61 protein-coding genes, 2 tRNA genes and 1 pseudogene (2 of these 64 cut by a window edge) are annotated in these 57,671 nt (G+C 30.4%); 34 read left to right on the top strand and 30 right to left on the bottom strand.

Annotated features, from left to right (window positions below):
* The 4 genes in view from gor to gltX are tightly spaced (at most 21 nt apart) and all read left to right on the top strand, a layout consistent with a single transcriptional unit that may run on beyond the window.
* On the top strand, window positions 1-562 hold the final stretch of the coding sequence (gene gor / locus AB6T46_RS04340; RefSeq protein ID WP_370932047.1) for a glutathione-disulfide reductase. Its footprint begins 833 nt before the window's first position; the window shows 562 of its 1,395 coding nt (coding positions 834-1,395); the start codon falls outside the window, past its left edge; the stop codon is at window positions 560-562.
* A gap of 15 nt (window positions 563-577) precedes the next feature.
* Window positions 578-1,789, top strand: coding sequence for a 3-deoxy-7-phosphoheptulonate synthase (locus AB6T46_RS04335; RefSeq protein ID WP_370930933.1), 1,212 nt, complete (start codon window positions 578-580; stop codon window positions 1,787-1,789).
* An 11-nt stretch (window positions 1,790-1,800) separates the two neighbouring features.
* Window positions 1,801-3,441: an NAD+ synthase gene (locus AB6T46_RS04330; protein ID WP_370930932.1), complete on the top strand. Its 1,641-nt coding sequence runs from the start codon at window positions 1,801-1,803 to the stop codon at window positions 3,439-3,441.
* Window positions 3,442-3,462: 21 nt separating this feature from the next.
* Window positions 3,463-4,848 (top strand): glutamate--tRNA ligase, encoded by a 1,386-nt coding sequence (gene gltX, locus AB6T46_RS04325; RefSeq protein ID WP_370930931.1) that lies wholly within the window; start codon window positions 3,463-3,465, stop codon window positions 4,846-4,848.
* Between the two features lie 244 nt (window positions 4,849-5,092).
* Here the strand turns inward: gltX and AB6T46_RS04320 are convergent, their stop codons facing one another.
* Complete coding sequence (locus AB6T46_RS04320) at window positions 5,093-6,439, bottom strand: DEAD/DEAH box helicase (protein WP_370930930.1); 1,347 nt, start codon at window positions 6,437-6,439, stop codon at window positions 5,093-5,095.
* 188 nt (window positions 6,440-6,627) lie between these two features.
* Between AB6T46_RS04320 and dusA the strand changes: the two genes are divergently transcribed.
* The gene (dusA, locus tag AB6T46_RS04315; protein ID WP_370930929.1) at window positions 6,628-7,668 is read left to right on the top strand and encodes a tRNA dihydrouridine(20/20a) synthase DusA; all 1,041 of its coding nucleotides are present in this window, start codon (window positions 6,628-6,630) and stop codon (window positions 7,666-7,668) included.
* Between the two features lie 15 nt (window positions 7,669-7,683).
* Window positions 7,684-8,682, top strand: coding sequence for a nicotinate-nucleotide--dimethylbenzimidazole phosphoribosyltransferase (locus AB6T46_RS04310; protein WP_370930928.1), 999 nt, complete (start codon window positions 7,684-7,686; stop codon window positions 8,680-8,682).
* A gap of 85 nt (window positions 8,683-8,767) precedes the next feature.
* Here the strand turns inward: AB6T46_RS04310 and AB6T46_RS04305 are convergent, their stop codons facing one another.
* The 4 genes from AB6T46_RS04305 to topA form a co-directional block, all read right to left on the bottom strand.
* On the bottom strand, window positions 8,768-9,379 hold the full coding sequence (locus tag AB6T46_RS04305; protein WP_370930927.1) for a thermonuclease family protein: 612 nt from the start codon (window positions 9,377-9,379) through the stop codon (window positions 8,768-8,770).
* A 33-nt stretch (window positions 9,380-9,412) separates the two neighbouring features.
* Window positions 9,413-9,580, bottom strand: a complete 168-nt coding sequence (rpmG, locus tag AB6T46_RS04300) for a 50S ribosomal protein L33 (RefSeq protein WP_370930926.1) — start codon at window positions 9,578-9,580, stop codon at window positions 9,413-9,415.
* A 103-nt stretch (window positions 9,581-9,683) separates the two neighbouring features.
* Entirely contained in the window at window positions 9,684-11,933 is a 2,250-nt protein-coding gene (gene rnr, locus AB6T46_RS04295; RefSeq protein ID WP_370930925.1) for a ribonuclease R, read from the bottom strand.
* Between the two features lie 18 nt (window positions 11,934-11,951).
* Window positions 11,952-14,531 (bottom strand): type I DNA topoisomerase, encoded by a 2,580-nt coding sequence (gene topA / locus AB6T46_RS04290; RefSeq protein WP_370930924.1) that lies wholly within the window; start codon window positions 14,529-14,531, stop codon window positions 11,952-11,954.
* A gap of 133 nt (window positions 14,532-14,664) precedes the next feature.
* On the opposite strand from topA, the gene AB6T46_RS04285 reads away from it, so the two are divergent.
* The gene (locus tag AB6T46_RS04285; protein WP_370930923.1) at window positions 14,665-14,823 is read left to right on the top strand and encodes a hypothetical protein; all 159 of its coding nucleotides are present in this window, start codon (window positions 14,665-14,667) and stop codon (window positions 14,821-14,823) included.
* A gap of 6 nt (window positions 14,824-14,829) precedes the next feature.
* Here the strand turns inward: AB6T46_RS04285 and dprA are convergent, their stop codons facing one another.
* The 4 genes from dprA to AB6T46_RS04265 are packed head-to-tail and all read right to left on the bottom strand — an operon-like array spanning window position 14,830 to window position 18,859.
* Window positions 14,830-16,014, bottom strand: a complete 1,185-nt coding sequence (gene dprA / locus AB6T46_RS04280) for a DNA-processing protein DprA (RefSeq protein WP_370930922.1) — start codon at window positions 16,012-16,014, stop codon at window positions 14,830-14,832.
* Window positions 16,011-16,616, bottom strand: coding sequence for a glycerol-3-phosphate 1-O-acyltransferase PlsY (plsY, locus tag AB6T46_RS04275; RefSeq protein WP_370930921.1), 606 nt, complete (start codon window positions 16,614-16,616; stop codon window positions 16,011-16,013). The genes dprA and plsY overlap by 4 nt, the downstream gene beginning before the upstream one ends.
* Window positions 16,609-17,901 carry a dihydroorotase family protein gene (locus tag AB6T46_RS04270; RefSeq protein ID WP_370930920.1) on the bottom strand — a complete coding sequence of 431 codons (1,293 nt, stop codon included), beginning with the start codon at window positions 17,899-17,901 and terminating at the stop codon, window positions 16,609-16,611. Before AB6T46_RS04270 ends, plsY begins: the two co-directional genes overlap by 8 nt.
* 1 nt (window position 17,902) lies before the next feature.
* On the bottom strand, window positions 17,903-18,859 hold the full coding sequence (locus tag AB6T46_RS04265; RefSeq protein WP_370930919.1) for an aspartate carbamoyltransferase catalytic subunit: 957 nt from the start codon (window positions 18,857-18,859) through the stop codon (window positions 17,903-17,905).
* Window positions 18,860-19,018: 159 nt separating this feature from the next.
* Here AB6T46_RS04265 and AB6T46_RS04260 point away from each other — a divergent pair, with 159 nt between their 5' ends.
* Window positions 19,019-20,653 carry a hypothetical protein gene (locus AB6T46_RS04260; RefSeq protein ID WP_370930918.1) on the top strand — a complete coding sequence of 545 codons (1,635 nt, stop codon included), beginning with the start codon at window positions 19,019-19,021 and terminating at the stop codon, window positions 20,651-20,653.
* On the opposite strand, the gene ruvX is transcribed toward AB6T46_RS04260, so the two are convergent.
* A complete protein-coding gene (ruvX, locus tag AB6T46_RS04255) occupies window positions 20,631-21,116 on the bottom strand; it encodes a Holliday junction resolvase RuvX (protein WP_370930917.1) in 486 nt (161 codons plus the stop codon). The genes AB6T46_RS04260 and ruvX overlap by 23 nt on opposite strands.
* 116 nt (window positions 21,117-21,232) lie before the next feature.
* Between ruvX and gatC the strand changes: the two genes are divergently transcribed.
* From gatC to AB6T46_RS04230, 5 genes are all read left to right on the top strand, one after another.
* Window positions 21,233-21,520: an Asp-tRNA(Asn)/Glu-tRNA(Gln) amidotransferase subunit GatC gene (gene gatC / locus AB6T46_RS04250; protein WP_370930916.1), complete on the top strand. Its 288-nt coding sequence runs from the start codon at window positions 21,233-21,235 to the stop codon at window positions 21,518-21,520.
* A gap of 32 nt (window positions 21,521-21,552) precedes the next feature.
* Window positions 21,553-23,031: an Asp-tRNA(Asn)/Glu-tRNA(Gln) amidotransferase subunit GatA gene (gene gatA, locus AB6T46_RS04245; protein ID WP_370930915.1), complete on the top strand. Its 1,479-nt coding sequence runs from the start codon at window positions 21,553-21,555 to the stop codon at window positions 23,029-23,031.
* A gap of 83 nt (window positions 23,032-23,114) precedes the next feature.
* The gene (locus AB6T46_RS04240; protein ID WP_370930914.1) at window positions 23,115-23,417 is read left to right on the top strand and encodes a hypothetical protein; all 303 of its coding nucleotides are present in this window, start codon (window positions 23,115-23,117) and stop codon (window positions 23,415-23,417) included.
* Window positions 23,418-23,453: 36 nt separating this feature from the next.
* Complete coding sequence (locus AB6T46_RS04235; RefSeq protein WP_370930913.1) at window positions 23,454-24,245, top strand: alpha/beta fold hydrolase; 792 nt, start codon at window positions 23,454-23,456, stop codon at window positions 24,243-24,245.
* Window positions 24,235-24,444, top strand: coding sequence for a DUF3126 family protein (locus AB6T46_RS04230; RefSeq protein WP_370930912.1), 210 nt, complete (start codon window positions 24,235-24,237; stop codon window positions 24,442-24,444). The genes AB6T46_RS04235 and AB6T46_RS04230 overlap by 11 nt, the downstream gene beginning before the upstream one ends.
* 369 nt (window positions 24,445-24,813) lie before the next feature.
* Here AB6T46_RS04230 and radC read toward each other — a convergent pair whose 3' ends face one another.
* A complete protein-coding gene (gene radC / locus AB6T46_RS04225; RefSeq protein ID WP_370930911.1) occupies window positions 24,814-25,521 on the bottom strand; it encodes a DNA repair protein RadC in 708 nt (235 codons plus the stop codon).
* Window positions 25,522-25,529: 8 nt separating this feature from the next.
* Window positions 25,530-26,348: a type I methionyl aminopeptidase gene (map, locus tag AB6T46_RS04220; protein ID WP_370930910.1), complete on the bottom strand. Its 819-nt coding sequence runs from the start codon at window positions 26,346-26,348 to the stop codon at window positions 25,530-25,532.
* A gap of 156 nt (window positions 26,349-26,504) precedes the next feature.
* On the opposite strand from map, the gene AB6T46_RS04215 reads away from it, so the two are divergent.
* From AB6T46_RS04215 to ttcA, 4 genes are all read left to right on the top strand, one after another.
* Window positions 26,505-27,284: an RNA methyltransferase gene (locus tag AB6T46_RS04215; protein WP_370930909.1), complete on the top strand. Its 780-nt coding sequence runs from the start codon at window positions 26,505-26,507 to the stop codon at window positions 27,282-27,284.
* A 20-nt stretch (window positions 27,285-27,304) separates the two neighbouring features.
* Complete coding sequence (murI, locus tag AB6T46_RS04210) at window positions 27,305-28,096, top strand: glutamate racemase (RefSeq protein WP_370930908.1); 792 nt, start codon at window positions 27,305-27,307, stop codon at window positions 28,094-28,096.
* A 169-nt stretch (window positions 28,097-28,265) separates the two neighbouring features.
* Window positions 28,266-28,883, top strand: coding sequence for a 30S ribosomal protein S4 (rpsD, locus tag AB6T46_RS04205; RefSeq protein ID WP_370930907.1), 618 nt, complete (start codon window positions 28,266-28,268; stop codon window positions 28,881-28,883).
* A gap of 104 nt (window positions 28,884-28,987) precedes the next feature.
* Window positions 28,988-29,827 (top strand): tRNA 2-thiocytidine(32) synthetase TtcA, encoded by an 840-nt coding sequence (gene ttcA, locus AB6T46_RS04200; RefSeq protein WP_370930906.1) that lies wholly within the window; start codon window positions 28,988-28,990, stop codon window positions 29,825-29,827.
* Between the two features lie 775 nt (window positions 29,828-30,602).
* Here ttcA and AB6T46_RS04195 read toward each other — a convergent pair.
* The 10 genes from AB6T46_RS04195 to rpe all read right to left on the bottom strand — a co-directional run bounded on the left by AB6T46_RS04195 (window position 30,603) and on the right by rpe (window position 38,995).
* Complete coding sequence (locus AB6T46_RS04195) at window positions 30,603-31,856, bottom strand: multidrug effflux MFS transporter (RefSeq protein WP_370930905.1); 1,254 nt, start codon at window positions 31,854-31,856, stop codon at window positions 30,603-30,605.
* 79 nt (window positions 31,857-31,935) lie between these two features.
* Window positions 31,936-32,256, bottom strand: coding sequence for a Grx4 family monothiol glutaredoxin (gene grxD, locus AB6T46_RS04190; protein WP_370930904.1), 321 nt, complete (start codon window positions 32,254-32,256; stop codon window positions 31,936-31,938).
* 13 nt (window positions 32,257-32,269) lie between these two features.
* The gene (locus AB6T46_RS04185) at window positions 32,270-32,503 is read right to left on the bottom strand and encodes a BolA/IbaG family iron-sulfur metabolism protein (RefSeq protein WP_370930903.1); all 234 of its coding nucleotides are present in this window, start codon (window positions 32,501-32,503) and stop codon (window positions 32,270-32,272) included.
* Window positions 32,504-32,514: 11 nt separating this feature from the next.
* Window positions 32,515-34,719 carry a phosphoribosylformylglycinamidine synthase subunit PurL gene (gene purL / locus AB6T46_RS04180; protein ID WP_370930902.1) on the bottom strand — a complete coding sequence of 735 codons (2,205 nt, stop codon included), beginning with the start codon at window positions 34,717-34,719 and terminating at the stop codon, window positions 32,515-32,517.
* Between the two features lie 5 nt (window positions 34,720-34,724).
* On the bottom strand, window positions 34,725-35,387 hold the full coding sequence (gene purQ, locus AB6T46_RS04175; RefSeq protein ID WP_370930901.1) for a phosphoribosylformylglycinamidine synthase subunit PurQ: 663 nt from the start codon (window positions 35,385-35,387) through the stop codon (window positions 34,725-34,727).
* 17 nt (window positions 35,388-35,404) lie between these two features.
* Window positions 35,405-35,644, bottom strand: coding sequence for a phosphoribosylformylglycinamidine synthase subunit PurS (gene purS, locus AB6T46_RS04170; protein ID WP_370930900.1), 240 nt, complete (start codon window positions 35,642-35,644; stop codon window positions 35,405-35,407).
* On the bottom strand, window positions 35,641-36,414 hold the full coding sequence (gene purC, locus AB6T46_RS04165; protein ID WP_370930899.1) for a phosphoribosylaminoimidazolesuccinocarboxamide synthase: 774 nt from the start codon (window positions 36,412-36,414) through the stop codon (window positions 35,641-35,643). Before purC ends, purS begins: the two co-directional genes overlap by 4 nt.
* 30 nt (window positions 36,415-36,444) lie before the next feature.
* Window positions 36,445-36,966: an RBBP9/YdeN family alpha/beta hydrolase gene (locus AB6T46_RS04160; RefSeq protein ID WP_370930898.1), complete on the bottom strand. Its 522-nt coding sequence runs from the start codon at window positions 36,964-36,966 to the stop codon at window positions 36,445-36,447.
* Between the two features lie 43 nt (window positions 36,967-37,009).
* Window positions 37,010-38,311, bottom strand: coding sequence for an adenylosuccinate lyase (purB, locus tag AB6T46_RS04155; protein WP_370930897.1), 1,302 nt, complete (start codon window positions 38,309-38,311; stop codon window positions 37,010-37,012).
* Between the two features lie 9 nt (window positions 38,312-38,320).
* A complete protein-coding gene (rpe, locus tag AB6T46_RS04150) occupies window positions 38,321-38,995 on the bottom strand; it encodes a ribulose-phosphate 3-epimerase (protein ID WP_370930896.1) in 675 nt (224 codons plus the stop codon).
* Window positions 38,996-39,166: 171 nt separating this feature from the next.
* Here rpe and dksA point away from each other — a divergent pair, with 171 nt between their 5' ends.
* The 3 genes from dksA to AB6T46_RS04135 all read left to right on the top strand — a co-directional run bounded on the left by dksA (window position 39,167) and on the right by AB6T46_RS04135 (window position 41,686).
* The gene (gene dksA, locus AB6T46_RS04145; protein WP_370930895.1) at window positions 39,167-39,583 is read left to right on the top strand and encodes an RNA polymerase-binding protein DksA; all 417 of its coding nucleotides are present in this window, start codon (window positions 39,167-39,169) and stop codon (window positions 39,581-39,583) included.
* 10 nt (window positions 39,584-39,593) lie between these two features.
* Window positions 39,594-41,552 carry an ATP-binding protein gene (locus AB6T46_RS04140; RefSeq protein ID WP_370930894.1) on the top strand — a complete coding sequence of 653 codons (1,959 nt, stop codon included), beginning with the start codon at window positions 39,594-39,596 and terminating at the stop codon, window positions 41,550-41,552.
* A gap of 57 nt (window positions 41,553-41,609) precedes the next feature.
* A tRNA-Arg gene (locus AB6T46_RS04135) sits at window positions 41,610-41,686 on the top strand.
* 181 nt (window positions 41,687-41,867) lie between these two features.
* Here AB6T46_RS04135 and AB6T46_RS04130 read toward each other — a convergent pair.
* From AB6T46_RS04130 to AB6T46_RS04120, 3 genes are all read right to left on the bottom strand, one after another.
* Window positions 41,868-42,014, bottom strand: a complete 147-nt coding sequence (locus AB6T46_RS04130; RefSeq protein ID WP_370930893.1) for a hypothetical protein — start codon at window positions 42,012-42,014, stop codon at window positions 41,868-41,870.
* 102 nt (window positions 42,015-42,116) lie between these two features.
* Entirely contained in the window at window positions 42,117-42,239 is a 123-nt protein-coding gene (locus tag AB6T46_RS04125) for a hypothetical protein (RefSeq protein ID WP_370930892.1), read from the bottom strand.
* Window positions 42,227-42,406, bottom strand: coding sequence for a hypothetical protein (locus AB6T46_RS04120; protein WP_370930891.1), 180 nt, complete (start codon window positions 42,404-42,406; stop codon window positions 42,227-42,229). Before AB6T46_RS04120 ends, AB6T46_RS04125 begins: the two co-directional genes overlap by 13 nt.
* 175 nt (window positions 42,407-42,581) lie before the next feature.
* Here AB6T46_RS04120 and AB6T46_RS04115 point away from each other — a divergent pair, with 175 nt between their 5' ends.
* The 3 genes from AB6T46_RS04115 to AB6T46_RS04105 all read left to right on the top strand — a co-directional run bounded on the left by AB6T46_RS04115 (window position 42,582) and on the right by AB6T46_RS04105 (window position 45,600).
* The gene (locus AB6T46_RS04115) at window positions 42,582-43,445 is read left to right on the top strand and encodes an outer membrane protein (RefSeq protein WP_370930890.1); all 864 of its coding nucleotides are present in this window, start codon (window positions 42,582-42,584) and stop codon (window positions 43,443-43,445) included.
* Between the two features lie 236 nt (window positions 43,446-43,681).
* A complete protein-coding gene (locus AB6T46_RS04110) occupies window positions 43,682-43,852 on the top strand; it encodes a type II toxin-antitoxin system RelE/ParE family toxin (protein ID WP_370930889.1) in 171 nt (56 codons plus the stop codon).
* Between the two features lie 1,526 nt (window positions 43,853-45,378).
* The gene (locus tag AB6T46_RS04105) at window positions 45,379-45,600 is read left to right on the top strand and encodes a hypothetical protein (RefSeq protein WP_370930888.1); all 222 of its coding nucleotides are present in this window, start codon (window positions 45,379-45,381) and stop codon (window positions 45,598-45,600) included.
* A 486-nt stretch (window positions 45,601-46,086) separates the two neighbouring features.
* Here the strand turns inward: AB6T46_RS04105 and AB6T46_RS04100 are convergent, their stop codons facing one another.
* The 3 genes from AB6T46_RS04100 to AB6T46_RS04090 all read right to left on the bottom strand — a co-directional run bounded on the left by AB6T46_RS04100 (window position 46,087) and on the right by AB6T46_RS04090 (window position 48,030).
* Window positions 46,087-46,653 carry a LysE family translocator gene (locus AB6T46_RS04100; RefSeq protein WP_370930887.1) on the bottom strand — a complete coding sequence of 189 codons (567 nt, stop codon included), beginning with the start codon at window positions 46,651-46,653 and terminating at the stop codon, window positions 46,087-46,089.
* Between the two features lie 62 nt (window positions 46,654-46,715).
* Complete coding sequence (locus tag AB6T46_RS04095) at window positions 46,716-47,324, bottom strand: fumarylacetoacetate hydrolase family protein (protein ID WP_370930886.1); 609 nt, start codon at window positions 47,322-47,324, stop codon at window positions 46,716-46,718.
* Window positions 47,317-48,030: a 2OG-Fe dioxygenase family protein gene (locus AB6T46_RS04090; RefSeq protein WP_370930885.1), complete on the bottom strand. Its 714-nt coding sequence runs from the start codon at window positions 48,028-48,030 to the stop codon at window positions 47,317-47,319. The genes AB6T46_RS04095 and AB6T46_RS04090 overlap by 8 nt, the downstream gene beginning before the upstream one ends.
* Before the next feature lie 672 nt (window positions 48,031-48,702).
* On the opposite strand from AB6T46_RS04090, the gene AB6T46_RS04085 reads away from it, so the two are divergent.
* The 9 genes and pseudogenes from AB6T46_RS04085 (at window position 48,703) to AB6T46_RS04045 (ending at window position 55,321) form a co-directional block, all read left to right on the top strand.
* On the top strand, window positions 48,703-49,134 hold the full coding sequence (locus tag AB6T46_RS04085; RefSeq protein ID WP_370930884.1) for a hypothetical protein: 432 nt from the start codon (window positions 48,703-48,705) through the stop codon (window positions 49,132-49,134).
* A complete protein-coding gene (locus tag AB6T46_RS04080) occupies window positions 49,127-49,936 on the top strand; it encodes a sulfite exporter TauE/SafE family protein (protein WP_370930883.1) in 810 nt (269 codons plus the stop codon). The genes AB6T46_RS04085 and AB6T46_RS04080 overlap by 8 nt, the downstream gene beginning before the upstream one ends.
* Before the next feature lie 9 nt (window positions 49,937-49,945).
* Window positions 49,946-50,512, top strand: coding sequence for an N-acetyltransferase family protein (locus tag AB6T46_RS04075; RefSeq protein WP_370930882.1), 567 nt, complete (start codon window positions 49,946-49,948; stop codon window positions 50,510-50,512).
* A gap of 157 nt (window positions 50,513-50,669) precedes the next feature.
* Complete coding sequence (locus tag AB6T46_RS04070; protein WP_370930881.1) at window positions 50,670-50,798, top strand: hypothetical protein; 129 nt, start codon at window positions 50,670-50,672, stop codon at window positions 50,796-50,798.
* Between the two features lie 290 nt (window positions 50,799-51,088).
* On the top strand, window positions 51,089-52,258 hold the full coding sequence (locus AB6T46_RS04065; RefSeq protein WP_370930880.1) for a hypothetical protein: 1,170 nt from the start codon (window positions 51,089-51,091) through the stop codon (window positions 52,256-52,258).
* Window positions 52,259-52,886: 628 nt separating this feature from the next.
* Window positions 52,887-53,139: pseudogene (locus tag AB6T46_RS04060) on the top strand (Rha family transcriptional regulator); the annotation flags it as partial.
* Window positions 53,116-53,556, top strand: coding sequence for a hypothetical protein (locus AB6T46_RS04055; RefSeq protein ID WP_370932068.1), 441 nt, complete (start codon window positions 53,116-53,118; stop codon window positions 53,554-53,556). The pseudogene AB6T46_RS04060 and the gene AB6T46_RS04055, both read left to right, overlap by 24 nt.
* 11 nt (window positions 53,557-53,567) lie before the next feature.
* Window positions 53,568-54,476: a hypothetical protein gene (locus AB6T46_RS04050; RefSeq protein ID WP_370930879.1), complete on the top strand. Its 909-nt coding sequence runs from the start codon at window positions 53,568-53,570 to the stop codon at window positions 54,474-54,476.
* Between the two features lie 5 nt (window positions 54,477-54,481).
* On the top strand, window positions 54,482-55,321 hold the full coding sequence (locus AB6T46_RS04045; protein ID WP_370930878.1) for an ATP-binding cassette domain-containing protein: 840 nt from the start codon (window positions 54,482-54,484) through the stop codon (window positions 55,319-55,321).
* A gap of 199 nt (window positions 55,322-55,520) precedes the next feature.
* On the opposite strand, the gene AB6T46_RS04040 is transcribed toward AB6T46_RS04045, so the two are convergent.
* Together AB6T46_RS04040 and folE are read right to left on the bottom strand one after the other, a co-directional pair.
* Window positions 55,521-55,607, bottom strand: a tRNA-Leu gene (locus AB6T46_RS04040).
* Between the two features lie 50 nt (window positions 55,608-55,657).
* Window positions 55,658-56,281, bottom strand: a complete 624-nt coding sequence (gene folE, locus AB6T46_RS04035; RefSeq protein ID WP_370930877.1) for a GTP cyclohydrolase I FolE — start codon at window positions 56,279-56,281, stop codon at window positions 55,658-55,660.
* A gap of 107 nt (window positions 56,282-56,388) precedes the next feature.
* Between folE and yidD the strand changes: the two genes are divergently transcribed.
* Window positions 56,389-56,718: a membrane protein insertion efficiency factor YidD gene (yidD, locus tag AB6T46_RS04030; protein WP_370930876.1), complete on the top strand. Its 330-nt coding sequence runs from the start codon at window positions 56,389-56,391 to the stop codon at window positions 56,716-56,718.
* Window positions 56,719-56,797: 79 nt separating this feature from the next.
* Window positions 56,798-57,671 carry the beginning of a threonine--tRNA ligase gene (gene thrS / locus AB6T46_RS04025; RefSeq protein WP_370930875.1) on the top strand. It continues 1,088 nt past the right edge of the window, so the window shows 874 of its 1,962 coding nt (coding positions 1-874); it begins with the start codon at window positions 56,798-56,800; its stop codon lies off the right edge, out of view.

The following is a 57,671-nucleotide window of genomic DNA, read 5'->3' as shown; positions in this document are numbered from 1 at the left end:
TGTTATATTGAATCAGTCAGGTTTAATATGTGTAGATAATTACTTGAAAACTACGGCAGATAATATTTGGGCGTTAGGTGATGTAGCTAATCATTACCAACTTACTCCTGTTGCGATACATGAAGCTATGTGTTTTATTCAAACTGTCTTCCATAATAAACCTACTAGCCCGGATTATGAATATATTGCAACGGCGGTTTTTTCTCAGCCAGAAATTGCAAAAGTAGGACTAAGTGAAGCAGAGGCAGCCACTTCTTTATTATCAGTAGAAATTTATAAGACTTCATTTCGTCCTATGGTACATAGTTTGTCAGGTAGAAATGCAAAATGTTTTATGAAATTAGTAGTAGATTCTAATAGTCGTTTAATAGTAGGAGCACATATGCTAGGAGAAAATGCAGGCGAAATAATTCAATTATTATCGGTTGCATTAAAAGGCAAATTAACTAAAGAGCAATTTGATGCTACTATGGCAGTACATCCAACTATAAGTGAAGAATTTGTAACTATGTATCAGCCAAATTATTGTTATGTAGAGGGGCAAAAAATCGGCGGTTGTTAGCGAACAGGTCATAATATGACGCAAATAACAGATAATAAAAAATTAGATATAACTTCTTGGCGGTATAAGAAATCTCAACAAATTCCAATTTATAATAATCAAAAAAAATTAGAATTAGTGGAGGAGACTTTAAAAAAATATCGCCCTTTAGTAGTTGTAAATGAAATTGAACAATTGCTTGAAGATATAACTCAGGTGCAAAGGGGGCAGGGTTATATTTTGCAAGCTGGAGAATGTGCTGAACGATTTGCAGACAATAATTATGCTTTTGTGAAAAATTTTTATTATTTTTTTAAGCAATTGATAAAAATTTTATCTAGGGACGGTAATGAGAATTTTGTACATATAGGTAGAATAGCAGGACAATTTGCTAAGCCAAGAACTAATCTATATGAAAATAAAGATAATAAAAGAATCCTAGCTTATAGAGGAGATATTATTAACGATATAGCCGAGGATATTATTAAACGGCAACCCGACCCTAGTAGGCAAATTAAGGCCTATTATCAGGCAGAATATATTTTAAAATTATTGAATTATTTCGTTAATAAGGAAAAGAATAAACAAAATTTTTACGTTAGTCATGAAGCTTTATTATTGAATTATGAAGAGGCATTAACTAGAGTCGATGTTAATGGTAACTATTATAATAGCTCTGCTCATATGGTCTGGATAGGGAATCGCACGCGTCAACTTGATCATGCGCATGTAGAATTTTGTAAAAATATCGTTAATCCTATAGGTATTAAATGTGATGATAAAATTACCGCAGAAGAATTATTAAAGTTATTGGATATTTTGAATCCTAATAATAAAGATGGTAAAATAATTCTTATTACTAGGTTTGGCTATGATAAAATTGAAACAGTTTTACCAAATTTAATTAAGGCTGTACAATCATTTGGAAATAATGTCACTTGGATTTGCGATCCTATGCATGGTAATAATGTAGTATATAACAATTATAAAACGCGTAAATTTGAACATATATTATCAGAAACAGCATCTTTTTTTGAGATTCATAAGAGAATGGCTAGTCATCCTGGAGGTATACATTTAGAAATAACTGAAAAAATGGTGAGTGAATGTTTAGGTGGTTATAAGCATCAGATTACTGAAGATCAGCTATCAGAACGTTATTTAACCAATTGCGATCCTCGATTAAATCGACAACAATCATTAGAGTTAGCTACTTTTGTAGCTGATAAAATAGCTAATAATAAATAAGGAAAAATATTTTGAAAATTTTCTTAGCGCAATTAAATCCAACAGTAGGTGATATAGCTAATAATTTAAAGTTAGCTTTAAATTATTATAGTAAGGCGAAAGCAGTTAAGGCTGATATTATCGTTTTTAGTGAATTATTTATTTGTGGATATAGTCCACAGGATTTAGTAAAATTACAATCTTTTTTGCAGGAATGTGAATTAGCTATCATGGAATTAACGCAAGCTACTAAAGATAGTGATACAGCTATTTTAGTTGGTTCTCCTATAGTTGATAGTAATAATATTTATAATGCGGCTTTATTATTAGATAAAGGTGAGATTATTGCAAAAAGTTATAAATATCATCTTCCTAATTATAAAGAATTTTCTGAGAAAAGAATTTTTTCCACGGCTGAATTACCCAGGGTTATTAATTTTAGAGATAAAAAAATAGCTATGCCTATATGCGAAGATATTTGGCAAAATTCTGATTTAATATCTCATTTAAAAATGCAAGGTGTAGAATTATTATTAGTTATGAATGCTTCGCCTTATACTGTTAATAAGATGAAATTACGTCATAATTTAGTTAGAAATATTACTACAAAAATTTCTGTACCATTAGTGTATGTTAATCAAATTGGTGCGCAAGATGGATTAATTTTTGATGGAGGATCTTTCGTATATAATGCAACAGGAGATTGTATCCTCCAATTAGCACAATTTAAGGAAGATACTGCTTGTTATGATTTGGATATTAATAATAAGATAAATTATGAAAATTTAATATTAAATCAGGAAGAAGCAAATTATCAAGCTTGTGTTTTAGGGCTAAGAGATTATATCCTTAAAAATAATTTTAAGAAAGTAATTGTAGGTTTATCTGGCGGTATAGATTCTGCTTTATCTACGGTAATGGCTGTAGATGCTATTGGGGCTGAAAATGTTTCTTGTTATATGTTACCATATAAATATACTTCTGATGACTCATTAATAGATGCAGAAATATCTGCTAAATTGTTGGGCGTAGATTATCATGTTATTCCAATTAATCAAGCTGTAGAAGCTAGTTTAACTAGTTTGTCATCTTTATTTGCTGGTTATCAATCAGATACTACAGAGGAAAATATTCAAAGTAGAATAAGAGGCGTCTTTTTGATGGCTTTAGCTAATAAATTTAATAGTTTATTAATAACGACAGGAAATAAATCAGAATTAGCCGTAGGTTATGCTACCCTTTATGGAGATATGAATGGAGCATATAATCCTATCAAAGATCTATATAAAACTGAAGTTTATAAATTAGCTAGGTGGAGAAATGCTAATTATATAGATGGTTTATTAGGTATTAAAGGTAAGGTAATAGCTGAAAATATTCTAACTAAAGAACCATCTGCAGAATTACGAGATAATCAAAAAGATACTGATAGTTTACCACCTTATGATATATTAGATAAAATTTTATATAAGTTAATAGAGGAAGAAAAAAGTTTAAAACAAATAATATCAGATGGTTATAATGAAACTATTGTTGCTAAGATAGAAAATTTATTATACTTATCAGAATATAAAAGAAGTCAGGCCGCAATAGGTACTAAATTAACAGAACGCTCTTTAGGTATTGATAGACAATATCCTATAACAAATTCTTATCGAGATAAATTTAGGTAACAAATAAAGTAGAGTAAAATAATGATTAAAGTTCGTTTTGCACCCTCACCAACTGGGTATATTCATATTGGTAACGCACGTGCAGCCTTGTTTAATTGGCTATATGTTTTAAAAAATAATGGTAATTTTATTCTGCGTTTTGATGATACTGATAGTAGCCGTTCAAAAGAAGAATATATAACTGCTATAAAGGAAGATCTTGACTGGTTGCAGATAGAAGTTTCAAATTTTTATTTTCAATCTAAACGTACAAAATTATATGATGATGCGGTTGAACAGTTAAAACAAAAGGGTTTATTGTATCCTTGTTATGAAACATCTGAAGAACTAGAACGAAAACGAAAATTACGTTTAGCGCGTAAGTTACCACCTATATATGGTAGAGATGCGTTGAAGTTAACTGAACAAGAAAAAAGAGATTATGAGAGTGAAGGTCGTAAACCGCATTGGCGTTTTTTACTACCAAATTTTGATAAAAGTCCTTTTGATGTACGTAGAACATTAATAGAGTGGGATGATGTAGTTAGAGGAAAACAGATAGTAGATATGGGCTCTATATCTGATCCAGTTTTAGTAAGAGCCGATGGAAGTTATTTATATACTTTACCATCAGTTGTTGATGATATTGATATGGAGATAACTCATATTATCAGAGGAGATGATCATATAACTAACACTGGTGCACAAATTCCTATTTTTAATGCTTTAGGCGCTAAAGCACCTGCATTTGGTCACTTTAACTTACTAACTACGGATAGTGGTGCTGGTTTATCTAAAAGAAAAGGAGATCTAGCTATTCGTAATTTAAGAAATGCAGGATTTGAACCGATGGCTGTAGCATCTTTAGCTGTATTAATTGGAAGTTCTAAAAATGTAGTCGCTTATGATGATATGAAGTCATTAAGTGAAGTTATATCATCACAAGATACTTCACGTTCTACTGCTCAATTTAGTGAAAATGATTTACCTAATTTAAATCGTCAATTAGTTCATCGTTATGAGTTTGAGCAAGTAAAAGATAGACTAGCTGCCTTGAATATTGAAGGTGAAAAGGCTAAATTATTTTGGGATAATTTTAAATCTAATTTAACATTTGTTAACGAGGCTAAAATTTGGTGGGAGATGTTACAAGCTAACTTTGATATAAATGTGGCATTAAGTGATGATGATAAAAATTATATAAAAATAGCTTTAGAATATTTACCTACAGGTCAATGGGATAATCAAACGTGGTTTAATTGGTGTGATAAACTTAAGCAAGTAACCGGTCGTAAGGGTAAAAATTTATTTATGCCTTTGCGGTTAACTTTAACCGGTCAGGAGCATGGTCCAGATTTAGCTAGTATTCTGCAGTTGATAGGTTATCAGGAAGCAAAAAATAGATTGAATAATATAATTAATAAGTAATTTATTTTGGTTATTAGCTAAGTTTATTCATATTTAAATTGTTGTAACTTAGCTAATATTTATAATTAATAGCTATTAGGAGTTAAGAATAGCTTGAATAATATAATCAATAAGTAATTTATTCTGCTCATTAGCTAAGTTTATTTATATTTAAACTGTTATAACTTAGCTAAGGTTTATAATTAATAACTTTTTACAAAGTCAACGAACTAATGAATAATTGATTTTATTGCTTTATTATTATTTATTCAATCAGCATAAAAGCTGGTATATTATCACCAAAACCTAATATTATATTTTCAGATTTATTTTTTTCAATTTTATTCTGGTTATTAGTTGTTTTTTTAGTGTCAGAAGGATTAATCGCTGCTACTTTCTTGCGCTTTTTTTTATTTGTTTTTTCAATAGCTTCAGTCGTTTCTGTTGGTTTTATTGTTTGTGTCTTAATATCTGAGATATCATTGTTTAATTGTAACCAATTTATTTTTTCTTCGATAATTGTTTCTATATTTTTTAGATATTTTTCATCAGACTTAGTAACTATAGTAAAAGCTTTTCCAGCTCTTCCAGCTCTACCTGTTCTGCCAATACGATGAACATAATCTTCGGCTTGTAAAGGTACATCAAAATTAAATACGTGACTTACTTCAGGTACGTCTAAACCTCTTGCAGCGATATCTGATGCAATTAAATATTTTAGGCGACCCTCGCGGAAATTTTTCAAAATGGTTGAGCGATCAGATTGTTCCATATCACCATGTAATGTTCCAGCATCGTAACCGTGTTTACTCATGGAACGAAATAAGGTTATTACATCCTTTTTTCGGTTGCAAAAGATTACAGCATTTTGTATTTGCTCTTTTTCTAATTCTAAAATATTACGTAAGATCTTCCTCTTATGCCAATCTTTTTCTTCGGATTGGACTAACCATTGTTCAATTGTTTTTGCGGTAGAGGATATAGGAGCTACTTCTATAATTTTAGGATCTAATAAAAATTTATTGGTTAATTTTTGTATCTCATCAGGCATTGTTGCTGAAAATAGCAGGGTTTGTCTTCTAGGTGGAATAATATCTGATAATTCTTCAATATCAGGCATAAATCCCATATCTAGCATTCGATCCGCTTCATCAATTACCCACAATTCTAATCCTGTTAATAATAATTTACCTTTTTTAAAATGGTCTAATAATCTTCCAGGGGTAGCAATAATAATATCTACACCTTTATCTAGAATTTTTTCTTGTTGACCAAAGGAAACGCCGCCAATTAATAGAGAAATCTTTGGTGCAGGCGAGACAATAAATTGTTGAAAACTTTCAGCGACTTGTGTTGCTAACTCTCTGGTAGGTTCTAAGATTAAAAATCTTGGTAATCTTGCCCTTGATTTTTTTTGTTCTAAAAAATTTAAAATTGGCAATACAAAAGAAGCTGTTTTACCTGTACCCGTTTGAGCTATACCTAAGATATCCATACGTTGTAAAATATACGGTATAGATTCCTCTTGAATAGGTGTAGGAACCTCGTAGGAAGCGTTTGTTATGGCTGTTAAAATTTTAGGTGATAATTTAAGATCAGCAAAGCTTTTCAAAAAAAATAATCCTTTTATTAATAAATGTTTTTCAGTTTGTACTTTACTATTAACTATATGTCAACAATTATATAAAATTTGTACTATCCATTGTAATAAAGTAAAATAACATTTTTAATTTATATTAGTTTTTGCTATGGTCGTAAACTAACAATATCTTTAACCCTTTAAGTTAACGGATTATTAATATGATCTATTTAAACAATTTAGTTAATAATTTTAACTATAATTTATCTAAGCAAAATCCTTATTTACCAAAAGTTGCGGTAGCACCAATGTTAGATTGGACAGACCGTCATTGTAGATTTTTTCACCGTCAACTAACCTCTTATACTCTATTATTTACCGAAATGATAGTAGCTGATGCTATAATTCATGGTCCTAGAGATAGATTATTAGCTTTTTCTAGTATTGAAAAGCCTTTAGCGGTCCAATTAGGCGGATCTGATATAACTAAATTAACTGAAGCAGCAAAAATTGTTGCTGATTATGGATATAATGAAATAAATATTAATTTAGGTTGTCCATCAGAAAAAGTGCAAGCAGGACAATTTGGAGCTTCTTTAATGCAACAACCAATTCATGTTGGTAATTTGGTAGCGGCGTTAAAAAAAGCTGTTAATATACCTATAACGGTTAAATGTAGAATAGGTATTGATCAACATCCTATCCCTGATCTATTAAATACCATTGGTGATATTATGGTGGATAATGGTGTAGATGCTTTATGGATCCATGCAAGAAAAGCATGGTTAAATGGATTATCCCCTAAAGAAAATAGAGAGGTACCTTCATTAGAGTATGATGTAGTTTATAATTTTAAATTACGTCATCCAAATTTATTTGTTGGAATTAATGGCGGGATAGAGACAGTAGAACAAATAACAGAACATCTTAACAATGTTGATGCGGTCATGATAGGACGTAAAGCCTATAAATATCCACGTTTATTAACAAAAATGGATAATTCAATCTATAATAGAAACAGTAAAACTGTTAATTATGCTGAAGTTATAGATATAATGGTAGATTATGCAGATAGACATATTAAAAATGGCGGTAAATTATCACATATCTCAATGCATATGTTAGACCTTTTTAATGGATATGAAGGAGCTAAAAATTGGCGACGTATCTTATCAAACGATGCAAGAAAAGAAGGAGTGCAAGCAGATCTTATTAAAATGGCTTTTGAACAAATAGATTTTAGTAAAAATAATATAGAATAATATAGGATAATATTGATGAAACCTTTAAATTCTTTCAGAGAATTATTAAACCAATTAACTGAAGCAGAGACAAAATTTATTAATAAAGCAACTGCTAGAGTACAAGATCTAGAAGCAAATTCATCAGGTAAATGGGGCAAATTAGGAGAAATAGCTATATTTTTATCTGGTTGGAAAGCTAAAGAAAGACCCTTAATCACTAAACCTTTGTTAGCTATTTTTGCTGGTAAACATGCAGTTATTGAGAATAATTTAGCTGGAAAAAATAATAATTTTACAGAGAGTTTAGTTAAATTATATATTAAAGGTTCAACAGCGACTAACCAAATATGTGTATCTCATAATTTAAGTTTAAAGATATTTGATTTAGCTTTAAAATATCCAGCAGATGATTTTTTAATGCAAGAATCTATGACAGAAAAAAATTGTGCCGCTACTATGGCCTTTGGAATGGAGGTTACAGCAGATAATGTTGACCTATTATGTTTATCTAGCCTAGGATGGGAGAATAATTTTATCGCTTCAACTATAGCTTTTGCTTTATATGGTGGAAAGGCAGAAGATTGGCTAGTTATGACACAGCAAGACACAAAAGAAATTTTATCATATAAAGCAGAATTAATTGAACAGGCAGTTAATTTACATAAACAATATCTTACTGATTCTTTTGAAATTTTAAAATATTTTGGTGGTAGAGAATTTGCTGCAATGACAGGAGCAATATTAGCGGCCAGGATGAATAAAATACCCGTAATTTTAGATAATTTTACAGCGGTAGTAGCCGCGGCTATATTACATAGCTACGATAGTAAAGCTTTAGATCATTGTTTAATAGCTTCTTTACCTAATGAGAAAATAGCCAATAAATTAGCAGAGAAATTAAATAAAAAACCTTTATTGAATTTAAATATAACTAGTGAAGAAGGTATGTCCGCAGCATTAGCCGCTAATATAGTAAAAGATGCAGCTTTGATTTTTCATAATAGTGAATATGATCAGCTAGACAATAGTTAGCTAATCGTATTTTATGTTATCAGTTATATTTTGTTAGATAGTAATATTATTTATGTTATCAGATATTTTTAATAGACATTAATTATTATTGATGTCTATTTTTCATGCGCCATTTTTTAGGTTCAATAAAATATCCATATTTCCAAAGACCTAGTTGTTTTTCTCTAGCTAATTTCTCACTATTTTCGTAGGCGCCATAACTAACAGCCCAACCTAATTCAACCATTCTTTTATTAATGTTCGTACTATCAACGTAACATACAGCTAATAGCCTATTATATTTATCATAAATATTATTTTTATTGTCTTTTTTAGCAAAGCATCTTACTGGTTTTTTATTAATTAGGTTTTTAAGGGTATTGATAGCTATAATTCCACAAGCGGCTGGTTTAGTTAATTTTTTGGATTTATAGCATTTTTGTAATGCTTCAGGTGCATCTATGCCCCATAATCTTATTTCTTGTCCAGCTATATTTAGCCCATCGCCGTCAGTTATTTTTGCATAACCTTGAATAGTTGCGAATCTAGCAGGTAAGTAAGGGTGTAACCGATCTTCAAACCAACTTATGCTAATGCTGAGTAATAAAATTGCTAAAATTAATATACGATATTTGAAAAAATGTAAGAATCTATATTTATTAGCTTTAAATCTATATGGTAACATAAAAACATCATACAAGATAATAAAATAGGGCATATAATACGCCCTATAAAGTTACCGAAGAATTATTTATTTAATTTTTGTTTCTTTAAATTCTACATGTTTGCGTACGATTGGATCATACTTACGTTTTGTCATTTTATCTGTCATTACGCGACTATTTTTTGTGGTAACATAAAAGTACCCAGTGTCTGCTGTAGATAAAAGCTTAATTTTAATGGTATTTGCCTTAGCCATGATATTTTATCCAATTAAAGAATATGTTAATATAGAGTTTTTATCTCGAAAATAATGGTTAAAATGACGAAATTTATAAAAAATGTCAAGTGTAAAATATATTTTAATATCTTTTTTTATAGTTTTTGTGTTTAATCTTAGGATATCTAAGCTGAATAGCAAAATCAAATTTCCTTGGTTTGGTAATTAAATGTAATAATAATGAACCAGATATTTTTTGTATTTCTTTTAATACAACTTCTACACTGTCACCTAACTGATATCCTTGTCGCTTTTTTTCTCCAATTAAGCAATGATGTTGCTCATCATAAAAATAATAATCATTTTTAAGACTCGATAGAGGAATAAATCCATCTGCTCCTAACTCATCTAAAGTTACAAATATTCCAGAAGAAGTAATACCACTGATATAGGCATGAAAATGACAATTAGCTTTATCAGATAAATAACAGGCCACTAATCTATCAATTGTTTCTCTTTCAGCTAATATAGCACGTCTTTCCTTATATGAAAGACTATCAGATATTTCCGTTAATGATTTTTCTTGTAGCTCTTCTAATGGATATTTACCTAATTCTAGTGTTTTAATAATAGCACGATGGATAATAAGATCACTATAGCGTCGGATAGGGGATGTAAAATGAGTATAATTAGCTAAATTAAGACCAAAATGACCAATATTCTTAGTTGAATATTTAGCCTGACTTTGTGACCGTAAAATTACCTGATTCATTAAATGTTTTTGTTCAGTAGCTAATGGAGATTTTAATAATTTATTAAATTGTTGAGTATCAATATTTTCTTCATTATCGAATTTTAGATTAAAGTTTTTTAAAAATATTTTTAAATTTTCAGTTTTAGTATCGCTTGGTTTATCGTGTATACGATATAAAAGTTTTTGTTCTTTGGTCTGTAATAATTCTGCGGCAGAAATATTAGCTTGTATCATAAATTCTTCTATTAATTTATGTGCTTCTAATCTATCTGGAATAAAAACTTTGGTTATATGACCAAATTCATCTAATATAATTTTACGTTCTGGTAAATCTAAATCTAAGGGTGCTCTTTTGTCTCTAGCTTTACTAATTAATTTATATGACTTCCATAAATTATTTAAAGCAATTGCTAAGTTATTATCTTTTTCTAGAGATGGATTATCAAAAAATCTTTGAGCTTCTTGATAAGTAAGTTTAGCATGAGAACGCATAAAAATTCGTTGAAATTTATATGATATTTTATTGCCATTACGATTGAATTTCATCGTAACACATAAAGCTGGTCTATCTTCATTTTCTTTTAATGAACATAGATTGTTAGATAATTTTTCTGGTAACATAGGAACTACATTATCAGGAAAATAAACTGAATTACCACGTTCGAATGCTTCTTTATCAATCTCTGAGTTAGGTTTTATGAATGCTGATACATCCGCTATAGCTACTGATATATTATAACCACCAATATTATCTTTATCAGTGTCAGGATAAACTAATACAGCGTCATCATGGTCTTTAGCATCGCTAGGGTCAATAGTAACAAAAAATTTATCACGCCAATCTAAATAATCTTTATTAGGAAATTTAGGTAAGGTTAATTTACTGGTTTCCTCTAATGCACGGTCAGAGAATATATAAGGTAATTCATGACTATGAATTGCCATATAACTTATTTGTTTTTCATTATTAGCATCCCCCAAAATTTTCTCTAACTTAGCTAAAGGAAAACCATATTTTTTTTGTCCTTGTAACGTTATTTCTATTAAGCAACCATTGAAAATACTTGATTTTTGTTGCTCTGTTAAGAGAAGAATCGAGGTAGGGTTTTTTCTATCAATTGGATAAACATACCAGTCTTTACCATTCCAATCTGTAACTCCTAAAAATTTATTATTAGTTTTTGGTAATAATTTTTTTATACGAGCATAAAATTGTTTATTTTCATTATCATCATAAGAAGCATATATTTCTGCTATTATTTGATCTCCAACCCCCGCGACGATTTTTTTCGTTGCAGTAAAGTTATTAATAATTATATTATCAATAACTTTACTACCTTTTCTCATTTCAGCAATTAATTCTCCATCTTTATTACGACTAATGATGTTAACTACAGCTGTAGATATTTCATGTGTATAAAGCATATAAGCTTTAGCATTTTTCTTTAATTTTTTTTCTTGTACCAATCTAATTAATTGCTTTTTAAATAATTTTAATTGTTCCGCATTTATATTAAAAGCTTTACAAATATCTTTTAATTTATTTTTTTGCGGATATTGACGTAAATATTGCAAAATTTCTTTGCTCTTTGGTAATGAGGACATCAGACTAAGTGGTTTTAATTTTTTTTTAGTCATTTTAATTATCCTAATTCTTTATTTCTTGGTTTTTCTAGTAGTTTTAGCTTTTGCTGTGGTTTTCTTAACTGGTTTCTTTTTGTCGTTACCAAGCTTAGCTTGTTTGTTTTTAATTAATTCTATAGCTTCTTCAAAAGATATATCTGCTATCTCAATAGTTTTAGGAATTGTTACATTTAACTTACCCCATTTTATATAAGGTCCAAAACGACCAGAAAGAACATTAATTTCACCACCATCGGGATGCGAGCCTAGTTGTTTTAATGGTTCAGATTTAGCTCTCGAGGTTGTTTTATTAGCTTCTGGAGGTTGTGCCATTAAAGATAATATTTGCTCAAGGTCACTTTTAAATATATCTTCTATATCATTTAATTTAGTATATTTACCGTCATGTAAAATATATGGTCCAAAACGTCCGAAATTAGCAATAATTTCTTTACCAGTTTCTGGATGAATACCAATAGTTTTTGGTAATGATAATAAATTTAAGGCGCGTTCTAATGACAACTCTTGATTTTGCCAGATTAGCGGGATTGAAGTTTTTTTAGCTGTTTTTCCTTCTCCTAATTGTACATAAGGTCCAAAGCGACCATTACGTAACGTTATTTCTTCTCCTGATATTGGATCATTACCTAAGCTTTTATCTTCAGTTGCCTCATTGTTATTTGCATCATTATCACCTAGAAATTTTTTAGTATAATTACAGTCAGGATAATTTGAGCAGCCAATAAATGCACCAAATTTACTTGTTTTTAATGATAGTTGTCCATTAGCGCATTTAGGGCATTTCCTACCGTCAGGATTATCTTCTGTAGGTGTAAAAATTAAGGTACTTAGTTTTTCATTTAAAATATCCAATACATTAGTAATGCGTAATTTTTGTGTTTTATCTATTGCTTCAGAGAAATCTTGCCAAAAATCATTTAATAATTCTTTCCATTTATACTTACCGTCTGAAATTAAATCTAATTTTTCTTCTAAGCTGGCGGTAAAATCATATTCTACATAACGTGAGAAAAAATTAGCTAGAAAAATTGTTACCAATCTACCTTGTGCTTGAGGAATCAGTCTCTTATTTTCTATTGTAACATAATTGCGGTCACGTAAGGTAGCTAAAATAGTAGCATAAGTTGAGGGTCGCCCTAATCCTATTTCTTCTAGTTTTTTTATTAAGCTAGCTTCTGAATAGCGTGGTGGCGGTTCTGTATGATGTTGTTGTGTTAGAATATCTTGTAGGGCTAGTAATTGATCTTTTTTTAATAGTGGTAGTTTTTTACTTTCTTCTTCATTATCATTACTGGTTTTAATATCACTATAAACGGAGAGAAACCCATCAAACTTTTGCACAGAACCTACTGAACGCAATTTTGCTTCTTTATTTTCAGCGATAGCAGAAATCTGGATAGTAGTACGATCAATTATAGCTGAATTCATTTGACTCGCGATAGTTCGTTGCCAAATTAACTCATATAATTTGGCTTGATCATTATCTAAGTATGACTTAATATCCTTAGGTAATTGGTTGATATCAGTCGGTCGTATAGCTTCATGTGCTTCTTGTGTGTTTTTCGCTTTATTAGCGTAAAAACGTGGTTTTTCAGGTACATATGCTGAACCGAAACATTTATTAATTGTATCTCTTATAGTTGGTAAAATTTCAGGGGTTATTTGTATGCCATCAGTACGCATATAAGTAATAAGACCGGTTGTTTCACCACCTATATCAATTCCTTCGTATAATTTTTGGGCAATAGTCATTGTTTTTGAAGGAGAAAAGCCAAATTTAGAAGAAGCTGCTTGTTGTAAAGTAGATGTAGTAAAAGGTGGAGCAGGGTGTCTCTGGATTGGTTTTGCTTCTATATCAACAACTTTATAATCAGCATTCATTAAGAAGTTTTTTAATGATTCTGCTTGAGATTGATTTTGAATAGTTAATTTTTCAATTTTTTGTTGGTTGAATTCAACTAGACGAGCTAAAAAATTTTCTTTTTCATTTGTTTGTAATTCAGCTTGTATATCCCAATATTCTTCAGATTTAAAATTTTCTATTTCAGTTTCTCTATCATGTACTAATCTTAGCGCTACGGATTGTACTCTACCAGCAGATCTTGCTCCTGGTAGTTTCCTCCATAATATAGGAGATAGATTAAAGCCTACTAAATAGTCTAATGCTCGACGAGCTAAATAAGCGTCAACTAAATTTTGGTCGATATCTCTAGGATTAGCTATAGCCTGTTGAATAGATTGTTTAGTAATAGCATTAAATACTACGCGTTGAATTTTCTTGCCTTTTAACAATTTTTTGTCGCTTAACACTTCAATTATGTGCCAAGAGATAGCCTCACCTTCGCGATCAGGGTCAGTTGCTAAAATAAGTGTATCAGCGTCTTTTAAAGCATTTTTAATTTCTGTAATTCTTGTTTTAGAACTAGAATCAATTTCCCATATCATGCTAAAATTATCTTCGGGGAGTACCGATCCATTTTTTGAGGGTAAATCACGTATATGACCAAAGGAAGCTAATACTTTATAGTCATTTCCTAAATATTTATGTATTGTCTTTGCCTTCGCGGGAGATTCAACAACTACAAGTTTCATAATTTATTCCTTTATATCACTATCTACTATTTATTCTATATATATTATTTAATATAAAATAATATAGACTTTTTAGACTTTTAACCTAAATATATAATATATTTACTAATAAACGTTAAATTCGAGGCGAAAGATGCAAAAAAATATAAACAACGATAAGTTGCAATATATCATTGATATGACTCATCAATTAAGTGTCATGGCTAAAGAGGAAGGGTTTTTTGACATTTATCATGCCCTGAATATTGCTGTTGAGATAGGTAAAAATATCGTGTATACAGAATGTAGTTGAGAATTTTTATTTTTTTAGGGCTACCATACTACCTGATAATCTTTGTAGTTGTCCTGTGATTTCTAACTCAGTTAAAACTATTGAAAGTTCAGATATTTCACTATTAGTAGCATATGAGAGAAAATCTATACTAACTGGTGTTACGCTGAGTAATTCTAGAACTTTTTGTTTAAGATCTTTCTTTTTGTGAAGAAAAATATTTTTAGAGTTATTGTTAACTTCTATGGTTGAATCATTGTTCATAAAATTAAAAGATGCTTGTTTTTTCTGAGTTAGTGTTTTTGTAATGGAGATATTTGGTTTATTATATAATGGTAATAAGTTATCTAAAATATCTTGAGGTTTCATAACCATAATAGCGCCAGCTTTTATTAAATTATTCGTACCAGTAGCACGTGGGTCTAAAGGAGAACCAGGTAAGGCGAATACTAATCTGCCTAATTCATTAGCTAAGCGTGCAGTGATTAATGTGCCTGATTTTTCTGCTGCTTCTATTACTAAAAGCCCCATACTACAAGCAGCTATGATGCGATTACGTTTTGGAAAATCTAATGCGCGGGCTACATAATTAACTGGAGCATCGCTGATAATAGCACCACCGTGATCAAGAATAGAATGATAAAGAGCCTTATTTTCTATAGGGTAAATATTATTTACTCCGCCTGCTAATACAGCTATAGTTCCAGTTTTTATGCTAGCTCTATGTGCTGCTGTGTCTATGCCTCTTGCTAGCCCTGAAACTATTATAATATCATTCTGGTTTAATTCACAGATAAAATCTTGGGTTAACTTGAGACCGGCAGCAGAAGCACTCCTAGATCCTACTACGGATAAAGAATTTTTATTAAAAATATCAATATTACCAATTATAGATATTACTGGAGGAGGATTATCACTATTTTTTAATAAAATAGGATATCTAGGATCATCATAAGTAAGAAAAGTTATATTATTTTTATTAGCAAAATTAATTTCTCTTTCAATTATTTTTTTATCAATTAATTTGTAACGATTATTATTTAATGTAGAATTTTCAAGATTTTCGATAGCTATTTCAGCTGACGTATAGCGACTAAGTAATTTGTAAAAAGCAACATTGCCTATGTTATCACTTCTTATTAGGCGTAGGTAGTTAAATAGCTTTTCTTGAGTATTGTTGTAATAACTTTGTTCAGATATTTTGTGATTCATATCTTATTGTGAAAGCTTTTCTTTTCTTCCCCTCTAGCTAGCCGGATTATATTATCTTTATGCCTAAGATAGATTAATAAGGTCATTACGATAAACATTATAGAAATTATATTAGTTTGAAGCAATAAAAATGGTATAGGTGCAAATAAAGTTGCTAATAATGCAGATAGTGAAGAGTAGCAACTTATAGCTAAGGTAATTATCCAAATAATTGTAAATAATAAAGCTATGAATGGGGCTATAGCAAATAAGATACCAAAATAAGTAGCAACCCCTTTACCGCCTTTAAAATTTAACCAAACAGGGTATAAGTGTCCTAAGAAAGTAAAAAAACCAGCTATTAGAGCTAAATTAGAATTAAAATAATATTCAATTATAATTATTGATAAATAACCTTTAAATGCATCTAATAGTAAAGTTAACATAGCTAAAAATTTGTTGCCAGTTCGTAAAACATTGGTAGCACCAATATTACCTGAACCAATATCGCGGACATCTGTACCAATAAAAAATTTAGTAAGTAATAAACCAAAAGGAATGGAGCCTAATATATAGCCTATAATAGCTATGCTAGGATAAATAAATACTATATTATCAGTCATTTTTTAACTCGCTAATAGATTGTTCATTTACGAAATTACCAGAAATTATAGGGTGATGATAGCCAAAAAAAGCAGCATCAACATAAGCATAATCAATAGCGTTGGTTGGACTAAAACGCCAAATTTTTTCTGTGTCTAAAATTATCATATTCGCTCTTTCTCCTATATCTATAGAAGAGCCTTTGATATTGAATATTTTTGCGGGATTGGTGGAAATTAATTCTACTAATCTAGGTAAAGTAATATATCCATCATGATATAATCTTAATGTTGCTGGTAACAATATATCTAAGTTAGCAGTACCTACCGGTGATTTAGCAAAAGTTGTTCTTTTATCAGCGGTTGTATAGCTTACATGGTGCGAGGATATAATATTTATAATATTGTTTTTTAATCCACTTATTAACGCTTGGCGATCATTTTCAGAACGTAATGGAATAGATAATTTTAAATTATTATTATAATCTCTTAAATCTAATTCATTGAATGATAGATGTTCAATAGATACAGCAGCAGTTAGTTCAGGTAAATATTCTTTTGCATTACGAATAATTTCTACAGATTTTTTAGTAGAAATTTGAGCAACATGTAATTTAGTTTGTGTAGCTTCTGCGATCCTTAAATCACGTTCCAGGGCAATAATTTCTGCTAATTCATTATTTGGAGTAAGTCCTAATAAAGTAGTCGCTAAACAATCATTTGGATATCCGTAAGTCGTTAAACTTCTATTTTGTGGAGTTATGCAGATTAATTGATTAAAGTCTTTTATATAAGACATAGCTTGCAGCATCAGAGAAGCATCATCAAGTTGCAAGTCTCCGGTATCAAAGCCAACAGCACCAGCTTTAGTTAATAAACCTATTTCTGCTAAATTTTTAGAGGTATTTTTATTGGTTATAGGTGCTAAAAAATGAAAATTAACCTTAGCCGTTTTTACTCTTTCTTGTAATAACTCAATAGTTTCAACCTGATAAGCTTCTGGTAAAAATTGGGGCGAGATAATAATATCACTGATACCACCATTTAATGCCATATTTTCGAGATTGCTGAAAGTTTGTTTATCTATTTTATTAATTTTTACATGAGTAGCAACTAAGCTAGGAATAATATATTTTCCTTTTAAGTTAATAACATTAGTTTTTGTAGTTTGTTCAATATTAGTTTCACCTTGAGTTATTTTATCAATGAATGCACCTTTTATATATATAGATCCAATTCCGTTTATATTTTTACTAGGATCTATAATATGAGCATTATGTAAGATAAGGGTGTAATCAGTTGACATATTAATCACCATTATTTAAAGCTAGGTTATTTTGATGTAAATATTCTATTACTGCCATACGTACGGCAACACCAAATTCTACTTGTTTTCTAATTAGGCTTCTTTTACTATCAGCGACATTATCAGTAATTTCTATACCTCGGTTCATGGGACCCGGATGCATAATCATAGCATCATCCTTAGCTAGTTGTAGTTTTTGTTCAGATAGACCAAAATAATGTGAATATTCTTTTAGAGATGGAATTAGCGCATTTTCCATTCTTTCATGTTGTATGCGCAACATCATGATTATATCAGCATTTTTAATCCCTTCTTCTATATTATTATAGCAAGCAATAGTTCCATCTTTAAAACAATTAGGTAATAATGGTGAAGGGGCTATTAGTCTTATTTGAGCACCTAACTGACTGAGAAGTAAGATATTTGACCTTGCTACGCGTGAATGAAGAATATCGCCACAAATAGCTATATTTAAACCAGAAATTTTTCCTTTAGCTTCAATGATAGTTAATGCGTCTAATAAGGCTTGGGTTGGATGTTCATGAGTGCCATCTCCTGCATTAATGACACTAGCAGAAACATGTTTGGAAATAAATTTAGCTGCGCCAGAATCTTGATGCCTCATTACAATAATATCCGGATTCATTGCATTTATGGTCATAATAGTATCGTATAGATCTTCCCCTTTCTTTATAGATGATTGAGCAAGAGCCATATTTACTATCTGACCACCTAGTCTTTTACCAGCAATTTCAAATGAGGTTAAAGTACGGGTGGAATTTTCATAAAATATATTAATTTGTAAAAATTTATTATTTTCTGCGTAATTATTTTGCAAATGTTGGTTTGTTTTTACTAGAGCTTGTGCTCTGGTTAATAATTTTTGTAATATTTCTATTTTTGTATCACTTATACTTAGAAAGTGATTATCGTGAGGGATATATTTTAAATTTTTCATGGCGTGATTTTAACTCGTTCAGTTATTAAGTTCAAGTATCTATCTATTTTAATTTAAAGTATGAGATAAAAATCGCTAGATTCTAATATAAAAAATAGTTATTATTATATATATTGAAGTGTGGATTCCTTCACTTAATATTATATATTGGTCAAATTTATGAATAAAAATTATTTTTTATCAGATCCTATTTTACACAAGCAACTGGATAATTTCGCAGATGATATTATAGTTAAATTGTCTAACTTAGGTGCTTATGTTGCTTCTCGTAAAGGTAGAGATCTAGTTAGGATATTAACAGAACATAAAGCTAATTTACGTTTTTCATTACAAGAAGATAATTATCAGCATAACGTATATTATCATCCTGCTTATCATGCTTTGATGCGTTATTCAGTTGCTGAATCATTATCAAATTCTTTATGGGCAGATAATTGTCCATTAAATGAACAGGAAAATAATAATAGACATTTATTGCGTTGTGTAAAATTATTTTTATTAGGGCAATTAGAATCATCACATTTGCATAATTTATCTGCTACTAGCGCAGGATTTGCTATCGCTATTGATTCTCCTTTTTTTCGACAAATTTTACCTTCGTTAATTAATAGTAAATTTTATGATCCAACTTTACGACCTTTGATTGACAAAGATGGTGCTATTTTTTCTACAGTTGATTTAGATTTATCTTATCAGTTGCAAAAGTTACCAGCATTTGTGAAACTACCGCATGGAAAATTGCTTGTTAATGCTACGGCTGAAGAGGATCGGAATAAAATCACACAACAAATTTATCGGCTACAAGACGTTAAATTATGGGTGGAAAATATTACAGCTGATGGTTTTTTTATACAAGCTAGTGTTGATGGAGAGGCTAGTTATTTGTTTGTACCTAGATTTTTACCTGAAGGTGAAAATAATGGTATAGATATTATATGTACACCACAAAAGATAAATGCAGGTGTTACTATGGGAGGATATTTAAATTTCTCTGGTAGTTTAGGCTGGCAAATAGGTAAGGGGGGGGATGGTATCTTTCAGGAGGAGGAATTTAATCGACATTTACAATTTGATCAATCAGTAATTTTAGTTGCATTAATGCGCTCAGCGCTACTAGAATTAATGCAACAATATAAAGATGAAACAATACCAGAGGTAATAGAAAATATTATTGCTGATATTGCTGTAGAAATTGCTGGATTAACAGTGCTAATATTAAGATTAGCGCGAGCATATGATCAAGCTAGTGTTAATCGCCAAGAAGCGGCTTTTGTTTCTATTTTAACACCGGTCGTTCGTTATTATGCTGGTCGAGCCGCACCAATGATTATATTAGAATTATTGCGTTGTGCTAAAGCTAATTCTTGGTTGCAGTCTGAATATTTTAATAGCTTATTAGCTAATGTTATGCGTTTTGAGGAAAATTATAATAGAAGTAATCACGTAGCTGATTCTATTATGAATAAAATATCTGCTTCACCGGATAAATTAGATTATATATTTAATTGGATTGATGAAAATTTTGGGCAAGCAAAGCAAGGCATATTAGAAGTTCTACAAGCCGCTGCTCGTATCTCAACGAATGATATAACTACAGCTCCTTTATTTATTGAACAATTAGCATTATCCATAGCCGCGGCAGAATTAAGAATTAAAGATATGAATATGTTAGCTGATATTTTTATCGCTACTAGATTAGCAGGTCCGTGGCGTTTTGGTTATGGATTATCCAATTCGCTTTATAGTTTTCAAGAAATTATGTCAGAGGTAATTATTGATTTTGAGAAAAATTAGATAATCTAGAAATACGATCTAATACGCCTTGTAAAATAAAACTTGCAGCTGCAGAATCAATATGCAGTTTACGTTTTTTACGTGATAGATCATATTCTAATAAAGTTCTTTCTGCTGCTACAGTTGATAATCGTTCATCCCAAAAAAATATAGGTATATCAATTATTTTTATAAAATTGCTAACAAATGATTTTGTGGCTTGTACACGTGCACCAGAAGTACCATCCATATTTAAAGGCAGTCCAATAGCGACTGCTCCTACATTTTCTTGTGTTAACCATTGTTTTAAAATAATAATATCTTGACTAAATTTTTTTCTTTGCAGTAAACTTCTAGGATTAGCAAAAGTAAGACTTAAATCAGATACGGCTAAACCTATGGTTTTTGTACCTAAATCTAAAGCTGCAATAGTTTGGTCTTTGGCAAGATAAGTAAAAATATCTTCAATATTAATTAGGGGCATTTTACCTGATGTTTACATAAATTGTCTTTTATTGTAGGATATTAAACTATCTTTTGAACATTTAACAGAAAAATGTTAAAGATAAAAAATTATAAAACATTAATTAGGAGTATCTAATGACTATAGATATTGAAACTATTGAACATATTGCTAAATTAGCACGCATAGCATTAACAGAAGAAGAAAAAACTAAAATAACTGCGGAATTTACTAGCTTATTAGCATTTTTAGATTGTTTAAATGAAGTTGATACTAATAATGTGACAGCTACAGCATCTATAGTTCATACAAATTTATCTATGCGTCCTGATATTGTGAATGATGGTGATAAAGTTAAAGATATTCTAGCTAATGCACCTTTAACTGAAGAGGGATTTTTTTTGGTTCCTAAAGTAGTTGAATAATAACAGTTAAAATATGTAAATTGGATCATATAATGTCAAATCTTATTAATTATACAGTGGCTGAAGCCTTAAAAGGTCTACAACAAAAAGAATTCTCTTCTGTAGAACTGACTAATGCTTACTTAGATGCAATAAATAAAGCTAATGAAAAATTAAATGCTTATGTTGCTATTAGTGCAGAAAAAGCACAAAAGATGGCTAAAGAGAGTGATGAAAGACGTAAAAATGGTAATATAGGTTTACTAGAAGGAATCCCCTTAGGAATTAAGGATATCTTTGCTACTGAATCATTGCATACTCAAGCATGCTCTAAAATATTAGATGGATTTTTACCTCACTATGAATCTACAGTAACCGCTAATTTATGGAAAGATGGTGCTGTTTGCTTAGGTAAATTAAATATGGATGAATTTGCTATGGGGTCATCTAATGAAACTTCATGCTATGGCGCTTCTGTAAACCCTTGGCGAGCTGAGGATAGTGATGCATTATTAACAGCAGGTGGTTCTTCTGGTGGCTCTGCGGCTGCAGTTGCAGCTGGTTTATGTGCTGCGGCTACCGCTACGGATACAGGTGGTTCTATCAGACAACCAGCGGCCTTTACCGCAACGGTTGGTTTAAAACCTACTTATGGTAGATGTTCTAGATGGGGAACTATCGCTTTTGCTTCATCTTTAGATCAGGCTGGACCCATAACTAAAGATGTTAGAGATGCAGCCTTATTATTACAGTCTATGGCATCTTATGACCCTAAAGATTCTACATCTGTTAATGTACCAATAGAAGATTATAGTAGTTTTTTAGGTAAATCTATTAAAGGTAAAAAAATAGGGGTGCCCTTTGAATATTTTGAAGGTTTGTCTCCAGAAATAGCTGAATATTGGCAAAAAACTATCGATTGTTATAAAGATCTTGGTGCAGAAATAGTAGAAATAAAATTACCTCATTCTCGTTATGCTTTATCAAGTTATTATGTCATTGCTCCAGCTGAGGCTTCTTCTAATCTGTCTCGCTATGATGGAGTAAGATATGGAAAAAGAGCAGTAGCGAATGATATCAATAGTTTGTATGAAAAAACTCGCGGGGAAGGTTTTGGATATGAGGTTAAAAGACGAATTTTAATTGGTACTTATGTTCTATCTTCAGGATATTATGATGATTATTATTTAAAAGCACAAAAAGTACGGACTTTAATAAAGAAGGATTTTGAAATTGCTTTTAATAATAATATTGATGCTATATTAACGCCATCTACTCCTGTTACAGCTTTTGAGTTAGGGCAAGATCAAGGTAAGAAAGATCCTATTGCAATGTATCTTAATGATATTTTTACCGTTACATTAAATATGGTAGGCTTACCAGGAATATCAGTGCCGGTAGGTCTTTCTGATCGTGGTTTGCCGTTAGGGATGCAATTAATAACACCAGCTTTTGATGAGGGTGGTTTATTGCAATTTGCCTATGCTCTTGAGCAGCAAGTAGGGCGTTTTAGTCCTAAAGTTTGGTGGTAATCATCCGTAACATAATTTAAGATTGATTGATTTTTAGTATTTTTGCCCCATGTTATAAATTTTACATATAATAGGGGTAAAATTTGTTTGCATATTGGTATGATCAAAAAGTAGGACAAAGAGCACTCTCTTTGTTAAACAGAGAAGCAGTATTTTATATTTTTGGCCAAGTGAAAGTATTTGATGAAAAAAAAGGATCCGGTATTATCAAATCATTTGGTAAAGGAGATAAATATTCATTTAATAAAAATATGTTAACGCAATCAAGTCAACATGATATTAAATATGGTGATAAAGTGTGTATTGCTTTTATTCAACAGGATAAAGAGTTTATAATAAAAAAAATACTAAAAAACGGTTCTCTTATTGATAATAAAACTTTATAATTAGAAAAGTTAAGAGTCAATATCGTAGAGATTAAAATGGATATAGAAAATATTAATTTCTTTAATAATAATGGTATAAATATTGCTTGGAAAGAAATAGGAAAAGGTGAGCCCATTTTACTTATCCATGGCTTTGCTTCCACCGCTTATGTTAATTGGGTAGCTACCGGATGGGTGGATTTTCTAGTCGATGCAGGATATCGAGTTATTCTCATGGATAATCGCGGACACGGTCGCTCTGAGAAGTTACATGATCCTAAGTGTTATTACCCTAAGGTTATGGCGCAAGATGCTATTAATTTATTAGAATATTTAAATATTTCTCAGGCTCATATAATGGGATATTCTATGGGGGCTCGTTTAAGTGCTACTATTGCTGTTATTAAACCAGAATTAGTAAAAACTTTAATTATGGGGGGGTTAGGCATCGGTATAACTAAAGGAACGGGCGATTGGCAGACAGTTGCTCATGCTCTATTAGCTGAATCTTTAAGTCAAGTTACTGATTTGCGTGGAAGAATGTTTAGAAAATTTGCTGAACATAATAAAAGTGATCTTAAAGCCCTCGCTGCTTGTGTTGAAACATCAAAAGAAGAATTAACTATAGCAGAACTAGAAAAAATTCAGGCTGCTACTTTAATTGTCGTTGGTGAAAAAGATGAAATTGCAGGAGATCCATTTGAACTAGCTGATATTATAAAAAATGCTAAAGCTATTTCAATTCCAAGAAGAGATCATATGCTTGCTGTGGGGGATAAAATTTATAAACAAGAAACTTTAGAATTTTTAAAAAATAACCCGATATTAGGAGAATATAGTGAAAGTTGATATTATAAAAAAATTAGAAAATTATTTAAAAACAACTTTTAATAACGATCAGATAAAAGTAAAAGCTCGTCCTATGAAAGATGATTCTTGTGAATTTTATATAGGTGAGGAATTTTTAGGCGTAATATATGAAGATAAAGAAGAGGATGGAGATATATCTTATAATTTATCTATGGCAATCTTAGAAACAGATTTATAAATATAATATTCATCCTTATATCTATTAGGGTGAATATTTATATTAATTCAGAATATATATTTATATGGTTTAGTGGTATTGAATATCGATAAGTTACTATCTTTAAAAGATAGATATATTCTATAATTTATCTAAGACAATCTTAGAAACAGATTTATAAATAGCATATTCATCCTTCTATTCTATTAGGGTGAATATTTATATTAATTCAGAATATATATTTATATGGTTTAGTAATATTGGATATCGATGAGTTATTATCTTTAAAAGATAGATATATTCTATAATTTATCTAAGACAATCTCAGAAACAGATTTATAAATATAATATTCATCCTTCTATTCTATTAGGGTGAATATTTATATTATTTCAGAATATGTATTTATATGGTTTAGTGATATTATTACACATACTATGTATTTTATTCCTACCTATGATTATGTGATCATAGAATTCAATATCTGCTGCTGTAACTAGATGTTTTATTTTTTCAGTAATTATGATATCTGCCTCTGAAGGTGATGGATCTCCAGAGGGATGATTATGTGCAATTATTATACCTGTTGCTTTATGTATTAAGGCGATAGATAATACATCTTGTGGAATGACGGGCACTTGGTCGATGCTACCTGTTTGCAGTAATTTGTTAAGTATAATTTGTCTTTTATTATTTAATAAAGTTACATAAAATTTTTCTACTTTTTCAGTTGAGAGAAGGGCTTTAAAATATAATTCTGCATCATCCCAGGATTTTAAGATGTCTCTACCGACTAAATTTTGATAATTACAACGTATAATAAATTCTTTTACAATTTTAAATTGTGTTAGAACAGCTTTACCGCAACCTGGTATTTCTAATATTTCTTCTTCAGTTGCCGCTAAAATTTGTTCTAGGCTTTTGAATTTTTTTAATAAAATTTTAGCGATTTGTTTAGTATCTTTTCTAGGTATTGCACTAAATAAGAGTAATTCTAATAGTTCGTAGTCAGGCAAAGCATCAGGGGCATTAATAAATTTTTGTTTAAGACGTAATCTATGTCCATGACGGTAGTCACGGTTGAGTATTTTTGTCTTCATTATTAAGATCACACTGTGTAAAAAATATTTTTAGGTGATAAAGTAAATATTTCATATCCATCTTTAGTAACACCAATGGTATGTTCATATTGAGCACTTAAAGATCTATCTCTAGTAACTGCTGTCCATCCATCTTGTAGAACTTTTACACCATATTTGCCTAAATTTATCATTGGCTCAATAGTGAATATCATTCCTTCTCTTAATATTACATCACTTTCGTTATTTTTATAATGTAATATATTAGGTGCATCATGGAATAATTTACCTATTCCATGTCCACAGAAGTCTCTTACAACAGAACAATGTTGTGATGTAGCATAATCTTCTATTACTTTACCAATTTCATTTATTGGTACATCGGGTTTAATTATTTCAATAGCTCGCATTAAACATTCGTGCGTTATTTCTAGTAGTCTTTCAGCATTTCTTTTTATTTGACCTACTGCGTACATGCGACTAGAGTCCCCATACCAGCCATCTTTGATAAAAGTGACATCTACATTAATTATATCACCTTCTTTTAACATTCTATCATTTGGTATTCCATGGCATACTACGTGGTTTATTGATGTACAAACAGATTTAGGAAATCCTCGATAATTAAGAGGTGCTGGAATAACATCATGTTGTTTTGCAAATTGCATTACAAAATCATCAATATCTTGCGTAGTTATACCCGCTTTGATTAAATTATATATTTCATCTAAACATGTGGCGGCTATTTTACCTACTTCTCGCATTTTATTGAAATCTTCATTAGTATAAAGGCGTATTTGACCAGTATATTTTATTGGGTAATCAGAAGCATTTATGTATTCAACCATATTATTACCTAATTGTAGCTATTTGATTTATATTTATAACATATTTTTTACCTTGTATAGTATTTTAATTGTCTATAAACAACTGTAAAATATATATAAATCTCTCTATATATTAAATAATTTATAAATTTTTATCATTATTGGAATAAGAATATTATGTTAAACATATTTACCACTCCGGTTATTATTTTAGTTGAACCACAATTACCTGAAAATATTGGTATGGTAGCACGAGCAATGGCTAATTTTGGTTTGCAGCATCTACGTTTAGTAAAACCTATAGCGGATTTTCCTTCTGAGAAATCTTATTCTACTGCTAGCAAAGCAGATCATATTTTGGATAATGCTATGGTATATGATAGTTTAACATCAGCTGTTAGTGATCTTAATTATCTTTATGCGTCAACTGCGAGACAAAGAGCAAACCATAAGCCGGTTAAATCCCCCGTAACAGTAAGTCAAGAATTAAGAGAAAAAATTAAGGGAAAACAAACTGTCGGTATCTTATTTGGTCGAGAAAAATCAGGATTAACTAATGAAGAAGTTAGTCTAGCAGATGATATTGTTACTTTTCCTGTTAATTCTATATTTTCTTCTTTAAATATAGCTCAAGCAGTTTTACTATTAGCTTATGAGTGGCAGAAATCTGGCTTACAGAATCAGGAGGAAACTAATTTTAATTCTGCGCCAAAAATTCCTGCTAAAAAAGAAGATCTATATGGATTATTAAGACAATTAGAGAATGCGTTACAACTTAGGGGGTATTTTAGACCATTAGAAAAAAAAGAAATTATGTCGCATAATATACGTGATATACTGACCAGAGCAGGATTTTCAGTGGAGGAAATATGTCTGTTGCGCGGTGTTATATCTTCCTTAGAAAAATATGAGCCTGTTCATAGTAAAGTTAGCTTAAAAAAGGATAGTTTAATATAGAAAACAAAAAAGGAAGAGACATGACACAAAATTCAATCTTATTTTTTGATAGTGGAATAGGGGGGTTAAGCCTATTCCGTGAATCTAGAATATTATTACCTTATAATAGCTTTATTTATATAGCTGATGATAAAGCTTTTCCTTATGGTAATTGGCAGCAAGATGATCTAAAACAACATTTATTAGAATTATTTGCTCAATTATTTAGTAAATTTGATTGTAAATATATTGTTATTGCTTGTAATACTGCTTCAATGGTAGCTTTAAATGAATTAAGAGAAACTTATCCAGAGAAAGTATTCATTGGTACTATACCAGCTATTAAAGTTGCAGCTGAACGCACCAAATCATTAAATATATCTGTATTAGCTACTCCAATTACTATTAATAGAAGTAGTACTCAGCAATTGATAAAAGATTTTGCGCAAAATATTCACGTAAATTTAGTTGGGAGTGCTAAATTAGCGGCATTAGCGGAATCTTATTTAAAAGGTATAGAAATAGATAAAGATATTTTGAAACAAGAATTATCACCAGTTTTTACGGTAATAGATAATCGTAAAACTGATATTGTAGTTTTAGCTTGTACGCATTATCCTTTTCTATTAAATTTCTTTAGAGAATGTGCAGCTTGGCCAGTTGATTGGATCGATCCATCAACAGCAATTGCCCAAAAATTAAAGCGTTTGTTTAAAAATAATCATAATCATATACGAGAATCTAAAGATATTTTTTCTTTAACCTCTAAAAATGTCTCTTTTTTAAGTAAAAGATTATTCCAAGCCTTCGGTTTAGAATATCAAGATATTTAAACTTATTGACTTTTTATTGGAAAAAGTTTAAAACTCAAAAAGTTATCAATATCTGATAATTTAAACGCGTCCCGTGGATACTGCTGGCGAGCAGAGGAATATCCTGTCAGTGCTAATTAGTACAGAGGAGGGTGCGTTTCTCATAATTATTAATATAAAGGGAAATGCGATGAGTAAAAGAGAATCGTCTAAATATAAAATTGATCGCCGTATGGGTGAAAATATCTGGGGGCGTCCAAAGTCTCCTGTTAACCGTCGTGAATATGGACCAGGTCAACATGGTCAAAGACGTAAAGGCAAATTATCAGATTATGGTCTACAGTTAAGAGCTAAACAAAAGTTAAAAGGTTATTACGGCGATATATCTGAAAAGCAATTTCGTAAGATCTATGATGAAGCAGCACGTAGACGTGGTGATACCGGTGAAAATATGATCGGCTTATTAGAATCAAGATTAGATGCTATTGTATATAGAGCTAAATTTGTACCTACTATTTTTGCTGCTAGACAATTTGTAAATCACGGACATGTTAAAGTTAATGGAGTTCGTGTTAATATTCAATCATATCGTTGTAAAGTTGGTGATATAATTGAAGTAAAAGAAAAATCTAAGCAAATGGCTTTGGTATTGGAAGCAACTCAATTAGCTGAGCGTGATGTACCAGATTATATTGAAGTGGATCATGGAAAAATGACTGCTAAATATTTGCGTGTACCAGTATTATCTGATGTTCCTTATGCTGTACATATGGAACCGCATCTAGTTATTGAGTTTTACTCTCGTTAATTGTAATAATGTTAATTTATTAGGAGGCTTAATAGCCTCCTTTTTTGTAATATTTAAGTATATATTAGTAAAGAGATAACAGTTTATTGTGTGAGGAAATTAATATGGCGATATTATCTGATGATGATCACACAGAAACTCATGTATTATTTAAGCCGGTTAAAAATAGTGTAGAATTTAATAAGTTGCGTAAACGTTTGTTGCGACAAATAAGACAGGCTTTTACTGATTTTAATATGGTAAGATCAGGTGATCGTTGGTTGGTAGCTTTATCTGGAGGAAAAGATTCATATGGGTTATTAGCCTTATTATTAGATTTACAATGGCGTGGGTTATTACCAGTAGAATTAATTTTTTGCAATTTAGATCAAGGGCAGCCAGGATTTCCTAAAGAAATATTGCCTAATTTTTTAGAAAAATATAATTTAAAATATCGTATAGAACATCAAGATACTTATTCTATTGTAACTGATAAAATTGCTGCAAATAAAACTTATTGTTCTCTATGTTCTAGATTAAGACGGGGGATATTATATAATATTGCTCGGGAAGAAAACTGCCAAGCGGTTATTTTAGGGCATCATAGAGATGATGTATTAGAAACTTTCTTTATGAATCTATTCCATGGTGGTAGATTAGCTGCAATGCCAGCCAAGTTAAAGAATGATGAAGGTGATTTATTAGTGATGCGACCATTAATATATGCATCTGAATCTGATTTAGCTAAATTTGCTAAGATTATGCAATTTCCTATAATTCCTTGTAATTTATGTGGTAGTCAAGATGGTTTACAAAGAAATATCATGAAACAAATGTTAAATGATATTGAAAATAAAATGCCAGGGCGTAAAGATGTAATGATAAGAGCATTAGCTAATGTACGCGCCAGTCATTTATTAGATAATAAATTATTTGATTTTTCTCTAGATATTCATAAAAGTTAGACTTATTTATTGGCATATATAATGTAATAAGTAGCATAGATAATGTAATAAAATATTTTAGGTAAGTTTTTAGCCTTATTTTAATATATTGATCTTAAAATAAGGTGTATAGGCTTTAGAGAATATTTACCTTGCATCACACTATCTTAGTTACTATCGCGACAAAAGAATAGTTATAATTAATTAAGCTATATATAGAATTATCCAATTATAGAAATATTTTTGTATAGATAGTAAAATATTAACTTTGTTTGTGCTTGTTTAATTTAGGCTTAGCTTTGTAGATTATTTAAATATTTTCATAACGCAATTTATAGATAATATAATTTAATTATAGATATTAGTGATAATAACCTAGTTTTTTTATAAGATTAATGTAATTATAATTATAAGCAATCAATATGGATAGCAATTAGATATATAATTTCTTTTTATGTTATGAGCTTAGCTTCTTAATTAATAGTGATATTAGAATTTAGCATTATTTTATTAGTTATAATGATGTAAAAATAATATATTCTTTACTTATAATGTTTTTAATTGAGCTAATTTTATTTATTTTAAAATATTTTCTATTGTGATTTTATCATGTTTTTATGATATTTGGTAATATTTACCTATGAAAGATAGTTAATAATAATCTTATAATATCATGCTATATTATAAGATTATTATTATTTACTGAGGGTATATTTTTTTTATTAACGAGGATATTTTATTATAATTTGTAGAAATCTTAACAATATTAATTTTATAATTATACAGAGATTTAATATTAGTCAGAAATTCTTTTACTAAATAATTTACCTTTTTCTACTATAAGTATTGATAGTAACGCGAAGCTATTACAAATTAAAAAGCCACTTGCTAATGGGATAGTGGTATTATTAAATGATTGTCCTATTATAATTCCTAACAATGCACCTATGATAGTTTGAGAAAAATTAGTAATAGAAGATGCTGTTCCAGCAACTTTGCCTAAAGGCTCTAGAGCTATAGAATTTAAGTTAGCAGCTAACCCTCCAAAGGAATACATAACTCCAACATAAAAAAACATAAATATAATAAAAGGGATTTCATCCATTATTAAAGCAGTTGTAAGCCAACTAGCTGAGAAACACATCATAGATAATAATTGAAAGTTAGCAATATTCTTAATATTAAATTTTTTTAATAATTGTGTATTATTAAAAGAGGCAAGTGCTAAAAATATTGCTATAGAAGCAAAGGCTATAGGAAATAAAGATTCCAAATGATAAATACGGTTAAAAATTTGCTCACAACTTAGTAATGATCCGAATAATCCGCCCATTATAAAAGAGATAGCTAGTGTATAATTTACACAAATTCTATTAGAAAATACTATTTTAAAAGCATCTCTAGTATTATTAAATGTTAAGGCTCGTTTTTCAAATAAAGTTTCAGGTAATCTGATATAGGTCCAAATAATTAGTAATAGTCCACCAAAAGCCATAAACAAAAAAATTGTTTGCCAAGCTTGATTAGATATAGATAATAAAGTAAACCCAAAAGCAGGCGCTAATATAGGAACAATCATAAAAACAATAGCGGCAAATGACATTATACGTGCCATTTCTTTACCGGAATATATATCACGTACAATAGCAACAGTTAAGACTTTGGTAGTTGCAGCTCCTATGCCTTGAATAAAACGTAGTACGAGTAATACCCAAAAATTAAATACTAAAGCACAAGCTAACGCAGTAAATACATAAATTATCATACCTAGTATGATAAGATTTTTGCGACCATATCTATCACTTAATGATCCAAAAAGTAATTGAAAAAAAGCATATCCTAATAAATAACTGAAAATAATATATTGGATATGATTAGCATTTTGTAGCGAAAAATAGTTACTAATAGATGAAAAAGCTGGTAACATAATATCGATAGCTAAAGCATTACTAGCCATTAATAATGACATTAAAAATATAAATTCAACTGTACCTATTTTTGATTTGACATTGTCTATATGCTGTTGTTGCTTAGCTGTGATGTTAGACATAATCATCCTTAAATTTATAGTAATAAATCTTTAATTTATTACTATAAGTTAATTTAAAAGTAAATATTTAAAGCAAATATTATGAGTTATCTGTAATACCTAAAACTTCTTGTAATTCTTTATTTTGAAACATTTCTGTCACTATATCTGCCCCTCCAATAAATTCTCCATTAATATATAATTGGGGGATAGTAGGCCAATCTGAATATATTTTTATACCTTCACGTAATTCCATATTTTCCAATACATTAACATCTTTATATGTTACATTAAGATAATCTAATATTTGTGCGACTCTTCCTGAAAAACCACATTGCGGAAAATCAGCAGTTCCTTTCATAAAAAGAACTACTTTATTATTTTTAATTATTTCATCAATAAATTTGTTTATTTCATTCATTATTTTTATCCACTTATTCAGGTATTTTGGTTTGTACAGCAAGAGCATGCAACTCTGTGCCAACTTTATTTTGTAAAGCATTATATACCATTTTATGTTGCTGTAAGCGAGTCTTACCTCTGAATGTTTCTGAGATAACTTCTGCAACATAATGTTCTCCATCACCGGCGAGATCTTTTATTATTACTTTACTATCGGGGATGGCTTCTCTAATAAGCTTTTCAATTATATGTGCTTCCATTGCCATTGATCAGTCCTTTATTTTTTGCTCATATAGTTAGGGAACCATTGTTCATAGGCTTTTGTTAAGCTTTCAATAGTTATTGAAAAATATTCATTCAGTGAAAATGATTCACTTACTACAGAACCAATATTATCTATTAGTATATCTGATTTTTTTGCTTCTTGCAAAATAACTTCTAAGTTACTGTCAGAAGCCGTTAATAAATATCTACCTTGATCTTCTCCAAATAAGAAGGCGTGGACAGGGTAATCTTTAATATTATTGAGCTGCGCCCCTAACTTTGAGGTAATGCACATTTCTGCCATAGCGATAGCTAGGCCTCCATCTGATATATCATGACAAGCTGAAATAAGTTTTTTTTCTGCTAGATTAAGAATAAAATCACCATTTAATTTTTCTTTTTCTAGATCAACTTTAGGAGGGGATCCATGCTTAATGTTTAATATCTCTGTAGCATAAACTGATTGTCCAAGATATTTACCATAGCCACCTACCAACAGGATATGATCTCCTGGTTTCATCGTAGATATTTGTAACATATTTTGGTAATTTTTTAATAGACCAACTCCAGCAATTGTAGGAGTAGGATCGATTGCTTGCCCTAATGTTTCATTATATAAGGAAACATTACCAGAGACTATAGGGAAATTTAGCTTTTTGCAGGCTTCACTAATACCCTTAATGCTATACACAAATTCTCCCATAATTTCCGGTTTTTCTGGATTACCAAAATTAAGATTATCTGTAGCTGCTAAGGGTAGAGCGCCAGTAGCACATAGGTTTCTCCAGCATTCAGCTACTGCTTGTTTTCCACCTTCATATGGATCGGCTTTACAATATCTAGGGGTAACATCAGAAGAAAAAGCGAGTGCTTTTTTAGTGCTTCCTTCTATTCTAACTACACCAGCATCTCCACCTGGTCTTATTAAACTATTACCTTGAATAAAAGTATCATATTGTTCGTAGACCCATTTTCTAGAACTGTGGTTAGGGGAATTTAATATATTTAATATTATTTTGTCTAAATTAGGTAACTCTGGTGTTTCGTCTAAAGTTAATTCTTTGTCTACTACCGGAGCTACATAAGGTCGATCATATTCTGGAGCTTTATCACCTAATTCTTTAATAGGTAAATTAGCTACTTCTTGATTATTTTGATATATCCTAAAACGTAGATCATCAGTAGTTGTACCGATGATAGCAAAATCTAGTTCCCATTTATTGAAGATTTTTTCTGCTTCTGATTGTTTTTCAGGACATAAAACCATCAGCATTCTTTCTTGACTTTCTGATAGCATTATTTCATAGGCCGTCATATTTTCTTCGCGGGTAGGTACTTTATCTAAATCTAAAATTATACCTAAATCACCTTTAGCACCCATTTCGACAGCTGAACAGGTTAAACCAGCAGCACCCATATCTTGAATAGCAATAACGGCACCAGTTTGCATTAATTCTAAACATGCTTCTAATAATTTTTTCTCAGTAAAAGGATCACCAACTTGCACGGTAGGTCTTTTTTCTTCGATCGTTTCATCAAATTCCGCGGACGCCATTGTTGCCCCGCCAACGCCATCACGACCGGTTTTAGCACCTAGATAGACTACTGGTAAACCAACACCTTTTGCTTTGGAGTAAAATATTTTATTTTGCTTAGCTACACCAGCGGCAAAAGCATTAACTAAAATATTTCCATTATAACAAGAAGAAAAATTAACTTCTCCGCCAACTGTTGGAACTCCAAAAGAATTACTATAACCGCCTATACCTGCTACAACACCACTAACTAGATGTTTAGTTTTCTCATTGTAAATATCACCAAAGCGTAAGGCATTCATACTTGCAATTGGACGTGCGCCCATAGTAAAAATATCGCGTAAAATTCCACCTACACCAGTAGCAGCACCCTGATAGGGTTCAATAAAAGAAGGATGGTTATGGCTTTCCATTTTGAAAATAACACAATCACCGTCATCAATATCTACTACCCCAGCATTTTCTCCAGGACCTTGGATAACTCTTTCTCCAGAAGTAGGTAGAGTTTTAAGAAATTTTTTAGAGGATTTATAAGAGCAATGTTCATTCCACATAGCAGAAAAAATACCTAATTCAGTATAGGTAGGTTCTCTGTCTAATAAATTTAAAATAATTTCATATTCACTCTGACTTATTCCATGTTGTGCAATAATTTCTGGTGTTATTATAATATTATTCGACAAAATGATTACTCCTGTAAAAGTGAGGTAAATAATGCTAAACCATCAGTACCAGAATGTTCCGCTTCAATAAAATTTTCAGGATGTGGCATCATACCTAATATATTACCTTGTTTATTAATTATACCAGCTATATCGTTAATAGAGCCATTTGGATTATCATGAGATAGATAACGGAAAGCAATTAAATTTTCATCCTCTAATCTTTTTAACTGATCTGGATTAGCAAAATAATTACCATCATGATGAGCAATAGGTAGTTCAATTTCTTGATTATCTGAATAGTGGCGTGTGAAAATAGTGTTTGCATTAGAGACTTTTATACCCGCTTTACGACAGATAAAATTTAAGGATTTATTCCGCATTAAAGCACCTGGTAGTAAACCAGCTTCTACTAAAATTTGAAAGCCATTACATACACCTAGAATTCTCACCCCTTGTTTAGCTTTTGCTATTATTTCGCGCATTAGTGGAGAGCGTGCAGCTATTGCACCACAACGTAAATAGTCACCAAATGAAAAACCTCCAGGAATGATAATATTATCAACCGAAGGTATATAAGTATCTGTTTGCCATAATTTAATAGGTTCTTGACCAGAAACTTTTTTTATTGCATAGATCATATCACGGTCACGATTTAGACCAGGGAAGATGACAATAGCCGTTTTCATTTTATTTAATCCTATTGTTATAGCTCAATTGAATAATCTTCAATCACATTGTTAACTAGTAAAGTTTCACAAATAGAATGTAAAATTTCTTTAGCTTTATCAGGGCAGTCTTCATCTAAAGATATATCAAAAACTTTACCTTGGGTAATATAATCTATTTTATTAAAACCTAGTGAATTTAAAGAATTTTTTATAGCTTGCCCCTGCGGATCTAAAACTCCTTTTTTTAAGGTAGTAATAATACGAGCTTTTATCATGACTTTTCCTCTTGATTATTAACAGGTGTAAAAGCACCAGTTTTATGATTAGTTAAAATACCTAAACGACGAGCTACTTCTTGATATGCAGAAACTAAACCACCGAGATCTTTTCTAAAACGATCTTTATCTAAACTTTCATTAGTATGTAGATCCCAAAGACGGCATGAATCAGGAGATATTTCATCTGCTAAAATAATTCTCATTAAATCATTATTCCAATATCTACCAAATTCCATTTTAAAATCTACTAATTTAATATCTACAGCTAAAAACATACCTGTTAAAAAATCATTTATTCTCATAGCTAAAGAAATAATATCATCTAATTCTTGCGGCGTAGCCCAGCCTAAAGCGGTAATATGTTCATCTGTAACTAAAGGATCATTTAAATGATCAGCTTTATAGTAAAATTCTATTATAGATCTTGGCAGGGGAGTGCCTTCTTCTAAACCTAGCCTAGAAACTAAAGAACCAGCAGCAATATTGCGAACTACAACTTCTAACGGAATTATTTCGACTAAAGAGATTAATTGTTCTCGCATATTTAAACGTTTAATAAAATGTGTTGGAATCCCAATATAGCTTAATTTTTGAAAGATATATTCAGAGATACGATTATTTAGTACCCCTTTACCGTCTATTACTTCTCTTTTTTGAGCATTAAAAGCTGTAGCATCATCTTTAAAAAATTGTATAAGCGTATTTGGCTCAGAGCTTTCATATAAGATTTTAGCTTTTCCTTCATATATACGGCGTTTTTTTGTCATATTTACTATCCTAATAACTTTAATCAGTTGTTATAATTTAGATAAAAATTTAGAGAAAACCATAAAGCCTTCAGGCCACGGTCCATATCCACTTAATGCGTTGATATCTCCTGCTGCACCACAGTCTAAAAATAATGAATGCCAACTAGATGCTAAGGATTTAGCATATTCAAGAGAGCAATTTTTAGCATTATTACTAGCTATCAATACAGAAGGATAAGGTAATTTATTAGTTGGTAATTTTATATCATTTATTTTGTCATCTTGAATAGGTGAGACAAAAAATGCCCCAGCTATAGGTTTAGTGCTTTTAGTGGCCGCTAGAAAAAAGGCGGTTATACCTAAGGAATAAGCGATAATTACGAGCGGTTTAGTTGAAGATTCTATAGCAGCAATTATTTTATTTTGCCAATTTTCAAAATTATTATTTTTATCTGTTACTAATGTAGCTTGAGATAATTTTTCTGACCATCTTAAATACCAAGGTTGTATATTGCTGTTGATATCATATGTAGGAGCTATTATTAAGACATCTACTTCTTTTACCTTCATTTAATTTTTCCTTTAACCGGTCATAGTTTAATAAAAGGATAAATTATCCAAATATTCGGTTGAATATATAATTAACATTTTTAGTATGATAGGATAAATCAAATTTTTCTTTTATTTCTTCTTCTGTTAATACAGCGCGTATTTCTTTATCTGCGAGTAATTCATCTAAGAAATTTTTGCCTTCTTGCCAAACTTTCATTGCATTACGTTGAGTTAAGCGATAAGAATCTTCACGACTAAGACCAGCTTGTGTTAATGCTAATAATACTCGTTGTGAATAGATTAGACCACGAAAACGATTTAAATTCTTTTCCATATTTTCAGGGTATACAATTAAATTATCTATTACGTTAGTAAGTCTAACTAGGGCAAAATCAAGAGTGATAGTTGCATCTGGCGCTATGAATCGTTCTACTGATGAATGAGAGATATCTCTTTCATGCCATAAAGCAACATTTTCTAAAGCAGGTAAGGTAAAACCACGTATAACACGAGCCAAACCAGTAAGATTTTCAGTTAGCACAGGATTACGTTTATGTGGCATAGCAGATGAGCCTTTTTGACCAGGGGAGAAAAATTCCTCTACTTCTAATACCTCTGTGCGTTGTAAATGTCTAATTTCTATTGCTAGTCGTTCAACTGAAGAGGCAATAACACCTAATGTTGCAAAAAACATAGCGTGACGGTCTCGAGGAATAATTTGTGTGGAAATAGGCTCAGGGGTTATGCCTAATTGCTTGGCGACATATTCTTCTACTTTAGGGCTAACATTAGCAAAGGTTCCTACAGCACCCGAAATAGCACAAGTTGATATTTCTTTTTTAGCAGATAATAATCTATCTCTGCAACGTTGAAATTCTGCATAAGCCTGAGCTAATTTTAAGCCAAAAGTTGTGGGTTCAGCATGGATACCGTGACTTCTACCAATTGTTATAGTATCTTTAAATTCAAAGGCGCGTTTTTTTAAACTCTCTAATAAACTATCAAGATCTGCTAACAACAAATCACTTGCTTGCATTAATTGTACATTTAAACATGTATCTAATATATCTGAGGATGTCATACCTTGATGTATAAATCTCGAATCCTCTCCTATAAATTCAGCTAAATGAGTTAAAAAGGCAATAACATCATGTTTGGTTACTTGTTCAATTTCATTAATTTTATTAATGTCAAAAACAGCATTTTTACCTTTTTCCCAGATATTTTCAGCTGCTTCTTTAGGTATAATACCGAGTTCAGCTAGGGCTGTAGCAGCATGAGCCTCTATTTCAAACCAGATTTTAAATTTATTATCTTCAGACCATATTTTGGTCATTGCGGGTCTAGAATAACGTGGAACCATTTATTTAACCTATTTATATGATTGTTGAGCAAGATGGCGTAAGTTGTTAATGATGTTGCGATATTCAGAGGTTGGTTTGTTGTATATGTGAGAGCCAGCTACAAATACATTCGCACCTGCGGCAGCTATTTGAGCAATTGTTTCATCATTAACTCCACCATCAATTTGAATATCGATAGGACGATCTTTGATTATTTCACGGGTTTTTTTAATTTTGTCTATAGTTTGAGGTATAAATTTTTGTCCACCAAAACCCGGGTTAACGCTCATTAACAAGATCATATCTATATCATCTAATATATATTCTAGATGTTCAATAGGGGTTGCAGGGTTTAAAGCAATACCTGCTTTTATACCATGATTTTTTATTTGTTGTATACCACGATTTAAATGTGGACCTGATTCTACATGAATAGTTATTAAATCAGCGCCAGCTTTAGCAAAGTTATCTATTTGATTTTCGTAATTATTTATCATTAAATGTACATCGAAGATAGCAGGTGTAAGTGGACGCAAACTGCTAACAATATTAGCACCCATGGTAATATTGGGTACGAACTGTCCATCCATAACATCTATATGTATCCAGTCTGCTCCAGCATCAACGACATCTATGACCTGTTGACCTAAACGAGAAAAATCAGCAGATAAAATAGAAGGTGCAATAATAATAGATTGAGACATTTATAAACATAGTTCCAATTAAAGGTAAACAATAACACATTCATCAATAAAATTCAAATTTATATTATGTTTATAAAATATTTTATAAACAATTAAGGCTAGAAAATTGAATTAATTTATATTACAAGAATATATAAATAAGTTTGGGATATAATATAGTTTAGGTGCGATATGACTAATAAGGTAGATTTAACAGATGTCATTGATAAAGATGAAGATTTTATGAATGAAGAACAAACGTCATATTTTAAAAGAAAATTATTAAATTGGCGAAAAGAAATATTGAGTGAGATACAATCTACAATTTCTAACTTACAGAAAGAAAATACTAAACATTCTGATATGGTTGATAGGGCTTCATCTGAAATGGATAGGGCAATTGAATTGCGTTCAAGAGATAGACAACGTAAATTGATAGCTAAAATTGATGCTGCGTTAGAGCGTATTGAAAATGGTACATATGGATATTGTGAAGAGACTGGCGAGCCAATAGGGTTTAAAAGGTTAGATGCAAGACCTGTAGCTACTTTATCTCTTGCGGCACAAGAAAAACACGAACAACAAGAAAAAGTATATATAGATGATTAATGAGTAATGGATGTTTATAACCAGTTGGGTTAATAAAATAAAAGTCTTTTTAACTAATTTATCAGCAAAAGATGAATGTCAGTTTGCGTTAGATTATTTAAATGCACATAATAAATTAATTTGCTTAACTAATAATAAAGCAGAAATTATTTATTCAAATATATATTTTCAAAAGTTAATTAATAAGATTTTACCTAATGTAATATCTCCACAATTAGGAGATATTTTTATTAATGAATTAGACATATTTAATAAATTATTTGATTTACAAAAACAGGCTCAAGATAAAGGAGAGGCAACTTTTATCTTTGAACCGCAAACTAATTTAGTATCTTTAATAAAAGATGAGTTAAATTTTGATAATTCATTATTAGTAGAAGTTAAGCTGTTTAATTTTAAAAATAAACAAAATTTTTTATGGCAATTTTCAAATATAGAGGCAGATTATAAAAAAATATCACCACAGAGTTTATTAGAAAAATTACCTTTAGCATTTGCTGTTTTCTCTTCTAATGGTCAAATTTTAGATAATAATGAAGCTTTTAAATCATTATTTGGTTCGATTGTTTCTCAGAGTGAATTAAGAAAATTTTTATCTTCCGAAGATTTTGAAAAATTTAATAAAATATTTAATAGTTTAACTATAGGTTCAACAGATTTGCTGGATATTGTTATAAATAATAATATCAAACGTTATTTGCATTGTTACTTTGTTGTGTTACCAAAGCAGGATATAACACAATGGAAAAATAATGAAGAGCGGGTCATTCTGCTGTCGTTTATTGAAATTACCTCGCAGAAGATATTAGAAGAAAATGCTATGGAAAGTCAAAAAATGCAAGCTGTTGGTCAACTTGCTGGAGGAATAGCACATGATTTTAATAATGTTCTAACCTCTATAATAATGTCTACTGATATGTTGTTAAGTAAACATCGACGTTCAGATTCTTCTTTTCTAGATTTAATTAATATCAAACAAAATGCTAGTAGAGCAGCTTCTTTAGTAAGGCAATTGCTTGCTTTTTCTCGTAGGCAAACTTTACGACCTGAAATAATAGATTTAACTAATATTTTAGCTGATTGGCGATTAATGTTATCTAGATATGTTAATTTAGATATTAATTTACAAATTGAATATGGTCGTAATTTATGGCCAGTAAAAGTTGATGTTGATGAATTTAGTAGGGTATTGGTAAATTTAGTGGTTAATTCTGTAGATGCTATGCCAAATGGAGGCACTATTACTATTCGCACTAAAAATATAATTGCTACAGAAGCAGAAAAATTTTCCCCTTTAGGTATAAAGGTCAATGATTATGTTTTATTGGAGGTAGAAGATACTGGTAATGGCATGAGTGAGAAAATACTAAGTAAGGTATTTGATCCTTTCTTTACTACTAAAGAAGTTGGAAAAGGTACAGGGCTAGGTTTATCTATGGCTTATGGGATTATTAAACAAATGGGAGGGTATTTAATATGTAATAGTCAAGAGAATGTTGGAACTATATTTAAAATATTCTTACCTCGTTATATACCACAGTTAGATGATTTTCTAGACAATAAAAAAACATTACCAGAAAAAACGATCTCTGACCTTTCTGGTTCTGCAACTATATTATATGCAGAAGATGAGGATACCGTAAGAATGGGTGCGGTTAGGATTTTAAAGTCTAGAGGTTATAATTTATTAGAGGCTAGATCAGGAGCTGAAGCGTTAGAAATTTTGAGAAATAATAACTCAGTTGATCTTATTATTTCTGATGTAGTAATGCCAGAAATGGATGGTGCTACTTTATTAAACGAAGTGCAAAAATTAAATATTAATGTACCTTTTATTTTTGTATCTGGTTATGCAGAAGATGTTTTTGCAAAAAATTTACCTAAAGATATGAAATTTACTTTTTTACCCAAACCTTTTTCATTAAAAGAGATAGCGACTTGTGTGAAGCAAATATTAGATAATAAATAATATTTTGTTAGATTTTTATCTGGTTTTTCAAAATTTTATTTGATAAAAGGATATCACGCACTCGTAGCTCAGTTGGATAGAGCGTTGCCCTCCGAAGGCAAAGGTCACAGGTTCAAATCCTGTCGAGTGCACCATATTCTCCATAAAACCTAGTAAAGTCAACGATTTGTAGCAGATTTAAGATTATAATGCTACCTTTTATACAACCTTTTAAATTTAATGTACTTGAAAGCATACGAAATAATCTGAAAATCTTATCCCTGCTAAATAATTTTTTACCTATTTAAAGATATTATCTATAGCTGTTAAAAATATTTAACCTTCTATAATAGTCAAGATTGTGAAGATAATCCACTTAAACCAGTGTGATAAAGTTTTAAATGTAGTATAAGCACTAGCTAATTCTCTTAGCATCTGTTTTTCTTGTGCTGTTAATGGTCTTCTTTCCTTTTTATATATCATTTTATACCTTTACCACCACGTACAAACTTTTAGTGCTAGTTTCGTTATGTCTTAATAATTGTTTAGCTAATTGTGGTCTTATGACATTTAAATCTTTATATTCTAAATAGGAGCAAATAAAATACAATTATATTTGGTATTGTCATTAACGGTTACCCACTTAGGCAAATCGTCACGGATATTAGCATCAGATTTCTTATTAATGTCATTTTCTACCTTTGACATATAGCAATCGATTTTAATATTTCTTTATCTTGCTTATTTTGTTGGTCTCGCTGTCTTAATTTAAAGGTTTTAGCTAAGGCAACAGAATAAGCGGTTATAACCGCTTTAGCAATATATAAATATTTTTTCATGCTTTGTTTTAATGCGGTTTTATCGCCATGAATCATAACTTAAGGATTTAAAAATTTACAGAGTCTGTAAATTCTATTTTTAATAAAAAATAAAATAAATAAATTTTAATACTATAGTTTTAAAATTTATTCTTTCTATATAAACCGATATCACGTCACTTTAATACAAGTTTATCTTTGATTGGTTGCTTATTTACTATATGAGGTTATAATGAAACTTAAATATTTGCCCTATCTTTTACTCAGTTCAGTTTTTTCAATATACCATGTTTATGCAGCTGACTTAACAAAGTTAAATCGTGCACCTAATAGTAAAGTTTTAGATAATAATTGGTCTGGTGCTTATGCGGGTCTACAATATTCTTTTACTCAAAATCAATATAGGAATCCTTGGGCAGATATAATAATAACACTAATGGAATATACTGAAGATTTAGGTAAGCAAAATTATAATTCAATTAATAAATCTTCTTATTTAGCAGGTTTCTTCGCTGGTTATAATCAAGCAGCTAACAATAGTTTAATTTTTGGTGCTGAAATAGATTTATCCTTTAAATTAAATGCTGAGGATATGCATTATAGAAAATACTCTCACCCTGATATTACGCCTGAATCTAATATTAGACCTATAGAATTACCTTTAAATCGTTATTTAACTGGAGCCTTGCGTGCGCGCCTTGGATTAAATTTAGGAAAGTTTTTACCTTATATTGCTGGTGGGATTAATGTAATATACGATTTACCTAATAAGGACATGAGAGAGTATGCTGATATGCTACCTGGAGATCTAAATGCTTCTAGTAAAATTAACTTACAAATCAAAATTGAAGGTGATGATAATTTGTACATTGGTTACACATTAGGTACTGGAGTTGAATATAAAACTGATCAAGGTTTAATTGTACGAGCGGAATATCGTTATAATAATATTATTTCTGATCAAAAGAAAAAAATAGATTCTAAGTTAGAAGTTTTAACAAAGGACATCTTACTAACACAAGATCTGATTATAACTTATGGCTTAGATAATCTTAGTAGTCATGATATCCGTTTGGGTTTAGGGTATCATTTCTAAGACTATTTATATAGAATCTTTAAAAACCCCTATAATTTTTTTATAGGGTTTTTGTCTTTATTTTAAGGGTATAATTTATTAGGCTTGATATGGTGCATCATATTGGTACAAAAGAGAATACAACAATATTATAAAGTCATTTAAAAATGATATTGCAGAATATTTATTTAAAAACGGTAAATATAGAAAATTCCCCGCAGCATTACACACTATAACTTAAAGAAAACTTTTTGCTTATGTCGCTTGCTTGTTTAGATGATTTACGTGTGCTCCTCTTTAATAGAGTAGAAGCACTTAAAGATAGCCGCAAAGGACAATATTCTATAAGAATTAATAATAAATATAGAATTTATTTTTTGTGGAACGCAGGACATGCTGAATTAGTTGAAATAATTGATTATCATTAAGGAGAACACCATGACTTACATGCTTGCTGTTGTATTTCATCCGGGTGAAATATCAAAGAAGAATTTATTATACTGTTAAATCTATCTGTTATCTAACTAGCGCTGCAGATTAAAGTACTGCATTCTCGTATAGAAAATTAATACATCAAACAACGCCTATGACCTTGGACACAGTTTTACGTTTAGCTAAATTTTTACCTGACACCCATCTAGCTCTGGCACTATGGTGTGCACTTGATGCGGTTTCATCTGGACAATTTAAAAATTTACATAATGTATGAATCGTTTCGACACTGATTTTCATTCTAATTAAATTAACATTGGAATATGATAGCAAAGTGATGTGAGTCAATATTCTGTGCGTGCATCACTTGTGTATTATTAAACTAGTATATATTTTAAACTAGCTTATAGTAGTTATATCTTTTTCTATTGCTTATTTTTTCTTCTTTAGATAATAATTTTACATAGATTCCGGTATTAGTAAATGTTAAATATGTTGTATTCTATAAATATAATCTCATCAATTACAATATCTATAAGTTCTTTATAATTTTACCTGCTTTTCAGCTCTGCAGGGGTAAATCCTAGTTTTTTCAGATGTGGCGTATCTCATTTTAATCAATAATTCTTTTAGCATTATATGTATTATAGTGTTATTAGCTCTTATCCTTTCTTAGCTATCTTATAAGTTACTTTATTAAAACCTACATTGGTATTTTTTTAATAATCTCTTACCTCATAATTTATCTTTAGCCTTATTAGCTAAGACGCATAACAAACTGTATAATTGTAAATTAAGATTATCCTCCTGTATTTATTAGGTGTTCGGCTTAATTTCTTTATCTATTCTATTTTTTTTATCTTCTGAACTTTTTGTTTTCTTTTTTGAACTAGAATAGTGGTCAATTCTTGTAGTTTATGAGTTATTTAACCTGATTGGTGATAATGTTTTTATGATTACCTTAAAAATATATTTAGAAAAAACTAAAATTAGTTGACAGTTTGCTTGAAGGATTGTCGTTGTCATTGCATCTATTTAGTTTTATTTGTCAGGTGAAAGAATTCCTGCCCATAAAATAGCTAAAAAAATATTTGCAGTTATCGAAGGGTAAGTAACATCTAACGCTTTTTATAAATTAACGCATCCGCAATAGAATGGTTATATTAGAAAATACAACTCAAGGTTGAATTAATGTAGGTTTAAATTCAATCAGCAATTGGATAAAGTAACGCCAATAGTATTATTAAATAAATAAGGATAGACATGTCAGAATTAACTACAAAAGAACTGATTAAAGCTGTATCACCGTCTATAGGCTTATTTTTTATGTCTATACACCTTTTTTCTTTAGTGTTGCTATTGTGCTTAGATATATGCAATTTCAAGCAGATAACCAATTAAGTTATTTTTGGTTAGTTTTCGTGCCTAATATGGCTCAGTTTATTTTTTCTTTAGTGATATTAGACAGAGTAATTTTATTAGCTTGTTTTTGTTACCTGATATTGAAAAAGGATAAAGACTGATGCTAATAAATTATTATAATATTTACTCGGTAGTTAGTCTTTTTGTTATAATGTATTTACGCTCACATGCTGGTTCATTTAATACATCTGTACTTAATCGATATGTAAATGTTAATTTAATAGTAGCCTTTGATAATCCATCTTCTGGTACTTTAAAAGAAAATCCTAAAGGGAATGGTTTTATAGTGGATTGTTGGTGTATAACATCTAATTGTTTTTAGGTCGCTTTGGTTAATTTAGTAAAAGAAGGTTCATTTGCATTTCAAGTAAAATCAGTTACTTTAAGATTCTGTTTAATAGTTGAATTAGTTACTGATTTGACATTTATTAAAGTTAAATTTACTTAAATTCTTTAAATCACAATTAAAGCTATACCTTTTCTTATCAATCAGGTTCATTGGTTTTGTAAGAGTTACTTTTAATAAGTTAGCTTTTTCTAATTTTAAAGATTTATATTTTGTTATAGCTATATAGATAATTAACCAAAAGGATGTAATTGAAAATGCAATGGCGAGTAATTCTATAAGGAGATAACTTTAAGATATTCCAAATACCATTGTAGCACCTTAAAAAAGGTTGTAAATCTGCCTTTGGGTGTACCATATTTTCATAAAAAATTAATAAAAGTAACATGGTTTGTTATATTGGATTAGAAAATAAGTTCTGCCTAGAAGTAGGAGTTTGTTACCTAGTAAAATTTGGAACGATTATCCAATCAATATAAATAAAGCAAAAAGGGTAAGCACTAGACCCGTTGCTATATTGATATATCCACGGATATGGGCTTTATTTAAAGTTTTATTAGCAAATGATATAAATAATGTCATTAAAGTAAACCAAGTAAAAATATTAAAGGAGTGAATAGTCACAAGTGAAAATCCTTTGGCGATGGTTACATTATAAGATAAGAATTTAGGAAATGCAGCGATATAAAACAATGATACTTTCGGATTTAAAATTTGTGTTAAAAATCCATTGCGATAACTTACCATTAGTTTGGTCTGATTTTTATTGATTTGGTTAGTTGTAGTAAAGTTTTGCTGTATTTTTATACCGTCAAAGCCGGCTTTCACAGCTTTAATTCCCATATAAAATAAATAAAGGGCACCTAGCATTTTGACGGTATTAAACAGTGACTGATTGTGAAATATAATTGCGGAAACGCCTAAAATAGAAAAAGCTCCATGACAATAGGTCGCAGTGCATAAGCCCGCAACGTTAGCAAGAGCATTTTTTCTACCTAATCGCGTGGCATTATCAATAATGAGAGCCATGTTAGGACCCGGTGATATCACTAAGAACAGGGACGTAATAAAGAAAATAAATAATGGACTGCTCATAGAATATCTAACTTTGCGATAATGTCATGTTCCATATAGAGCTCTATTTTATCGCCTTTTGCAAGCGATCCTACTCCTTCGGGCGTGCCGGTAAAAATAACATCACCTGGAATAAGTTCTATGTAGTTGCTTAAAAAAGAGATGATTTCATCAATACTAAAGATCATTTTTTCAGTATTTCCAATTTGCTTTGTGCTACCGTTTAATTTCATTTCAAAATTTATGTTTTGCGGAAGCTTTTCCTTTCCAACAAAATGAGAAATATAAGCAGAGTCTTTAAATCCTTTTGATAAAAGCCACGGCAATTTACGCTCTTTCAGATGTGTTTGTACGTCTCGTGCAGTTAAATCAAGACCAATAGCAAAGGCATCATAAGTGTGCATTGCTTCTTCAGTACGTATCTTATAGGCGTGTTTAGAAATTCGTACAACAAGCTCTGTTTCAAAGTGGATGTCATTGGAAAAGCTAGGGAGGTGGATAATGTTTTCTCGTGCAAGCGAAGTTATTGGCTTACTAAAGATCACAGGTTGTGATTCAACTTTATTGCCAAGTTCTGCCGCATGAGCACTGTAGTTTCTTCCGATACAATAGATATTTTTAATCATGGTATGACACTTTCATTTTATTTTTATATAAATAAGATATTAGAGTTAAAATGATATCGTCTCTAATATTTATGTAAAACTCTCTTGTCTTTTTTTTGCAGAAATCTTTAACGTAGAGTAATATATTTTCATATACTTTGTTTTTATTATGCTCATATATGTATGAAATATCATCTTTTATATTTTTTCGTTCTATGAGATGCCTGCTTATAATGGTATGTCTGTCTAGTTGGATTTCTTTATGTGTCGTATGTCCATTTAGGAGGATATTTGCAATAAGTCGGATTTTATGAATAAAAGCATCACAAAGAAAATACGCTTTTTGTTTATAGGTTACGATTATATTAAGTACTGGTAATATAATATTATGCAGAAGGTTATTGATAGAGGTTTGTGTGTTTATCTTCGGTAAAATCGTATTAAACTCCTTAATATAACTATTTATTTTTAAAGTTTGAAAAAAAATACTATCCGTAACAGACATTATCTCTTGACGGCAGACACTTACAACAAATTGTCCAAATTTTCTTTCACGGTATGAGATATTTTTTTGTATATATGGGGTAGGTGAAAATTGATACCAATTCTTTTTAAAGGGCTTCAAACGTTCCTTTTTATTGAAGCGGATCATCATTTCACTTGATGGTGTATAAATGATTTTTTTTGTTTTTAATTTATCAAGTAAAACGTTTGTCTTTTTAAACATAATATTCTCTATGATATGTTTGACAGTGGCATGTTAACAGTTGGGCTGTTTAATGTCAACTGGCGAGGCTTTGCGGTATTATTTTGGTTAATATTTTATAAAATGATATGAAACGGAGCTGTAAAGATAAGCACTTGTTAATCGTAGTTATAGAGGTGTTTAAGATGATTAATGAGTATGTTATTGAACTTCTATGTGATTAGCTTTATAAAGCGCTGCGGATATAATTTACGTTAAGTTACTTTACTATCAATAAGGAAGTCAATAAAAGCATCAATATTTGAAGCAAAGTTAAAAACCTTATTAGTAGCAGAAACATCAAGCCAAGCAAATCGAGAGATAATTGCTTAAGTTTAATAAGCTAGATTCTTACAAAATTGAACATTCTCGTTAAATTTTATAGCGTGTATTTTTTTAATAAAATTATTTGTGCCATTGTCTTTGTAATATGAGTCTTAACGCAGAATATGTTGATTAATATAATTGTAAAATATTAGATATAAAGTTTATAATTAAAGAAACCTTTCACAATTACAGTATTCCACATCTATTAACATTAGTATCTATTAACATCAATATATATTAATGTTAAGCTAGGATATCTATTAGTTTACAATCTATTTTGTGTCATAAGAATTTGATATAGTCATTAAGAGTATTGTTAATAAAGTTATGGATGGAAAAACTATTTCATTTTTACAATTACCTCAATTTAAAATCAAACAACCTGCAAGTTTTAAAAATATCTTTGTAATAGGATTTGTACTTATATTTACAAACTATTATGGTGTGCATTATTCTTGCTTTGATTGGCATAATGCTAGTGGAATGACCAAAGCAGCAGAATATGTACTAGAAAAATTGCGATCTGTTGTTATAAAGAAAGAATTGTGGATTGATATTCCTCTTAATCCTAGTGACGCAGTGACTTTTTTAAATCAACGTGTATTACATACCAGTAATTCTTTTTCTTATCGTTATGAGGGTACGGATCGTTGGTTATTAAGAGTGTTTGAGCTTGTTAATAAATCACTTAGTACACAGATACTTAATCCTAAAATTTGTGAATATCATTTAAGAATAGTAAAGGAAAATCATGTTTAATTTTATAGATATTTCGATTTTTGTTGAGGGTAGTTTAATTACTAAATATCTAATCATGAGTTTATTTTTATTAATTATAGCGGTATTTGTTGCTGGTTATATTGATTCAATAGCCGGTGGTGCAGGATTAATACTTGTCCCTGCTTTTATCCTTGCGGGTTTTCCTCCACAACTTGCGTTAGGGCAAGCTAAATTAGTTGGTACAATTGGCACTTTAGCAGCTATAAGGAATTTTATTAAAAATCGTTCAATAATATGGAATGTGGTTCCTGCTGGTTTATTATCAGCGATAATTGGTGCATATGTAGGAGCACGAGTAATTTTAATTTTACCTGCAGAAACATTATCACTTATCATTGCTGTGCTTTTACCGGTTGGACTTGTTGGAGCTACATTAAAAAATCACCTAAAAGAAAGTAATAGATCTCCTACAACTAGTCCTATTATTATTTTTTCTGTGTGTTTCGTGGTGGGTTTTTATGATGGTTTCTTTGGCCCGGGTACCGGTAGTTTATTTATTATTGCATTAGCAATTTTTAATAGATTTGGTTTGCTTGAGGCTTCTGCTACTAGTAAGGTTTTTAATTTTGCTTCAAATATAGGTGCTTTTATTGCCTTCGTTATTGCTGGTAAAGTTGCTTGGTTAATAGGTATACCTATGGTATTAGCTAGTTTTTTAGGAAATCATATTGGAAGCTTACATGCAATTAAAAGTAATGGAGAAATAGTTAAGAAAGTTCTTTATATATCTGTAGGAGCGATGATGATAACTTTATTGATGAAATATTTCGTAGGTAATTAGGGAGTTAATATGTTAGATATTGAAATTAGATGCGCTAAAGATGAAGATATAGCCAATGTTAAAGAACTATTAGAAAGTTATCATTATAAAAATCTTTCTGAAGAGGGGCGTATTGATGGTTTTGTTACTACTGATATGAGTATTTCACAATTACAGGATCTTAGTCGTAAAGAACAAGGAGTAACTATTGCTGTAGATCGCTCAAATGGAAGGATGGCAGCTATGCTTATTGGAGCATCTTGGGCTTTTTTAAAGCCTTGGGCAATGTTTGATTATATGCAGAGCATTTTGAATGATTATTCTTTTAATGGAGAACGGCTTAATAAAGAAACATCTTATCAGTATGGGCCTATTTGTATAGCTAAGGAATATCGTAGTAAAGGAATAGGTGAAAAGCTTTTGGAGTATCAACGATACTTATTTGGAAAGCGTTTTCCTTTAACGGTAACATTTGTAAATAAGGTTAATCCTCGATCTTATGCTTTTCATATTCGAGTAGGATTTGTTGATGTTGGAGAGTTCAATTTTAATGGTAATAATTATCATATGCTTGTGATGCCGACTTTACAACATTGAAAAAGATATAAAATTCAGTTTATAGATAGTTAATTTTGCTTTTTATTTTTCGCAAAAATAAAAGGTTCTATTAATGTAGGAAGCTTACTTTGTTCAGTAAAGTTAATTGAAGTAAGTGTGTAATAAGGGTAGTTATGATGTTGTTCCTTAAGAGTTAATGCGCTGGACTTATAGCGGTTATAAGATATCGCAAAGATTAGTTAATCGTAGGTCAGCGCAGGTTAGTTTATGGGCTAAAGGTTTAAGAGTAGCATCTCAATGTGTAGATTGTGATAGGGATGAATAAGAGTAGATAAGCAAAACAAAATAGGGTAAAGACGTTGCCTTTACCTCTATAGGTGCTTTAGGTGCAACTTTTACCGAAATAGCTAGAGAAATACAGCCACAATCAGAAAATTTTACCATCTTACGTTATCTCTTTGCCATTCTAACCTTGCTTGGTGTTGGGTTAACTTTATGGGCTGTGGTTAAGCAAATGAAGGGGTAAGAGTAGATATAGGAGTAGAATATTGTTGCCTATAGAAAAAATTATATATATGTTATAACTTTTTAAATTAATAATTTTAAGAGGGTATAATGAAGTTTAAAAGTATTTTAGGGGCATTGAGTGTTTTTGTAATATTTAGCTTTAGCAATATACACGCTCAGGCTAAAGATACAGGGAAAAAATACGTAATCACTAACGAGTGTATAACGGAAGATAGGGTAAAACTTTGCCGAATTAAAGCTTTAAGAGATGTAGGTGATTATATCGATGAAGGTGACCTTGGTGGTTTTATTCAATCTGAAAAGAATTTATCACATGAAGGGAGTAGCTGGGTATACGATAAAGCTAAGGTGTATGGTAGAGCTATGGTTTATGGTGATGCTAAGGTTGGTGGTAATGCTAAAGTTTATGGTAATGTTCATGTTTATGGTGATGCTAAGGTTGGCTTCAGGGCTAAAGTTTATGGAGATGCTAGGGTCTTTGGTAACGCTATGGTTTATGAAGATGCTATGGTTTATGACAAGGCTGAAGTTTATGGCTATTCAAGGGTTTATGGCAATGCTCATGTTTTTGGTAATGCTAAGGTCTTTGATATGGCTAAGGTCTTTGGTAATACTAAGATTTTTGATAGCGCTATGGTTTATGAAGATGCTATGGTTGGTAGTAATGATGAAGTTTATGAGGAGTTAAAAAAATTTGGTGATGCTAAATTTTACAGTAATTATATGGTTTTGGGTGATAATGCTAAAGTCTATGATGGTAATGCAAAGGATAAGGATATAGTGACTGTAGTAAAAGATAATGCTAAGGTTTATGGTGAAGCTAAGGTGGCTTTAGCGAAAATTTATGGCAATGCTCATGTTTTTGGTGATGCTAAGGTTTATGCCGAAGCTGAAATTTATGGTAAGGCTATGGTTAGCGAAAGTGCTGAAGTTTATAACTATTCTAAAGTTTATGGAGATGCTAAAATTTATGGTAATGCTAAGGTCTTTGATATGGCTAAGGTCTTTGGTAACGCTAGGGTTTTTGATAGTGCTAGGGTAGACTGGTCTAATGTTTATGAGGACGCTAAAGTTTATGGTGAAGCTAAAATTGTTGATAGAGCTAAGGTTTATGGTAAGGCTCAAGTTTACGGGAATGCTAAGGTTAATAGGATGGCTAAGATTTCAGGTAATGCTAAAGTTGGTGGAGATGCGGAAATTTCTAGCCATACTGAGGTAAATGGTAATACCGAAATATATAGCAAATCTAAAAAATAATAATTGCTAATATATATCTAAAGTTATTCAAGCAAAGAGTGATTATAGTTTTCTTCAATTCTGGCGAAAACCTATATAACTGGATTGTGTTTAACGGTCGCATAAATTAGCGAGCGTTAAAGAAGATTTTCACCGAAAACGGGGAAAACCTTCTTTATATCTTTTACAAAATTTTAGTAAATGTTTGCTCCCCAATTCTGGTAAGCAAAGGTCAAATTGTTAAAGAATTATCAACAGTAAATAATACAAAAACCATTTGATAAATGGCTAAAAAAGATCATAGCCTAATCTTACAGTGCCTCAACACACTAAACCATAAGCGGATAAATAACCGAAATTTATTTACCGTTCCCTAACAATCGACCTATTACTATGCTATTTAAACATGCGTTTTATGTCGGGTGGGGTTATGTTATAAAATACCCGCAAGGGAAAAGCATAACGACGGACTAACGACCGTGTTTTGAGCACCCGACACCATATATGGTGTTTAATCAAAACTTTAATTTCGTTAGGAGAAAAATCAGAGACGGTTTAATAAATTATATAAATAATGCACAAAAAGCTAAAAAGAACTCTTAATTAAAACAAGCTAAAGAAAACGATGTAAACAACATCAGTGTTAACTATGTTTAGTCATGAGATTGCAACATTGTGTAATAAAAAGCACGGACATGTTATGGTGATGTTAATAAAATGCTAGAAGATTTATACTCTGATAGGGGTCTCTCCAAATTTGGCGGCACCTATTTAGATAAGCAAGGAAAGCAACCAAAATGCTACCACCTTCCCAAACGCGAGTGTTTAATTTTGGTATCTGGTTATAGCACCTAAGAGAAAAGATTGTTGATTGCTGGTTGGAATTAGAACAGCAACACGTTCCTTCTACAGCTAAACCAGCAATAGAACACGATGAAGAAATTATATATCAATTATCAGTTGATGAAAGAGAGTTACAATTATCAAAACCAAGAAAACATGACTTGCAACATTGTTCAGAGTTTATTTCTAATAATGAAATTATGGATTTAAATGAAGGTATGATTCCATATTTTTATCGTAATAATCAGGATAGGAATTTATATCATATATCTGGAGCAGTGGTAAAAAATGCCGATGAGAAAAATTTAAAAGATGAGTTAATAGAATATATTGACCGTTTGCCAGAGGTGGAAAGTTTGATGGTATATATTCAAAAAGCCTATGATTCTGTTAGAAGCCTTAAAACTGTAGAAGATTTACAACAAATTATGTTGTATCATGCAAAGAAAGATAATATTTCTACTGAGATAAATTAATTAGGCTTTAGATGAAAAACAGTAAAATATTTTTTCGTACTACGATTGAACTTATAAAATCCTCTCCTAAGCTAGCTATATTATTATTATTGCTTACTATTTTCGCCGGTTTTTTTCCTCTTATTACTATTTATTCCATATCGATGATGATTAGTGCTTTTGAGGCAAATAACATTAGTGATGTGGTGTTATATGCGATAGTTTGGGTATTTAGTTTATCCTTCCCCCATTTTTTGGCTAATATTATCATGTTACTTCAATCTGCTATGGCAGAAAATATGCTGTTATATTTTACATTAAAAATATCAACCGCTATTAATAATATTAAATATTTAAATATTTTTGAAGATGAAGAAATTTATAAAGACATCGATGTTATAAAAGATAATATTTCTAATCGGCCAGTTAATTTTATTGTAACTTTAGGATTAATAATAACTTCTGTAGTATCTATTATTTCCATTTCTCTTTCTATAATCCATATCTCTATTTATCTTCCATTGTTATCTTTGGGGTTAGGGGCAATTATTTTTTTTGTATCTGCAAGATCTCAGCAGAAATTATGGTCTGGCACTTTAACTCGAAATTTCCAATCTCGAATGATGAAATATATATTTTCACTTAGCGTTGATAAAACCGCAATGCAGGAAATTAGGATTTACCACTTTAGCGATTTTTTAAAACAAAAATTTATACAAATGCACAATGAAGTAAAAAAAATAATGTATAAAGTAAGGTGGGAAATTTCTTTTTTATCTTTTATCTCTGCCATCTCAATTATTCTCATAAGTCTGGCAATGATATATAACGTTTTTTATCTTATTTCAGTAGGAGTTATAGGTTTAGCTTCCTTAGTGTTTTTATTACAAGCGATCCAGAGAGTATTCAAGCTTCCACCAAATCAGCATCTGAATATTTAGGCTGGATGACTGGACATATGTTATTTTTTGAGAAATATTTTACTTACATAGATAAATATTCTAATGTGAACGAAATAGAACCATTATCACTACTTGAATCAAAAAAAATTAAAACTTTAGAATTGAAAAATTGCACTTTTAAATATGGAGATAAATTAATTTTAGATAATATCAATCTTAAAATTAGAGAGAATGAAATAATAGCCTTAGTTGGACTGAATGGTTCAGGAAAAACGACTTTAGTACGTATTTTAATGGGGCTATTGAAACCTACCTCTGGTAAAGTGTTAGTTAATGGAATAGAGTTAGACAATTATGGTTTGCAAAATTATTGGGCTAAAAGTGCTTATGTTCCACAATTATTTGCACAATTTAATTTTACCGTTGAGGAAGCTATTTTATTAGGTCGCTCGGTTAACAATAGTAAAATATTTGGTGATGATTTTTTTATGGAGGGAATTCCGTCTCTAACGCAACAATTAGGTAAAGAATTTTCTGGATCAGATTTATCAACTGGGCAATGGCAAAAATTAGCGATAATGCGATCTCTTATTGATGAAGAGAAAAAAGAATTATTTTTCTTTGATGAACCTACTTCTGCAATTGATCCGCTTAGTGAAGAAAAAATATATAGTATAATAGAAAAAACAGCGAAAAATAAAATAGCAATTTATGTTACTCATAGAATGTCCACGGTGACTCATGCTACTAGAGTAATTTTGCTAGATAAACAGAAAATAGTTGGTGACTCAAATCATAGAAGCTTATATCAAACTAATTTACTTTATCGACAAATGTTTGACTCGCAAGCTGGTAGATTTTTAGAACATACCAAAAACACTTAGCGCTATATAACAGGAATAGCATATGAGTTTTAAAAGCTATAAATAACATCTTTAAACGAGTAAAATTATTTAGCAGAGGATAAGTTTTTTATATTTTTTGTATGATTTAACTGTATTAAATTTAAAAAGGTGTGTAAAGAATGTTTCAATCTTAAATCGGCTGTAAATCGTTGATATTCTTAGGTTTTTATGGAAAATATGGTGCGGTCGAGAAGACTCGAACTTCCACGGGGTTTATTCCACAGCGACCTCAACGCTGCGCGTCTACCAATTCCGCCACGACCGCATATTTATTATTTAGCAAACTAATATTTATACTGCAAGTATTATAACAAGTTATTTTTGTAAATTATTACGATTTACCAAATTTAAAAACTGTTGTTGATAATTTTCATTATCTTTATATTCACCATAATAACTAGTAGTGATTGTAGATGATCCTAATTTTTTAATACCTCTTATTGCCATACACATATGTTCAGCTTCTATCATAATAGCAATACCTTTTGGATTTATGTTATTTTGAATAAAGGAGCCTATTTGTGCTGTTAAAGCTTCTTGAGTTTGAAATCTTTTTGCAAATAAGTCAACAATTCTCGCTATTTTAGATAAACCGATAACGCAATTATTTGGTAGATAAGAAATGTGAGCAACTCCAGTAAAAGGAAGCATATGATGCTCACAGTGTGAAAAAAATTCAATATTTTTCACTAATACAGGATCACAATATCCTGATATCTCGTTAAATACGGTATTAGATAGTTTTTTATCGCTATTATCATAACCAGAGAATAATTCTTTATAAGCAGTTACTACTCTTTTAGGTGTGTCAATCAGTCCTTCACGATTAGGGTCTTCACCTGCCCATAAAAGTAGCGTTTTTACCGCTTCTTCAGCCTCTTCTTGCGTTGGTCTGTCGATTTTTTGCTTATTAATTATAGATGAAGTATCAGTTGGCATAGTTAATCCTTAAATATTTTGCCATAGATTTATCATAATATTATTTATTTTTCATCAAAATAATAATATTATATAGTTTAAATTTATATTTTAATAATGGATAACAGATGCAGCGTAATTATCAAGGAAAATATAAAAAAACTATAGGAAGAATAATAGCTATCAATTTTATTAAAATCTATCAATTTATTTTATCGCCTTTCATAGGTCAACATTGTCGCCACGTGCCTAGTTGTTCTGAATATGCATATGAGGCTATAGCTCGTCATGGATTATGGGCGGGGGGCTGGTTAACTTTATTCCGTATTATTAGCTGTAATCCATTTGGTAGTCATGGTTGGCATCCAGTGATAGAAAAATTACCTAAAAATTGTTATTGGTTTATGCCGTGGAAATATTATCAACTGGTTAGAAAACATAAAGAAAATTTGGAATAAATATCATAATATGATAAACTTAATTATATTGTAAATTACTCCACTCACATAGTAGGTGGGACTGGTTATAGGACATAAAATGACTAATATTTCTTTATCTTTTCCTGACGGATCAATTCGAGACTATCAACAAAATATTACAGGTTATCAATTAGCTAATAATATAGCAAAATCTTTAGCCAAAAAAGCAGTAGCTTATTTACTAGATAACCACATATATGATTTACATGATCCTATATCATGCAGTGGAAATATTGAATTTATCACTAGAGATCATCCACGAGCTTTAGAACTTATTAGACATGATTGTGCTCATATTTTAGCTCAGGCAGTTAAAATTTTATTTCCAGATACCCAAATAGCTATAGGTCCTACCATTGAAAATGGTTTTTATTATGACTTTGCTAGAGACGTACCTTTTACTTTAGCCGATTTGTCTATTATTGAAAAAAAAATGCATGAAATAGTTAAACAAAATCAAGCATTTAAAAAAGAAATTTGGTCAAAAGAAAAAGCTAAAGAAATATTTGCGGCTAAAGGAGAAGCTTATAAATTAGAATTATTAGATTCTATTCCTGATGAGGAAGACGTAAAAATATATTTTAATGGTGATTGGTTTGATTTATGCCGTGGCCCACATATGACAACTACCGGTCAGGTTGGACATTCTTTTAAATTAACTAAGGTAGCCGGAGCATATTGGCGCGGTGATTCGAATAATCCTATGCTAACCCGTATTTATGGTGTTGCTTTTGCTAATGAAGATAATCTTAATGAATATTTACACATGTTGGAAGAGGCAGAAAAAAGAGATCATAGACGCTTAGGTAGAGAAATGTCTTTATTTCATCTGCAAGAAGAAGGTCCTGGTGTGATTTTTTGGCATCCAAATGGCTGGAAAATATTTCAAAATTTAATTTCTTATGCTAGACGAAGATTGGAAAGTTTAGGAT

Source organism: Bartonella sp. DGB1 (assembly GCF_041345015.1).
In the GTDB taxonomy this organism is placed as follows: Bacteria; Pseudomonadota; Alphaproteobacteria; order Rhizobiales; family Rhizobiaceae; genus DGB1.
Note: the sequence above shows the minus strand (reverse complement) of the source record. Positions and strands in the feature narration are given on the sequence as shown.

Excerpts from the sequence above, each read along its gene's own strand:
- AB6T46_RS04075 (WP_370930882.1), top strand. The coding sequence starts at position 49,946 with ATGTTAGATATTGAAATTAGATGCGCTAAAGATGAAGATATAGCCAAT.
- AB6T46_RS04050 (WP_370930879.1), top strand. The coding sequence starts at position 53,568 with ATGAAAAACAGTAAAATATTTTTTCGTACTACGATTGAACTTATAAAA.
- AB6T46_RS04185 (WP_370930903.1), bottom strand. The coding sequence starts at position 32,503 with ATGGCAATGGAAGCACATATAATTGAAAAGCTTATTAGAGAAGCCATC.
- grxD (WP_370930904.1), bottom strand. The coding sequence starts at position 32,256 with ATGAATGAAATAAACAAATTTATTGATGAAATAATTAAAAATAATAAA.
- AB6T46_RS04070 (WP_370930881.1), top strand. The coding sequence starts at position 50,670 with ATGCGCTGGACTTATAGCGGTTATAAGATATCGCAAAGATTAGTTAAT.
- purQ (WP_370930901.1), bottom strand. The coding sequence starts at position 35,387 with ATGAAAACGGCTATTGTCATCTTCCCTGGTCTAAATCGTGACCGTGAT.
- murI (WP_370930908.1), top strand. The coding sequence starts at position 27,305 with ATGACACAAAATTCAATCTTATTTTTTGATAGTGGAATAGGGGGGTTA.
- dprA (WP_370930922.1), bottom strand. The coding sequence starts at position 16,014 with ATGAATCACAAAATATCTGAACAAAGTTATTACAACAATACTCAAGAA.
- AB6T46_RS04130 (WP_370930893.1), bottom strand. The coding sequence starts at position 42,014 with ATGATATATAAAAAGGAAAGAAGACCATTAACAGCACAAGAAAAACAG.
- rnr (WP_370930925.1), bottom strand. The coding sequence starts at position 11,933 with ATGACTAAAAAAAAATTAAAACCACTTAGTCTGATGTCCTCATTACCA.
- AB6T46_RS04215 (WP_370930909.1), top strand. The coding sequence starts at position 26,505 with ATGTTAAACATATTTACCACTCCGGTTATTATTTTAGTTGAACCACAA.
- gatA (WP_370930915.1), top strand. The coding sequence starts at position 21,553 with ATGTCAAATCTTATTAATTATACAGTGGCTGAAGCCTTAAAAGGTCTA.
- gatC (WP_370930916.1), top strand. The coding sequence starts at position 21,233 with ATGACTATAGATATTGAAACTATTGAACATATTGCTAAATTAGCACGC.
- yidD (WP_370930876.1), top strand. The coding sequence starts at position 56,389 with ATGCAGCGTAATTATCAAGGAAAATATAAAAAAACTATAGGAAGAATA.
- AB6T46_RS04270 (WP_370930920.1), bottom strand. The coding sequence starts at position 17,901 with ATGTCAACTGATTACACCCTTATCTTACATAATGCTCATATTATAGAT.
- AB6T46_RS04305 (WP_370930927.1), bottom strand. The coding sequence starts at position 9,379 with ATGCCCTATTTTATTATCTTGTATGATGTTTTTATGTTACCATATAGA.
- plsY (WP_370930921.1), bottom strand. The coding sequence starts at position 16,616 with ATGACTGATAATATAGTATTTATTTATCCTAGCATAGCTATTATAGGC.
- AB6T46_RS04265 (WP_370930919.1), bottom strand. The coding sequence starts at position 18,859 with ATGAAAAATTTAAAATATATCCCTCACGATAATCACTTTCTAAGTATA.
- purC (WP_370930899.1), bottom strand. The coding sequence starts at position 36,414 with ATGACAAAAAAACGCCGTATATATGAAGGAAAAGCTAAAATCTTATAT.
- AB6T46_RS04235 (WP_370930913.1), top strand. The coding sequence starts at position 23,454 with ATGGATATAGAAAATATTAATTTCTTTAATAATAATGGTATAAATATT.
- AB6T46_RS04110 (WP_370930889.1), top strand. The coding sequence starts at position 43,682 with ATGTCGCTTGCTTGTTTAGATGATTTACGTGTGCTCCTCTTTAATAGA.
- topA (WP_370930924.1), bottom strand. The coding sequence starts at position 14,531 with ATGAAACTTGTAGTTGTTGAATCTCCCGCGAAGGCAAAGACAATACAT.
- dksA (WP_370930895.1), top strand. The coding sequence starts at position 39,167 with ATGACTAATAAGGTAGATTTAACAGATGTCATTGATAAAGATGAAGAT.
- rpmG (WP_370930926.1), bottom strand. The coding sequence starts at position 9,580 with ATGGCTAAGGCAAATACCATTAAAATTAAGCTTTTATCTACAGCAGAC.
- rpe (WP_370930896.1), bottom strand. The coding sequence starts at position 38,995 with ATGTCTCAATCTATTATTATTGCACCTTCTATTTTATCTGCTGATTTT.
- AB6T46_RS04195 (WP_370930905.1), bottom strand. The coding sequence starts at position 31,856 with ATGTCTAACATCACAGCTAAGCAACAACAGCATATAGACAATGTCAAA.
- AB6T46_RS04100 (WP_370930887.1), bottom strand. The coding sequence starts at position 46,653 with ATGGCTCTCATTATTGATAATGCCACGCGATTAGGTAGAAAAAATGCT.
- dusA (WP_370930929.1), top strand. The coding sequence starts at position 6,628 with ATGATCTATTTAAACAATTTAGTTAATAATTTTAACTATAATTTATCT.
- AB6T46_RS04080 (WP_370930883.1), top strand. The coding sequence starts at position 49,127 with ATGTTTAATTTTATAGATATTTCGATTTTTGTTGAGGGTAGTTTAATT.
- AB6T46_RS04045 (WP_370930878.1), top strand. The coding sequence starts at position 54,482 with ATGACTGGACATATGTTATTTTTTGAGAAATATTTTACTTACATAGAT.
- ttcA (WP_370930906.1), top strand. The coding sequence starts at position 28,988 with ATGGCGATATTATCTGATGATGATCACACAGAAACTCATGTATTATTT.
- rpsD (WP_370930907.1), top strand. The coding sequence starts at position 28,266 with ATGAGTAAAAGAGAATCGTCTAAATATAAAATTGATCGCCGTATGGGT.
- AB6T46_RS04090 (WP_370930885.1), bottom strand. The coding sequence starts at position 48,030 with ATGTTTAAAAAGACAAACGTTTTACTTGATAAATTAAAAACAAAAAAA.
- purB (WP_370930897.1), bottom strand. The coding sequence starts at position 38,311 with ATGGTTCCACGTTATTCTAGACCCGCAATGACCAAAATATGGTCTGAA.
- map (WP_370930910.1), bottom strand. The coding sequence starts at position 26,348 with ATGGTTGAATACATAAATGCTTCTGATTACCCAATAAAATATACTGGT.
- ruvX (WP_370930917.1), bottom strand. The coding sequence starts at position 21,116 with ATGCCCCTAATTAATATTGAAGATATTTTTACTTATCTTGCCAAAGAC.
- AB6T46_RS04310 (WP_370930928.1), top strand. The coding sequence starts at position 7,684 with ATGAAACCTTTAAATTCTTTCAGAGAATTATTAAACCAATTAACTGAA.
- AB6T46_RS04160 (WP_370930898.1), bottom strand. The coding sequence starts at position 36,966 with ATGAAGGTAAAAGAAGTAGATGTCTTAATAATAGCTCCTACATATGAT.
- AB6T46_RS04085 (WP_370930884.1), top strand. The coding sequence starts at position 48,703 with ATGGATGGAAAAACTATTTCATTTTTACAATTACCTCAATTTAAAATC.
- AB6T46_RS04095 (WP_370930886.1), bottom strand. The coding sequence starts at position 47,324 with ATGATTAAAAATATCTATTGTATCGGAAGAAACTACAGTGCTCATGCG.
- AB6T46_RS04140 (WP_370930894.1), top strand. The coding sequence starts at position 39,594 with ATGTTTATAACCAGTTGGGTTAATAAAATAAAAGTCTTTTTAACTAAT.
- folE (WP_370930877.1), bottom strand. The coding sequence starts at position 56,281 with ATGCCAACTGATACTTCATCTATAATTAATAAGCAAAAAATCGACAGA.
- AB6T46_RS04285 (WP_370930923.1), top strand. The coding sequence starts at position 14,665 with ATGCAAAAAAATATAAACAACGATAAGTTGCAATATATCATTGATATG.
- purS (WP_370930900.1), bottom strand. The coding sequence starts at position 35,644 with ATGATAAAAGCTCGTATTATTACTACCTTAAAAAAAGGAGTTTTAGAT.
- AB6T46_RS04115 (WP_370930890.1), top strand. The coding sequence starts at position 42,582 with ATGAAACTTAAATATTTGCCCTATCTTTTACTCAGTTCAGTTTTTTCA.
- AB6T46_RS04260 (WP_370930918.1), top strand. The coding sequence starts at position 19,019 with ATGAATAAAAATTATTTTTTATCAGATCCTATTTTACACAAGCAACTG.
- AB6T46_RS04105 (WP_370930888.1), top strand. The coding sequence starts at position 45,379 with ATGCTAATAAATTATTATAATATTTACTCGGTAGTTAGTCTTTTTGTT.
- AB6T46_RS04065 (WP_370930880.1), top strand. The coding sequence starts at position 51,089 with ATGAAGTTTAAAAGTATTTTAGGGGCATTGAGTGTTTTTGTAATATTT.
- gltX (WP_370930931.1), top strand. The coding sequence starts at position 3,463 with ATGATTAAAGTTCGTTTTGCACCCTCACCAACTGGGTATATTCATATT.
- AB6T46_RS04335 (WP_370930933.1), top strand. The coding sequence starts at position 578 with ATGACGCAAATAACAGATAATAAAAAATTAGATATAACTTCTTGGCGG.
- AB6T46_RS04120 (WP_370930891.1), bottom strand. The coding sequence starts at position 42,406 with ATGATTCATGGCGATAAAACCGCATTAAAACAAAGCATGAAAAAATAT.
- AB6T46_RS04125 (WP_370930892.1), bottom strand. The coding sequence starts at position 42,239 with ATGTCAAAGGTAGAAAATGACATTAATAAGAAATCTGATGCTAATATC.
- radC (WP_370930911.1), bottom strand. The coding sequence starts at position 25,521 with ATGAAGACAAAAATACTCAACCGTGACTACCGTCATGGACATAGATTA.